We start from the raw sequence: 50,744 nt of genomic DNA on the forward strand, positions 1-50,744 counted from the left end.
AGTTAGCAGCAATTAGTGGCCGTGCATTTGGCGTATAGACGATATTTTGTCGTCAAGCCCTTGCCATTGGGGTTTGCCAGGCGCAAACCGGGCGCGCATATATTCGATGAGTTCGCGGATTTGCGCGTCGTTCAGACTGTCTTTGAAGCCTGGCATATAGCCCAACCCCTGGCCTGTGGGGTCGTCGATGCCGTGCATCAAGACCTGGATCACGTTGTCGGGGTGGTCGCTGTGCAAGTTGGTGTTCAGCGCCAGCGATGGCCGCGCGCCAAACAGCGGTGGGCCTTCACGGGCATCGTGACATACGGCGCAGGCGCCCTCGAATAGCGCTTCTCCGGGCAGCGTCATGACCCCGACGTTGCTGCGGCTTGCTTCTTCAAGCTTGGCGGCGGTAAGGGCGGAAGGTTCGGCCGAGGCGGGTGGCGGGTTGATGGCTGCCAGATAATGCGCCATGGCACGAACATCAGCTTCGGGCAGTTGCGCAAGATTTTGCACCACCGGGCCCATTGGGCCCGACGCAACGCCATGCACCGACGAGTAGCCGGTGCGCAAATAATCGAAAAGCGTGTCTTCGGTCCAGGCGATGGGCGCTTTCGACAGGGCGTTCAGGGCAGGGGCTTCCCAACCATCGGCGAAACCGCCCGCCAGAAAGTTTTCGGCGCCGGACTTTTCGGCGCCCATGCTGTTGCGCGGGGAATGACAGGCCGTGCAGTGGCCGGCGCCTTGCACCAGGTACGCACCCCGGTTCCAGAGGGTGGATTGGGTTGGGTCGGGTTGGTAAACCTCGTTTTTATGGAACAAGGTGTTCCAGCCTGCCATGAGGGGGCGCGCATTGTAGGGGAACGCCAGTTCGGTTTTTGGTGGTGTTGCCGAAACAGGCTCGCGCGTCATCAGGTAGGCATATAACGACTGCATGTCGGCATCGCTGATTTTGGCGAAGGCCGTGTACGGGAACACCGGGTACAAATGTCGGCCGTCGCGATGGATGCCTTCGCGCATGGCGCGCTCGAACGCCGCGTAAGACCAGTTACCTATGCCCGTTTTCGGGTCGGGGGTGATGTTGGTGGTGTAGACCGTACCGAAAGGCGTATCGAGGGCGCGCCCTCCGGTGTTTTCGATGCCGCCTTCGGCGGTATGGCAAACCATGCAGTCGCCGGCCAGGGCCACCAGCCGGCCGCGTTCGATGGCCGCCGCCGAGTAGATTGAGGTATCGACAGCCACAGGCGCTATGGCGCCACGCAGGGGCAAGGCCGTGAGCACCAGGCCAGCGGCACCGGCGGCAATGCCACCCAGCAAGCCGTAAGCCCAGCGTTTGTTGCGTTTGTTTTCGGTGGTTTCGGTTGACGACAGCAGGCTGTTGGCACTGAAGGGCGCCTGGCGGATACGGGTGCCGGTTGCTTTGTAAATGGCATTGGCAATGGCGGCCGCGGCCGGCAATTGCGCGTTCGGGTGCCACGCCAGGGGCGTGCCGACAGCGCTTTGCTGTGGCACGACCGACACTTCGGGCAGGGTCAGGGCGCCGGCCGTATTGGCGTTGGCATCGGCCCATTGGTCGAAGGTGTCGGGTGCGCCCAGCAGGCCCCGGGCGGTATCGCGAACCTGGTTTTCGATTTTGTCGGTATCGCTTGCCGATGCAAGGCTGCTGGCGGTATGGCCAACCGTTAAACGCGTGATGTCGATGGCGTTGCCGCTGACGGCTACTTCGGCCACCCAGGCAGACCAAACTGTTTGCGGCGGGTCTTGTTCGTTGTCGATAATTTGGGCACAGGCAAAGCCTTTGCCGGCCCCCGGTTGGGGTTGATCGAACCAGCCCGCCTGCTGCGCCACCGACTCGATCAGCGCTTTGCCGGAAGGGTCGGTAATGGTGTCTAGCCGTGCCTGTACCGGGTCGTGGTTTTGCAGTGCGCACAGTTCATCGAAAAATGATTCGCGGGCAAATACACTGGCGGCAGTGGGGGTGTCGTTGGCCGGGCCAATGCTGTAGGCGTTGCCGGCAGATTGCTGGCTGACGGGTATGCCGTAAAGCGCATTGCTTTGGGCGATTGTGCCGGCGTATTGATGTTCGACGCCGCAAAGCAGGGCGGCGACTGATGGTCGTCGTGCATTGGCAATGTTTGCGCGCTCGATATATTGGCTCGCGGGCGTGCGGTCGGCTTGCAGCTCGAGGGTGATTTTTGTGGGCGCGGCGGTGGTGTCGTGTTGTACCCGCACAGGTTTGCCGCGGCCAAAAGCCAAAAGCGCAGCATCGACCGCGGTATCGTAGCCCTCGCCGGGCAGGCCGTTGGCGACCAGGGTGATCTGCTCGGCCGGTAAACCGCACAACGATGCGATTTCGGCTCTTAACTGGTTTGCCCGGCCGGTGCTCGCCCAAATTGTCAGGCCGGTTGAGGTATGGCGGGCAATTGCCCATACCGGGGCGTCGTCGGGCGTGTTCACCCACGTGTAGCTGAGGGTGGTGCTTGGCGCGGCGGGTGGCGGTGTGGCGTCACTTTGCCCGGCATTGGGTAACTGCGCGTTGCGTTGGGGTTCGGCGTTACGCCATTGGGCCTGGATTTGCGCGCGGGCGTGCGCCGCCTGGCTGGGCTGCGATGCAATCACCGCCACAAAGTTGTGGCGTATAACAATATCGACAACGCCCGGCACGTGCCGGGCGGGGTCGACCTGAATGTGTTGAAGCACCGGCCCGCAATAGGCGTGGCCGTTCCAGCGCATGTCGGGCGGACGCAGCACGGTGCCGTGCAGCAGGTCTCCGGCGCCGGGAAGGGCCAGGTCGTGGTGCCCGACGTGGCGGGCAAGATTCGGGTTGTGTTGTGATTGGGTGTTGGCCGGTACGGTCATTGGGTGGTTTGCAGCGCTTTTGCGGCTTCGAGGGCAGCGTCGACGATTTCGACATGCGTGCCACAGCGGCAAAGGTTGTATTTGAGTTCTTGGCGAATTTGTTGTTCGGTGGGGTTGGGGTTGCGGTTAAGCAGTGCCTGAATGGTCATGATCATGCCGTTAAGGCAATAGCCGCACTGGGCGGCTTGTTTGTCGATGAAGGCTTGCTGCACCGGGCCGGGCGCTGCGGCTGTGCCCAGCCCTTCGAGGGTAACGATGTCGTGACCGACAACACCCTTGACAGGCAAGACACAAGACCGCGCCGCGACGCCGTCAACCAGTACGGTGCAGGCGCCGCATTCGCCCAGGCCACAGCCAAACTTTGGCCCGTTCAGTTCAAGGTCGTTGCGCAGTACATAAAGCAGCGGGGTGTCGGTTTCGACCTGGATGTGATGCGCGTGACCGTTAACATTAAGCTCAACAAGCTGGGGCGGTTTGTTCATTATTTTTTTTTGCATCGACCAGTGGTGTGGTGAATACGTCGTATCCGAAGCACCAGTCGGGGTTTTCGTTGGTTTTTAACCAGGTGTTGTTGTGGGAAACCAGTTGCACCTTGCTGGCGCGCTCGGCACGATTGGCTTCGTATAGGTTAAACACTGCATCAAGGTCTGTAAAGCCCATTTCCTGGAAGCAGCGGGTAAGTATGGCGGCGTCTTCGATAGCCATGGCAGCCCCCTGTGCCATGTGCGGTTTCATGGGGTGGCAGGCATCGCCCAGCAAGACCATGCGGCCACGGCTCCAGAGCGGCAGAGGGTCGCGTTCGAGCAAGGGCCAACGGGTGACTTCCTGGGTGCCTTCGATAAGGGCCTGGACACTTGAATGCCAGCCGCCAAACACGCGTCGCATTTCATCTTTCGAGCAAGGCTCCCAGCTCTTGGACATGTCCCAGGTGCTTTCGGGCACGCCGGTCACGTAGTAGATTTCGTCTTTTTTGCGGGTGACAAAGTAGACCATCATGTGGTCATTGCCAGCCCACCATTTGCAGCACATGTCGAAGGGCAGCGCGCCACTGTCAAGGGGCGTGGGGAACACTGCACGATGGGCAACGTACCCGGTGTACTTGGGCAGTTCGGAGCCAAGCAGGGTGTCGCGAATTTTTGAGTTGATGCCGTCGGCGCCAACGACAATGTCAGCCTCTTCAGTGGTGCCGTCGGCAAAGCTCAGGACGACTTTGTCGCCCAGGTCTTCGACCTTGGACAATTTTTTATTGAATTCGAGAATGCCGGGCGGTAGCGCGTCGGTCATGAGTTTGTGGAAGTCGCCGCGGTGAACCGTGAGGTAGCTGGCGCCGTAGTGTGAAACGGCGTAGTCACCCAGCGGAATCTGGGCCATGACCTCGCCTGTGATGCCGTCGCGGCTGTACCAGTAATCGGGATGGGCGCCAATGCGGTTGAGTTCATCTTCAATGCCCATGGCACGCATGACTTTCATGACGTTGGGACCCAGGTGGATGCCGGCGCCAATGCGGGCAAAAGCAGGCGCCTGCTCGTACACCTTGACGTTGAAACCTGCTTTGGCCATAAGGGCTGCACCGGCGGTGCCGCCAAGGCCGGCACCAATAATTGCGATACGAGGGTTCTGTTTCATGGCAGGGCTCCTGAGAAGTGAAAGTGCCAAATGCTGGAATCAAGTTATTTATAGTGTATGCACTCTAATTTATTTGGTAAATAAAATTCTTTTAGGTGTTTACACCTAGATTTTTATTTTTTAAGCGTATTTGTAAGTCACTGTATTTAATTTGAATATTTTATATTTATGGCATTATTTCGTAATATGAAATGAAAATATGCCATATGAAAAATAGGCTAATAACCTGTCGTATGTAGTGTGTACATTGTATATGGCTGTGTTTTTATGATTCTTGGGGCTACAATGAGCACATGTGCTGTACTTCGTTGCACTTACGAGGCCCTCTATGCAATTTCTCGACCCCAAAGCCGACCGCGAGGCTCTTTTTTCACGCGCAGGTACATTGATTGTGGTGCGCCCGGCGGCAGCCTCGCCCAAGCCTGCGCCTGGGCAGCCAGGTATCGCATCCGACTACCAACAGCCTTATCCCGATATCTTCGTGGCGATGCTCGACGACGGTCAGGTGCTGGCCTTCAATGGCCACGTCGATCTGGGTACGGGAATTCGGACGGCGTTGGCGCAGATCGTGGCCGAAGAGCTTTACCTGCCACTCGACCGCGTGCGTATGGTGTTAGGCCACACCCAGGCCACCCCGAACCAGGGGCCCACCATTGCGAGCGCCAGTATCCAGATTTCTGCGGTGCCTTTGCGTAACGCCGCAGCAGTGGCGCGCGAGTTCTTGCACGATCGCGCTGCGGCGCAGCTTGGCGTTGCACGCGGTAACCTGCAGTTGGTCGACGGGGTGTTCTGCGCACCCGATGGTGCGCGTATCGATTACGCTGCGCTGCTGTCCGGCCAGCATTTCCAGCTCGAGTACCAGGCCGAGGTCCCCATTAAAGACAGCGGCCGTTATGCGGTGGTGGGCCAGTCGGTACGTCGTGTCGATATCCCGGCCAAGGCTACCGGCCAGTTAACCTTTGTGCACGATGTCCGGGTGCCGGGCATGTGGCACGCCAGGGTTATTCGCCCGCCCTACACCGGGCGCGACAGCGGCGATTTTGTCGGTCACTCGCTGCAGTCCGTCGATGCATCGGCCCTTCAGGCCATTGCCGACGATATCCAGGTGGTGGTCATTAAAGACTTTGTTGCCGTGGCCGCACGGCGCGAAGAGCACGCCATCAAGGCCATGAAAGCGCTCAAACTCACCTGGAAGCCCGTGCCGGCACTAACGCCCCTCGATGACCTTGATCAGGCGTTGCGCGCCCAGGCGCACAACGTCAGGCCACTGGTTCAAAAAGATGAAGCCGATCCGGCCGCCCGACCGGGCGTTACCCTGAAACGCACCTACATCTGGCCCTTCCAGATGCATGCATCCGTTGGGCCGTCATGTGCGGTGGCCGATTACGCCGCCGATCAGGTCCGTGTGTGGTCCGGTACGCAAAACCCGCATATGCTGCGCGTCGAGTTGTCGCGTTTGCTCGAGCGCGACGAAGGCGATATAGACATTATCCGCTACGAGGCTTCGGGCTGCTATGGCCGTAACTGTGCCGACGACGTCTGCGCCGATGCCGTGCTGGTGTCGCGCGCTATCGGGCGTCCCGTGCGCGTGCAGCTTACGCGCGAGCAAGAGCACGGTTGGGAGCCCAAAGGCGCCGCCCAGCTTATTGATGTCGAAGGCGGGCTCGACCAGAACAACGAATTGCTGTCTTACGATTTCGTGACGCGTTATCCGTCCAACGATGCGCCCACCCTGGCCCTGATTCTGACCGGGGTTGTCAGCAACCAGCCGCGTATGCTCGAGATGGGCGACCGCACGTCGGTGCCTCCCTATCGTTACCCACGGCAAACCATTACATGTCACGACATGCCGTCCATTGTGCGTTCGGCGTGGTTGCGTGGTGTGTCGGCGCTGCCCAATTCATTTGCCCACGATTGCTTCATCGACGAGCTGGCCGTCGAGGCAGGGGCCGATCCTGTCGAGTTCCGCCTGCGTAATCTGCCCGACGAGCGAGCAGCCGATTTGCTGCGTGCAACGGCGCAGCGTGCACATTGGGCGGCGGGTCAGCGCGGTTCGCGAGGGGTGCCCGATGCCGCGCACGAGCTGCATGGTCGCGGTGTAGCCTACGCACGCTATGTGCACAGCAAGTTTCCAGGTTTTGGGGCGGCGTGGGCCGTGTGGGTGATTGACCTGACGGTCAACGCCGATACCGGCAAAATTCGTGTAAAAAAAGTGGTGGTGGGTCAGGATACCGGCCTGATCGTCAACCCGGATGGCGTTCGTCATCAAATCGAAGGCAACGTCATCCAGTCATTAAGCCGTGTGCTTAAAGAGCGGGTGGTGTTTAACGACAAGGGCGTTGTCGATCAAGAATGGGGTGCTTACCCGATTTTGCCTTTCACCGAAGTGCCGCCCATAGATGTGTTTTTATTGCCTCGCGACGACCAGCCCCCCATGGGCTCCGGCGAGTCGGCCACGGTACCCAGCGCTGCGGCCATTTCGAATGCCTTGTTCGATGCCACCGGGGTGCGTTTTCGCGAAATCCCGTTCACACCCGACCAAATATTGGCCGGCCTGGCCGCTGTGCTTGAGGGCCAGGCCGAGCCGACAGCGTAAATACAGTGAGGGTGGGTGCCGCCGCGTCAGGGCACCAACGCAATCCCGATGCGCACCTGGCCGTCACTTTTCTGGTTGTAGCCCAGCAGCGTCTCGCCCCAGCCCCTGAAATACTGGACATGCAAAAAGCCATTCATGTTCAAGAACGTGCGCTGCAGGGGCCAGGCCGCTTCCAGTTGTGTGGCGGTGCGGCCACTTTTTCCTTGCCGGTAAAGCCCGGTCAAAATCAGGCCATTGGGTTGCGCCCACCTTAGTTTCCAGTCGACATAGCCGGCGTAATCGGCATAATCGGGGTTTTCGTTTTTGCTGAAATAAGCTTTGGCCCTTGGCATAAAGCTGAGTATGCTGCCGCCGTCAAAGCGGTAATTAAGTTCTGGCTGTATATACGCGTTGTTGATCGATCGCGAGTCGATACCGCTTTTGCCATTTGACCGATGCTCGACCCCCATGGCCAGGCCGCCGATCCATTGTTGATCTGAGGTGCCTGCCAGGGCCGGGTTGTGCCAGAAAATGCCTGGATTGTAGGTGCTATCAATAAAGGGTTTGGAGCTGCCGTCCAGGTCCCATAGCGAGGTTTGTGTATAGCCCAGATAAAAATGGTCATACCAGGCCGGGCGCGCAGGGTTTTCGGGCGAAAACAGTCGATACTTGAAGCTGACCTGAAAGCGGGCGTTTGTGCCGTCGCGGCCGCCGACATCGAAGTAAATGGGCTCGTAGGGTGAAATGGCGCGCCGGAAGGTCTCGAATGGGGATGAACTGACGGGGAGCGCTTCGGGGGCGGGCGGCAACCCGGCGGCGTCGGCATGATGTGCAGGAACAGGCAGGTTGGGGTTGTCGGCCTGAAGTGCTATTAAGGTTGGGCTGTTGTCGACGGCCAGTGTTTGTAGCCCCTGAATATCTTTGGGGACGATTAAGGCCCAGCGTTGGGCGGCAAACTGGCCTGGAGCAAGGGTGAAAGGGGCGGGGTTTTCGAGCAGTGTGGCGTTGACCGTCATGACTTGCCCGGCCGCGTCCTGCCATTGAATCGGTAAGGTTTTCTGGGGTGTCCAGGTGATAGGCGCCTTGGTTTCGTTGGCGGCCACCCCTTTAACGTAAAGCGTTTCGCCGGGCTTGGCGCGGCTGGTGTCCAGCTGGTAGTTTACAAAGGCCCATGCCGGGCGTGCGGCCGCGGCAACAGTAACCAGAAGCAGCAAGTAAATGAGTTTGAGCAGTGGGCGCATGATGATAGCCAGCCGGGTAATGTATGGGGCCCGGCCACAGGAAGTCGAGTCGGTCGTCAGTTTAACCGTTTGGCGGCAATTGTCGGGCACGCGGGGGGGCATCAGCTATAATGCGCCCCGGCAGCCCTTGTTGCCTGTGCGTCGTTAGCTCAGCTGGATAGAGCACGGGCCTTCTAAGCCTGAGGTCGGGGGTTCGAGACCCTCACGACGCGCCATCGGCACCCGTTGATAGCGCCTGTACTACGCGGTTACGGCCCTGGCTTTTGGCCCGGTACAGGGACTGGTCTGCGGCAAGCAGCCAATGGGTGGGCACGGCCTTTTTTGTGGGTGTTTGCAGGCAGTAACCAATACTGATCGTCAGGTGCAATACCTGGGTTTCGTATTGAACCGGCATGGCGCCTACCGCTTCGCGCAGCAGTTCAAGGCGGTTGTGAGCCTCGCCTATTGATTCTACTGCTGCAAAAATAACAAACTCCTCCCCGCCGAAACGTATGACGTGGTCCCCGGTGCGCTGGAAGTGGCTGCGTAGGGTGTCGGCCAGCAATTGCAGGCACTCGTCGCCGGCGGCGTGCCCATAGTCGTCGTTTATCCGTTTGAAGTGATCGATATCGACCATTGCCACCAGAAAAGGCGTGGCGCTGCGTAAACAGTGCTGAAAGAGAATGTCGTAGGTTTGGTCAAAGCGAGTCCGGTTTCCCAGGCCGGTTAGCTGATCTGTGGTACTAAGCTTGGCCAGTTGCGCGTTGGCTTGTTCGAGTTGCCGGTTTAGCGAACGCAGTTTCCGGTTCCAGGCATAAAACCCCAGCAGCAGTACCAGTGCACCTGCCGTCAGCTGCCATACCAGGGTGTAGTCAACCTGAGCATTCAGATGCACCGAGCGCCACTGGTTCTCGATTTGATTCAGCTCGTCTGCCCCCGCACTGCCTACAACTTTCTGCATAATACCGGCCAGAATCGGGTTGTCTTTTACTGTGGCAACGGCAAGTGTGGTGTCCATAGGCACCCGGCCAATGACCCTGATGTCGGCTAGCCGAAGGTCTTGCAGCTGTTGGCTGGTTGTGGCCAGCGTGCCAATGTAGCCGTATAGCTCGCCACTTTGCACTTTGCGTAGCCCCTCTGCTTCGTTGGCAACGGGGACCAGGTTCAGGTTGGGGTGGCGCACGCGCAGGTCCTGGAAGAGTCCGAAGTCGCGCGTGATGCCGATGGGCGAGCGTTCGAGTTCGGCCAGGGTGGCGATGAAGGGCGATTCGATGCGCCCGAGCAATACGGTGGGTAGCGAGTAGTACGGGGCCGAATAGATGATGTCAGAATGATTTTGCAGCCCGCTGCCATTTGACGCGCCGGGAATCAGGTCGCAGCGCCCGGCCTGGAGCGCATCTAGTGATGCCCGCCACGAGGCTGTTTCGTGAAGCCGGGTTTCAATGCCCAAACGGCGACTGGCCAGTCGCAAAAAACCAGACGCAACACCCTGATGTTGCCCTTTGGCATTAATGCCGTCCAGCGGCATCCAGTCGCGGTGAGCGCAAAAAGTCAGCGTACGGTTCTTTTGCGTCAGGTAGGCGTTTTCAACGTCCGACAGCATCACCGTGCCGGCCGCGTTGGTCGACGTTTCAAAATAGGCGCCCAGCCACCGGTTTTCGATAACCCGCATTTCAGAAGGGGTAATGCCGTTGAGCGCCTGATTCAGCACCGGTACCAGCGCTTCGAGCTCGGGGCGGATGGCAAAGCGCAAATCTTCGCGCACGATGTCATCAAGATGGAGTTCGCCGGCAATATGAATGTTTCTCAGGCCCCGGTCGCGTATCCAGTGGTTGCCGTTATCGAGCGCAGCGAGCACCAGGTCGACCTGCCCGTTTGCCAGCGCCACAAACATCGATGCCTGATCGTCGAACGCAATGGCGTCGTTGCCCAGAATGTCTCGTAATGCATCGGCATAAAAAATGCCGGCGCCGTAACCTACGCGCAGGCCGTAGAGGTCTTCTTTGCGGGTCAGGCGAAAATCGGGCGATTGGCTAAAGCCCACCACAGACACAAAGTGATACGGTTGCGTGAAGCGGCTGAATTCGCGCCGTGCGGGAAGGTCGGAAATATTGGCCATGATGTCAATTTCGCCGCGCTGAAACAGTTCGATCAGCTGGCTCCATTGGCCCACGACCGGTACGGCCCGAAGCCCGGTCAAGTCCATGATGCGGGCCAGGATGTCGACCGTTAACCCCTGAACCTGCCCGCCGTCTTCGAAACTGAGCGGCGCGTAGTCGCGCATCAGCCCGACGCGAAGCGGGCCTTGCTGGCGAAGCAGCGCCTTTTGCGCCGGTGTCAGTTGAAACTTGGGCGCCTGTAGCGATTTACCGCCAAATTCCTGCCATTTCTCTCGCGTGTCCTCAAGCCATTCGGGGTCAAGGTCGGCCAGTGCCGCTTCAAGTTTTTGCAGCAGGTCGGTAAGTTCGGGTTGAACGGCAATACGGAAGTCTTCGTTTTCCTGGCCGCCCAGAGGGGCCGGGCCAACAGGCTGCAAGCTGACCAGGCCCTTTTGTCGAGCAAAGTAAGAAAGGGTGACCTCGGAACCGATAATCGCGTCCACCCAGCCAAACGACAGCGCCTGAATCATTTCGGGCTGCAGGTTGTACTCGATGAGGTTCAGGCCCGCGTCGCGTAACGTTTGCAGGTAGTAAACGTCGCGCAGCACGCCGATTCGTTTGCCTTTCAGGCTGGCCAGGCTGTTTGCGCTTGACAGCGGCCGGTTTGCATCGTGCATGATAATGGTGCGACGCAAATGGTAGGGTCGGGTAAAACGCATAAGCTGGACGCGGTCTTCGCGCCACGAGACCTCATCGAGGGCGTCAAGCTCGCCGCGCAGAAACGCGGCATAAATATCCGTCCAGCTACCGACGCGGTAATCGAAATTGATGTCCGATTTTTCGCTGACCTTGTTCAGGATGTCGACTGAAAAGCCTGAAGGGCCGTTGATGCCGAAACTTGAGTAGGGCTCGTTATCGGCGACGATGCCGATGGAGACCGTGTTTTGAGCGGATGAGGATGTCGGGATGGCTGCCAGCAGCGGGGCGCAAAGCAGGAAAAAGCTAAGTATCAACCTTTGGGGCCAGTGCATTGTGAGGCTCGGCAATCCGTAATCTGTCGCAATGTCTCAATGTGCCTGTTCCCGCAGAGACTTTCCAGTCTCATTTCTCTCAGTTGTCTCGATTGTTGACAAAATCAGGGGTCGTGGCTGACCAGCACCACCCCTTTGCCAAAAATGGTGCGTAGCGGCAGCGGAAAATGTTGCTGGCGCGCTTTGGAGCGCAGTCGGTTCAGGATGACATCGATACGGTGGGTGTCCGGCTCGGGTTCGTAGCCAAACAGCAGGTTGTGCAGCATTTCCTTGCTGCATACCTCGTTTCGGTGGCGATACAGGGCCTCGATAAGGCGGTGTTCTTGTGTGGTCAGATGCAAGGTGCGGCCGTCGGGGGCCTGAAGGCTGTTGTGTTCGAGTTGCCATTTTGCGCCAGACGCGGGCGTTTGTCCGGTTGTATTGTGTGATGATTGCTTTTGCAGACGAGACCACAGCGCCTGAACGGTTTGCGCCAGGTCGGCAAAGTTAATAGGCTTGATCAAGTAATGGTCGGCGCCCAGCCCCAGGCCGCGCAGCTGGTCGTCGCGACTGCCGCGCGCCGAGATGACGATCAGGCCATAGGTGCCAACCGTACGCAGGTATTCGACGACGCTGAAGCCGTCTTCGCCGGGCAGCCCGATATCGACCAGAACAATGTCTGCCGGCGTGCGGTGCAGCTGTTTCCAGAATGATTCTGCGCTGCTTTGCCCCCAGACACTGTGGCCCCGCGACTGCAGAAAAAACACCAGTTCTTCGCGCAGATCGTCGTTGTCTTCAATAATGGCAATGCGTGCGTTGTCTGTCATTTTCTTTTTTTGGCGTTGCTTTGGGCAGGAAGCGTAAGGATAAAGCAGCAGCCTTGTGGGTGATTGGGTTTTAGCACAAGCGTTCCGCCGTGAGCAGTTGCAATTTCGCGGGCAACATGAAGTCCCAGGCCGGTCCCGCTGGTGCGGCGGCCCGGGCTTTCGACGCGCAGGTAGCGCTCAAAGATGCGTTCGGCGTATTCAGTGGGGATCCCGGGGCCCGTGTCGGTGATGCTGACAGCCACCATGTCGGCAAAGGTAGAAATATCAATGCTGATCGGGCCGGTGCCTGTATGTTTGAGTGCGTTATCGAGCAAGTTGGACAAGGCGATACGCAACAGTGCTGCATCGGCCGACAAAATGACCAGGCCGGGTACGCGCAAGGTAGGTTTGCCGTTGATGGTCAGCTTGATGTTGTGTTCGCTGGCCGTGTTGAAGAGCTCGATGACCGATTGGGTCAGTCCGACCAGGTCTGTCGATTGACGATCAAGATACAGGTTGCCAGATGAAAGTCGGGAATCGGCCAGGCAGTTGTCGGTCAGTTGTACCAGCCGGTCGGTGGCGCGCTGGATCTTGTCGTACCTGATTTCGCGTTGCGCTTCGTTGATTTGGGTCAGTCGCAGGTTTTGCAGGGCGCTTGAAATAATCGCCAGGGGCGTGCGAAATTCGTGGGCAACCATACCGATAAACTGCCGCTGGTACACATTGGCTTCGCGCTCAAGTTGCAGTTCGCGAGCCAGCAGGCGTTTTTCACGGGTTTGCTGGTTTTCGGTTTGCACCCGATGAACGGCCAGGCCCAGAACCGTCAAAATATTAAGCATGAGTGCGTACTGCCACACAACGTAGATCGTGTCGTAGTAAGGGATCAGGCCATACAGCGATAACTGGGCCATGATGCCCGTGGCAAAGTAGACCAGCGGCGACATGCCCAACAACAATAACCCCAGACTTATTTTTTTTTGCAGGTAAATAACCAGCAGCCAAACCAGGAAAGTGACAACCCCGACGCTGAAAATCAGGGTTTGTATTTTTACGGCCAAACCGTATCGACCCAACGGAATCAGCAGGGTTAGCAGTGCAATAAGTACGGCCACACCAAGTACAAACCGGTATATTTTCGGGGCATGCCTTTTAAACTCAAGCATTTCGGACCACATCCAGAGCAGGCTGGAAAAGGCCATCAGGTTCAGCACACTGGTCAGGTAGTGTTGCAGGTTGGGGGCGTAGTCACCTATCAGCCAGTTAACAAAGCCCTCTACGCAGGCAACCAGCACATAGGTCAACGAAAACAAACAAATGGACCACAGAAAAGGCTTTCGGATGAAAATGGCCATCAACAATGCCAGCCCGAACGATATTGCGGCAAGCCCGAAGTAAAAGCTCCAGAACCCGGTCGATTTAGCCGCGTGCTCGGCCATATCCGCAGGTGTTCGCAGTGTCGCCTTCAGCAGCAGGGCGCTGTCGCTTTCTGCCCTGAAGACCACGTCGTAGCCGGGGTTGCCGGGCACGGGGGCAGGGATGTTGAATACCGCGAAGCGGTAGTCAATGTCGCCTCGTTTGCCCGGCCAAAGGTCACCGGCGTCTTTGCGTGCCCAGTCACCGTCCGAGCCCGCCGGCCTAAAATACACCACAATATCATTGATGAAGTTGGGCCCCACTGTTAGCCAGCCGTCTTTACCTTCGAAGGCGCTGGCGGGTAAAAAAATTTTTACCCAAAGCGCAGAGGCGGTATAACCCAGCGATACCGGAACTTGACTGCGGCGTAACGAGGTGTCGGGCAGCTTCAGGAACTCGTCCAGGTCGATGGCCGCAGTCTGGTCTTCGTGCCAGACAAAGGGCAGGTCTGGCCCCAGGTGCACCTGGGCCTTGGCGGACGGCCATATGCCCAGGGCGGCCACCAGCAAAACCAGTTGGGCCATAAGTCGCCACGTTGCACAACTGTGCCAGGCCCTGTGTGGCTGCATGTAACGGTGCTCCGCTTGAGGTGAACAGGCCGCTTTTGTAACCCGGGCGGCGCGCGCCGCGCAAGGCTTTGGCAGTGGGGTGCATGCTAGAATCTTCGCCATCTTTCAACGTAAAAATCAAGCAATATGTTTGCGCCGGAGACTCAATTTATGTCTAGTTTCAATGGTTTGTCCAATGGTCGCGTCAAGTGCCCCACCGAACTGAGCGAAAAAGGTTATGCCTTGCGGGCGGCTTTTCCCGACTTTCCCGAAGTCGCTAAAGGTTGGCAAGACAAGACGGCAGCGCTTATTGCCCGCCTGAACCCCGAACGCGATATTTCGTACGGCGACGAGGCCCTGCAAAACCTTGATTTTTATCGCGTCGAAAAGCCCAACGCGCCGTTGCTGGTGTTTGTGCATGGCGGTTACTGGCAAAGCGGCGATAAAAGCGATGTCGGTCTTATCGCCGAGCCCTACGTTGCCGCCGGCATCAACGTTGCCGTCATCAATTATTCGTTGGCGCCGCAAGCGCGCATCGAAGACATGGTTGTCGAAGTGCGTCGTTGTATTAAATGGCTCCATGCCAATGCGGCACGCTTTGGCTTCGATGCTGGTCGCATTTCCATTATGGGTCACTCGGCCGGTGGGCACCTGGTGTCCGAAATGGTGGCCAACGTTCCCGAGAACCAGGGTATGCCCGATATTAAATACTGCTTCGCCATCAGCGGTGTATTCGACTTGCCGCCGCTGGTGCCGTCCAGTGTCAACAAGGCGCTTTCGCTCGATCAGGCCCGGGCCGAAGCCCTGAGCCCGGCCGCCAAAAAGGCGCCGGTGTCGGCGCGTGTACATACCATCATCGGCGAACACGAAACGGGTCAGTTTCACCTGCAGTCTGCGGCTATTGCCCAGCAATGGGGTGCTGCTGTAACCGATCATCATGTCGTGCCCGACACGCATCACTTTACGGTGCTCGATGTCCTGGCCGACCCGTCATCGCCCTACAGCCGTGTCATTGCCGACACGATCAATGCTTAAGGCAAGGGGTGACGGGCGTGGCTGACCTGGCGTCTTCCGATACCGATTGGGTAGCCCGCAGTCTGCGCAGTGTCTGGCATCCGTGCACGCAAATGCAGCACCACGAAACGGTGCCTTTGGTGCCGGTCGCGCGCGGGCAAGGGGCCTGGCTGTTCGACCACGATGGTCGCCGCTTCCTTGATGCCATCAGCTCGTGGTGGGTCAACCTGTTCGGGCATGCCAACCCGCGCATCAATGCTGCGTTAAAAGACCAGCTCGACCGCCTTGAACACGCCATGCTGGCCGGATTCACGCACGAGCCGGTTGTCACGTTGTCCGAGCGCCTGTCGGCGCTCACGTCGGGGCGATTGGGGCACTGCTTTTATGCGTCCGACGGCGCGTCTGCTGTCGAAATCGCGCTCAAGATGAGCTTTCATTATTGGCGTAATACGGGGCAGTCGGCAAAGCAAAGTTTTGTATGTCTCCAAGGAAGCTATCACGGCGAGACCATCGGCGCCCTGGCGGTGACCGATGTGGCTATCTTTCGAGATGCCTACGGGCCGTTGCTCGGTCGCGCTCATGTCGTGCCATCGCCAGACCCGCGCTTTGCCGATGCGGCAACCCCGGCGCAGGCGGCCGAACAGGCGCTTGCCTCGGTGCAGCGCTTGTTCGAAGATCAGGCCGACACCATCGCGGCTATTATTGTCGAGCCCCTGGTGCAATGCGCCACAGGCATGGTGATGTACGACCCAAGCTACCTGACTGGCCTGCGAAGCTTGTGCGACCAGTATCAGGTTCATCTTATTGCCGACGAAATCGCGGTGGGTTGCGGGCGCACCGGTACGTTTTTTGCCTGCGAACAGGCCGGTATCTGGCCCGACTTCATCACGTTGTCCAAGGGGATCAGCGGCGGCTATCTGCCTTTATCGCTGGTCATGACGAACGACACGGTTTACCAGGCGTTTTACAGCAACGACATGTCGCGGGCGTTTTTGCACTCCCACTCGTATACGGGCAACCCCCTGGCCTGCCGGGCGGCGCTGGCGACGCTCGATATCTTCGAACAAGACGATGTGTTGGTCACCAACCGTGACAAGGCGGTCAAGCTGACCCGGGCCCTGGCACCGGTGGCGGCGCATCCGCGTGTGCGGCATTTTCGTCATCTGGGCATGATCTGGGCGTTCGACGTTCATTTCGACGACCCGGCGCAGGCCAAGGCGTTTTCAAAAGCCTTCTTTACAACGGGTTTGTCGTATGGGCTGTTGGCGCGCCCCATTGGCACAACCGTCTATTTAATGCCGCCTTACATCCTCGACGACGCTCAAATCCGCTTTCTGGCAGACGCGGTGCTGGCCGTGTTGTGTCAGGTCATAGGCGCTGCACGATGACTTTGCAAGACAAAGTGTTGGAACGCCTTCAGGGGCTCGACGATGCCGGTTTGCGTCGTCGCTTGCGCGTGGTCGATACCCCGTGCGGGCCGCAGGCGCGCGTCGACGGGCGCGAACTGCTGGCGTTTTGCAGCAACGACTACCTTGGTCTGGCCGCACACCCGCAAGTTGTGCAGGCGTTGCAGGCAGGCGCAGCACTGTACGGCGCTGGCAGTGGCGCGTCGCACATGATCAGCGGGCACTCGCGGGCGCACGCCCTGCTCGAAGCGCGTTTGTCTGCACTGTACGAACCCTTTATCGATCAGGCGCGCGCACTGTATTTTTCGACGGGTTATATGGCCAACCTGGCCTTGTTGACGGGGCTGGCGCAGGCCGATGACACGGTCGAGTTTTTTTCCGAACGCCTTAACCATGCTTCGCTGATCGATGGGATGCGACTGTCCCGGGCGCCTGTTCAGGTGTACCCGCATGGCGACGTTGCGCATCTTGAGCAATTGCTTAAAGAAAGCACCGCGTCAACCCGCGTTATTGTCACCGACAGCGTGTTCAGTATGGATGGCAACCTTGCGCCGCTGCGCGAGCTCGACGCGCTGGCGCAAGCGTATGACGCCTGTCTTGTGATTGATGATGCCCACGGGTTTGGCGTGCTGGGTCAACAGGGTCTGGGGGCGCTGGAGCATCTCGACCTGCGCTCGCCACGCATCGTGTATATGGGCACGTTGGGCAAGGCGGCGGGGGTGAGCGGGGCGTTTGTTGTAGCGCACGCCCACATCACCGAGTGGCTGGTGCAGCGCGCGCGCCCCTACATTTATACGACGGCGGCGTCACCGGCCCTGGCCCATGCCCTGATGACCAGTCTGGATATCGTGACGGGTGACGAGGGGCGTCAGCGCCGTGAAACGCTTGCGACACATGTGCGCCGTCTTCGCGAGCTGTTGTACTTGAAGCATTGGTCCACACCGCCAACCGACACCGCTATACAGCCTGTCATTATCGGGGCCAACACGACTGCAATGCAGATATCGTCATTTTTGCTCACCCAGGGCTTGTGGGTGCCTGCCATTCGTCCGCCAACCGTTCCCCCCGACACCGCTCGCCTTCGCGTCACCGTGTCTGCGGCGCACGACATCGACGATGTCTCCCGTCTGGCGCGCGCCTTGAACCGGGCCGAGCGAGAGTTTCACGATTATGAGTCTTACTGAGTCGCCCCTTAAGTTCGCGTGTTTTGTCACCGGTACCGACACCGAAATTGGTAAAACCCTGGTTGCCGCCGCCCTGATCCACGGGCTGGTCAAGCAGGGGTTGTCTGTGGCTGCCATGAAACCGGTGGCCGCCGGAACAATGCTGCGGCAAGGGCGGGTCTCGAATGAAGACGTAGATACCCTGTTGGCGCAGGCCAATGTGCCGTTACCTGACGACCTGGTCACCCCGTATTTGTGGCACGAACCGATTGCACCGCATATTGCAGCGGCAAAGGCCGGCCAGGTCATGGCGGTAGAGGTGGTGCTCGACGCATACCGTCAGGTAAGCATGGCGGCGCAAGCCGTTGTCGTCGAAGGGGCGGGGGGCTTTTGTGTGCCCTTGTCCGACACGCAAGACATGGCCGATATGGCGCGTGCGCTTGGCTTGCCGGTGGTGATGGTTGTGGGCTTGCGCCTGGGATGTATCAGCCATGCGCTGCTAACTGCCGAAGCCGTACGCGCGCGCGGGTTGTCGCTGTGCGGTTGGGTGGCCAATACGGTTGACCCTGACATGCCCTACCAGGCCGAGAACATTCAGACACTTCAGGCCCGGCTGGGTGCGCCTTTATTGGGGGTGATCCCTCGCCTGCCCAATGCAGACCCGGCCCTTGCCGCAACGTATCTCGACTTTTCCTTGTTGCCCAAATGAAGGCGCTGGTATGTGCACAGTTTGGTGCGCTCGATAACCTGCGGCTTCAGTCGGTACCGGCGCCAACGCCTGGGCCGGGGCAGGTTGTTATTCAGGTTAACGCCGCGTCGCTTAATTTTCCTGATGTGCTGATGTGTCAGGGCAAGTATCAGGTCAAGCCGCCTTTGCCTTTTACGCCCGGCGCCGAGGCAGCGGGGGTCGTGTGCGCGGTAGGCGCCGGTGTCACCCACTGGCAGCCAGGCGATGCGGTAATGGCGTCGACCGGCTATGGTGCGCTGGCTGAACAATGTGTGGTCGACGCGACGCGTTTGGCCCGGGTGCCGGCGGAGATGTCGTTTGCGCAGGCATCGGCCATGGTGGTGACATACGGAACAGCGCTTTACGCGCTGAGGCATTGTGCCAATGTGCAGGCCGGCGAGACGGTCTTGGTGCTGGGCGCCGCCGGCGGGGTGGGGTCGGCCGCGTTGCAGGTGGCGCGTCAGATGGGGGCTCGCGTCATTGCCGCAGTGTCGTCCGACGCCAAAGCGGCGCTTTGTCGCCGTCAAGGGGCTGACGCAGTCCTGGTCTACACCGAACCGGAACAACTGAAATCGCAGGTCAGCGCGCTTGCCGGGGAGTCGGGCGTGCAAGTCGTGTTCGACCCGGTCGGCGGTGATTATGCATTACCCGCGTTCCGCGCTTTGGTCTGGGGCGGGAGGTATTTGGTGGTTGGGTTTGCCGCCGGCGCCATCCCGGCGTTTCCCCTGAATTTTGCGTTGCTTCAGGCGCGCAGCGTATTGGGGGTGTACTGGGGCGAGGTGATCCGTCGCGATCCGGCCGCGTATCAGGCGGTACTGCGGCAATTATGTGATTGGGTTGTCGCCGGCCAGATCGCGCCGGTTATCAGCGCCGAAATCGGGCTTGAGCAGGCCGTTGAGGGGCTTAAAGCGCTTCAGGCCCGCCAGGTGACCGGCAAGCTGGTGGTGAGGCTTACAGATACGGGCTGGCCAGCCAGATAACTTTATTGCGCAGTTTTTTGGCAAAGGGCAGACCCGACAGCTTTGACAAGGTCAGCGGTTCGCTGTTGTTGATTTCGTCGTCAATGACCGACGAAATTTGCAACGCAATATCATGGCTGTAAATCTCGACATCAAGCTCGAAATTAAGCCGCAGGCTGCGTGGGTCGAGGTTGGATGAGCCCACGTACGACCAGGCCCCGTCGATAGTGATCAGCTTCGAGTGGTTGAAACTGCCTTTGCATACCCATACATTGCACCCGCTTTTAATGACCTGATCGATTTGCGCCATCATCGCGTAGTTCACCAGGCGCAGATTGTTTTTGCCAGGGATGACGATGTCGACCCGGATGCCGCGCCGCGCCGCCGTATTGATGGCGCCCAGCAACGTGGCGTCGGGCAAAAAGTAAGGCGACTGAATGCGGACATGATGCTGGGCAACGGCCAGTGCCCCCAGCAACATGCTGTGGTTGCTGCCCAGGCTGCGGTCCGGGCCCGACCTGATGCTGCGGGCGGGTACGGTGGGTTGTGGCGGCGACCATTCTTCGGCGCACCAGGTTTCGTAGGGCAGCGCTTCACGTGTGGTGAACTTCCAGTCGTGCGCAAATACGGTCATGAGCTGCTGGACGATCGGCCCCTCGAACCGGAAGTGGGTATCGCGCGCGGGCGGCAGGCCGTCGCTGCCTTTGACGAACGCCTCCCGAATATTCATGCCCCCGGTGAACCCGATTTTGCCGTCGGTCACCAGAATTTTCCGGTGGCTGCGCAAATTGGCATAAGGCATGCGCATACCCAGCGGGTTGGTCATGAACAAGGCGGTTTTTATGCCCAGCTTTCGCAAGAGCCGGGTAATGGGCGGGCGCGAGTACTTTGCGCCAACCGCGTCAATCAGCACCCTGATTTCAACGCCCCGGTCTTTGGCGCGCGCAAGCGCCTGGGCAATTTTTTGGCCCTCGGCGTCGTTGTCGAAAATATAGGTTTGCAGTGCAATAGAGCGGCATGCGTTTTCAATGGCGCGGATCATGGCCGGGTAGGTTTGGTCGCCACCCAGCAGCATTTGCACGTGGTTGTCTTGATGCAGCGCAAAGTGGCTGACCCGGTCGCCCAAAGTACGCAGCGAGGCAAACTGCGGCGCCGCATAGGGCGTGACATCGGCCAGTTGCGGCAGGTCGACCTCGGCGTAGTCGCGCAGCGAAGCGTCGCGTTGTTGCGAAATCTGGTCTTTGCGGGTGCGGTTGATGCCGGCAATGATATACAACAGGGCACCGAAAAAGGGCGACAGCATGATGACCCCGACCCAGCCGATGGCCGCGCGGACATCGGTTTTGGTCATGGCCGCGTGTATGGCCGCCAGCGCGCCAATGATCAGGCTCAGGGCAAACGCCACATGGGGCCAGTATTCTGCAAAAAGCGCTTCAAATGCGGTCATAGTCCGTGGCTCAGGGTAACGAAGATCGGCTTGCGGCAAGTATATATAAAGTTGCCAGGCGGTATGACAAGCGGCTTTGCAAAATTTAAATTACCTATGCTAGAATAGCGATCTTTAGTGGTGACCGTAGCTCAGTTGGTAGAGTCCCGGATTGTGATTCCGGTTGTCGTGGGTTCGAGCCCCATCGGTCACCCCAGAATTTAAAACGGGTTTCGTGCAATTTGCCGAAACCCGTTTTGTTTTGCGTTGCATCATGCGCAACGACGACTTACACTTGGCCGGCTGCGTTGCGCGTTTTGCGTGTGCAGCAAACTTAACGTTTTTGCGTGTATCACCCATGGCCCAGTTATTTACCGTTCATCCCCAAAACCCACAACCCCGGTTGCTCAAGCAGGCGTGCCAGCTTATCGAAAAGGGCGGTCTTGTCGCCGTGCCTACAGACTCGAGTTACGCGGTTGTGGCGCATCTCGACGACAAGGCGGCAGCCGATGCCTTGCGCAGGCTGCGGGGGCTCGATGAACGTCATCACCTTACACTGTTATGCCGCGACCTGGCCGAAATCGGCCATTTCGCGCGTGTCGACAACCGTCAATACCGCTTTCTAAAAATGGCGACGCCAGGGCCCTGGACGTTCATTCTCGAGGCCACGCGCGAGGTGCCCCGCCGGGTTTCGCATCCGTCCCGTAAAACCATTGGTATCCGAGTGCCCAATAACCCGGTTCTGCTCGAGTTGTTGGGGCATGCGGGGGCGCCGTTGCTGTCAACCACGCTTATCCCCGAGGGGGAAGAAGACCCGCTCAACGACGCACAAGACATTGCCGACCGTTTCGGGCATGCGCTGGCGGCAGTTATCGATGGCGGGGCCTGCCCGTTGCAGCCTACAACAGTGATCGACCTTACCGGCGACGAGCCCGTCGTATTACGGCGCGGGCAGGGTGATCTGTCCAGTCTGGGTCTGGACTGACGTCCAATTTTTAAAAAGCCTGTATGGAATCAATTATTCAAACCATTACGGTGTACGCGTTGCCGGTACTTTTTGGCATTACGCTGCACGAAGCGGCCCATGGCTATGTGGCGCGCATGTTCGGTGACCCAACTGCGTATCAAATGGGGCGGGTCAGCCTTAACCCCATTCGGCATATCGACCCCATCGGCACGATTGCCGTCCCCCTGTTTTTATTGTTGACCACAAAACTGATGGGCGGGGCAGGCCTGTTGTTTGGCTGGGCCAAGCCGGTGCCCGTCGATTGGGGGCGTTTGCGCCACCCCAAGCGGGACATGATGTGGGTTGCGCTGGCTGGGCCGGGGTCAAACATTGTCATGGCCATCATATGGGCGTTGTCGTTGCGTTTGTTCATCTCTACAGGTATGGCGCCCGACGACTTCTGGGTGCGCATGGCTATTGCCGGCATTCAGGTCAACCTGGTTCTGATGGCACTTAACTTGCTGCCACTGCCTCCGCTCGACGGCGGCCGCGTTGTCTTTAGTCTGCTGCCCGACCGCCTGGCATATCAATACGCCAAACTCGAGCCCTACGGCATGGTTATACTCATTGTGCTTATGCTGACCGGCGCATTGTGGGTGTTGCTGCAGCCGCTTTTAATGTTGGGGCAAGGCGTCGTTCGCTGGTTTCTTTAAAAAACAGCAGGCGGGCAATATCTGTTTGGCGGCTAATCCGTTAAACTTGCAGGTTACTGTGTATTCTCGGAGCTAATACTCATTATGGTCAGTACCGAAACTGCGATCCCAACGTTTCAGGGGAGTATGGTTGCACTGGCAACCCCCATGCACCCTGATGGCAGCCTCGACCTGCCTGCGTATCGCAAACTTATCGATTGGCATGTGCAAGAAGGCACTGATGCGCTGGTCGTTGTGGGTACCTCCGGCGAATCTCCCACAGTCAGCATGGAAGAACACGCCGACCTCATTCGTATTGCTGTCGAGCACGCTGCAGGTCGTATTCCCGTCATTGCCGGGGTGGGGGCCAATTCCACCTCCGAGGCCATCGAGCTGTCTGAATACGCCCTTAAGGCGGGTGCGCAGGCGGGTTTGTCGGTTGTGCCTTACTACAACAAGCCTACCCAAGAAGGCATCTACCAGCACTTTCGCACCATCGCCGAAGCCGTCGACCTGCCTGCCATTGTGTACAACGTGCCGGGCCGCACGGTGGCCGATATGTCCAACGACACCGTGCTGCGGTTGGCGCAGGTGCCGGGCATTATTGGCATCAAAGACGCCACCGGCGACATCGCTCGGGGTGCCTGGTTGTTGCATCATAAGCCTGCCGGTTTCCAGGTTTTCAGCGGAGACGACCCCACCGCTGCCGCCCTTATCATGCTGGGTGGCAACGGCAATATCTCGGTTACGGCCAATGTGGCGCCACGCCTTATGCACGACCTGTGCGCCGCAGCGCTTGCTGGTAATGTGGCGCGCGTGCGCGAACTCAACGGGCGTCTTGTTCAACTGAACAAGGTGCTGTTCATCGAAGCTAACCCTATCCCCGTCAAGTGGGCCATGGCCGAAATGGGCTTGTGCCAGGCGGGCTGTCGTTTACCTTTAACTCCCTTAAACGAGCAGTACCACGCCGTTGTGCGTAATGCTTTAAAAGACGTGGGCTTAATTTAATGATCAAGATGCGCTTAAACAAACGCTTTACCGCCCTTACCCTCGGTTTGGGCGTGGCTTTGCTCTCGGGTTGCTCGCAACTGAACCAGTTCATGGGCACCGAAGACGCCGTCAATTACAAAAGTACCGTAGCGGGCGATCCGCTCAGTATTCCCCCCGACCTGACCCAGGCCAATCGCGACGCCCGTTATCGTGCGCCCGAAGGTACGACAACTTTCAGTCAGTACGCCGCCGCCCAACAAGAGCGCGGCCCTAACACCGGCGCGCAAAATATTTTGCCTACAGTCGACGACGTCAACGTCATGCGCGACGGCGATATTCGCTGGTTGGTGGTTAATCGTCCGGCCGAAGCCGTGTATCCCCAGGTTATCGAATTCTGGGGTGAGCAGGGCTTTACCATTCAAACTCAAGACGCCCTGGCTGGCCTTATCGAAACCGACTGGGCAGAGAACCGGTCGAAAATTCCTGAAGGCTGGATTAAATCTGCGCTGGGCAGCATTTTCGACCAGGTCTTCGACAGTGGCGAACGCGAGCGTTTCCGTACTCGCCTCGAACGGGTCAATGGCAAGACCGAAATCTATATCAGCCACCAGCAAATGGTTGAAACCGGTACGGCCGACAACTCCGGCTGGAAATGGACAGCCGGTAAAGAAGACCCGAATCTGAATGCCGCCATGTTGGCGCGCCTGATGGTCTTCCTGGGTACCGATGTCCAGGCGGCGCAGCAAAAAGTAGCGCAGGCCCAAAAAGATGCGGCCATGCCTACCGTCGAACCGGTTGCACCCGACCAGGCCGCCATTACCTTGGGCGAGTCTTTCGATCGCGCCTGGCGTCGTGTCGGTGTTGCCATTGATTCGGCCGGTTTCTACGTCGAAGATCGCGACCGTTCGGCAGGTGAGTACTTCGTGCGCTACCTCGATACCGATACCGGCGAAAAAATCGAGCAGCCTAATTTCTTCAGTCGCATGTTCGGTGGCAAGGGTACATCCGAGCCCAAAACTTTCCGTATCCGTGTGGCCGATCAGGGTTCAAGCTCGGTCGTCAGCGTGCTCGACGCAAACGGCCAGCAAGACAACTCCGATACCGCCAAACGGATCATCAGCGTGTTGTCCACCAATATGTAAATCAGGCGGTGGCCAGTTCGTTCTGGGGTTCTTCCAGCGTCTGGCCAAACCACTTAAGCTGCGGGCCCAGCCCGGCAACTTTACCCACGATAAGCAACGACGGCGCCTTCATCTGGTGCCGTTTTGCTTTTTGGGGCAGCTCCAGCAAGTGACCGTAAAGGGTGCGCTGGCCCGGGCGTGTGCCGTTTTCTATCAGTGCAAACGGCGTGTCGGCATCAAGCCCTTGGGCCAGCAGGCGTTGCGTCAGGGCTTCAAGCTGGCCAACGCCCATGTAAAAGGCCAGGGTTTCGTTAGGCGTTACAGGTTTGGCCGCTCGCGGCGAAGACAAATGGGTTTCAGGCACACGGTGTGGCGGACTGTTGGCAGGCGCAGGGGTGTTTTGTGCTTGTGTTTGGGGCATTACAGGGGCTTCCTGCTCGTGCGCAGTCACCAGCCTTACCGATTGCGCGTGGTCGCGATGTGTCAGGGGTACCCCGGCATACGCAGCGCACGCCAGTGCGGCGGTAATGCCCGGCACGACTTCGTAGTCTATGCCGTGCGCAACCAGGTGCTCCAATTCTTCGCCGCCTCGGCCAAATACAAAGGCATCACCGCCTTTTAGTCGGACGACAGTGTGTCCGTTGGCTGCATGCTCGACCATTAACGTGTGAATTCGGCGTTGGGTAGCGTCGTGATCTTCGCCAGGTCGTTTCCCTACTGAAATTTGCGTGGCGTCTCGTCGGGCCAGGTCGAGAATTTCGGCGCTGACCAGACGGTCGTACAGAATGACATCGGCTTCGTTCAGGGCGCGCAGCGCTTTTAGGGTCAACAGGCCAGGGTCTCCGGGGCCGGCGCCTACCAAAATGACTTTGCCGGGTCGATTGGTCGATGGCTGGGCCAGGTGCTGTATTAACAGTTGCTCGGCCTCGTCGCCGCGGTGTTGCCGCAGTGCTGCGGCGACCGGGCCGTCGAGCAGCTCATCGTAGAACGCGCGGCGGGCGCGCAGGTCGGGGCGTTGGGTCTTGATCGCTTTGCGATGTTTCTCGGCCAGTGCGGCCAAGGCCCCCAGGCTGTGGTCAAGCAGGGTTTCCAGTTTTTCGCGTATGCGCCGGGCCAGCACCGGAGCCTGGCCGGAAGAGGACACCGCAATAATCAGCGGGCTGCGGTCAACAATGGACGGCACCTGAAAAGAAGAAAGTTCTGGATCGTCGACAACGTTGATGAACAAGCGCCGTGACTGTGCCGCATCGGCAATCTGCAAGTTGACGTCACGATCGTTGGTGGCGGCAATGACCAGCCATTTTCCATCGAGCCAGTCAGGGGTAAAGACGTCTTGAATGACCGTGACTTTGCCCAAGGCTTGCCAATGCCTGATCGCCGGGCTGAGTGCGGGCGCGCCCACGGTAACGCGGGCACGCGTCTTGAGCAGTGCCGAAACCTTTCGCTCGGCGACTTCTCCGCCGCCAACGACAAGCACGTCCCGGTGATCAAGACGGGCAAACATCGGGAAGAGTTTCATGGCGGTATTCCTGGAAGTATGTGACTCAACGAACAAAGCTCATTCTAGGAAGAACGGGCTTTGTCACAAACGACCGGATAACTATGTCGATATACCTGGCAGGTATTAAAGGGCGGCGCTTTGTTAAATCAGGTAATGAATCCAGCCGTCGTCGAGCCAGGCATTCAACATCTCGAGGGCCTCGGCGGATGGACGGGCCTTGCGCAGGGCGGCGCAACTGATCTGTCGTTCGTCGGCCAGTTGCCGCAGCCAGGGCTTGGCGGCGATGGCCGCCACTTCGCCGTTAATGAAGACGCTGTTGTCCCGGTACATCAATCGGCTGCAGCGATCGAGCTTCAGCAGACCTTCGTCGGGTATCCCGTCAAGCAGGTCCAGGGTTTGGTCTCCCGGCTGGAACCAGGCGGCCTGTGAGGGCTCCGTCAGCCATTGACCTAAAAAGCGCGCCGCCAACTGCGGGGTGAACGGCACGCGACGCACCGCCTCAAGGGCAGCGCTGATCAAGGCTTCGGGCAGCTCCGCCGGGTGGGTTGTTGCGTGTATGCCGCGGTCTTTGTAGCGGGCGTCGAGCGTGGGGCCGGGCAGGGGCGGGCTGGCATACAGCCCGCCGGTGTCGCCCAGTCGTGCCATGATCTGGTCGCCGGCAGCGTCCAGTAACCCACGTGCCAGCGCCCCGGCGGTTGGGGCACGAAACCCGATAGAGATCGTCATGCAGTCGCCCTGCGCCACGCCGTCGTGGGCGATATGCGGGGGCAGATACAGCATGTCGCCGGGTTCTAATTCAAAATCTTCTTCGGCCCTAAAGTGAGACAAAATTTTAAGCGGCAGGCCGGGCATTAAAGAGAGGTCTTTCTGGCCACTGATTCGCCAGCGACGACGCCCGACAGCTTGCAACAGGAACACATCGTAGCTGTCGAAGTGCGGACCGACCCCGCCGCCTTCGGTCGCAATGCTGATCATGGCGTCATCCAAACGCGCGTCGCTGATGAACCGGAACTGATGCATCAGTTCTGCCATGGCGTCGTCATGCGCATCGACATTCTGGGCCAGAACCGTCCAGTTGGGTTTGCGCGCGCCGGGTAAGCGCTCAAGCGGGCCGCTTTTCATGTGCCAGCCTTTATCGTCGTGCCAGATCAGTCGGGATTCGACTTCTTCGCGCTTGACCAGGGTCTTGATGTCGGCGATGGAGAGTGATGGCTTGAAGCCGGGAATGGCTTGCCTTATTAGCAGGGGCTTGCGCTGCCAGTACTTGCGCATGAAAGTGTTGGGGCTGATACCGCCCAACAGCGGCAGGGGATGATCCAGGTTCATGACAATTGGGCTCGTAATTTGTACAGCAGGTCAAGGGCTTCCCTTGGGGTCAGCGTGTCGGGGTCAACCTGCTTGAGGGTGTTGTGCAGTTCGGTCAGCACAGGGTCGGCGACGTCTGTCGGGGGCGGGGGGGCAATTAGCGCCTCGGCCAGGTCGGCGTCTGGCTCGACCGGGCTGAACAAATCCAGTTGCGGTTGGGTCGCACCTGCCGATTCGAGCCTGGCCAGTTCGCGACCGGCATGACGAATGACGGCGGCCGGAATGCCGGCACGCTGCGCGACCTGAATACCGTAGCTTCGACTGGCCGGGCCGGGTTGGACTTCGTGCAGGAAGACAATGCCTGACGCCGACTCGGCTGCGGCCAGATGCACGTTGACGGCGCCTGCGGCCTCGTCAGGCAAACGGGTGATCTCGAAATAGTGCGTGGCGAAAAGCGTCAGCGCCTGATTGTGGGTCAGCAAGCGGTGGGCAATCGCCCAGGCCAGCGCCAGGCCGTCGTAGGTAGAGGTACCTCGTCCGATTTCATCCATCAGGACGAGACTTTGCGGGGTGCTGGCGGCCAGAATGGCAGCGGCTTCCGTCATCTCCATCATGAAGGTCGAGCGCCCACCGGCCAGATCGTCGGCTGCGCCGATGCGGGTGAAGATGCGATCGACTTGGCCGATGGTTGCCTGGGCGGCCGGCACAAAACTGCCGACCCGCGCGAGCAGGACGATTAGCGCAATTTGGCGCATATACGTGGATTTACCACCCATATTCGGGCCGGTAATCAACAGCATGCGCCGGTCAGGCCCCAGGTCGCAATCGTTGGCAATGAAACGCTCGATGCTGTGCTCGACCACGGGGTGGCGACCCTGCTCGATGACAATGGCGGCATTTTCTGACAGTTGCGGCGCCACCCAGTCGTTGGCCATGGCGTGTTCGGCCAACGCCGCCAGCGCGTCGATGCGTGCCAGGGCCTGGGCACATGCCGAAAGTGGCGTGACGTGAGGGGCCAGCGTGTCGAGCAGTTGCTCGTACAAAAGCTTCTCGCGGGCAAGGCTGCGGTCTTGCGCCGACAACACTTTGTCTTCCCAGCTTTTTAGTTCGGGCGTAATGTAGCGCTCGACGTTTTTCAGGGTTTGGCGTCGGCGGTAGTCGTCGGGAACCTTATCGGTTTGCCCCTTACTGACTTCAATAAAAAAGCCATGCACCCGATTGAATTCGACGCGCAGGTTGGCAATGCCGGTGCGTTCGCGTTCGCGGGCTTCCAGCGCCACCAGAAACTCGCCACTGTCGGTGGCCAGACGGCGCAGCTCGTCGAGCGTATCGTCGAAGCCGTCGGCGATTACACCGCCGTCCCTGACCATGAGGGCAGGTTCGGCCGCAATGGCTTGCTGCAACAGGGTCGTCAGACTGTCTTCGAGGCCAAGTTGATGGGCCAACGCACTCAGACTGGCATGGGCCTGGAAAGACGACAGGAGGTGTTGTTGCAAGGCGGGCAGTACTTGCATGGCATCACGCAAACTGGCCAACTCGCGCGGGCGTACCGACCGCAAGGCGACGCGGGTTGCAATGCGTTCAATATCCGGGATTTTTCGAAGCGTTTGCCGTAAAGCGTACAGCGGTGTCGGAGCATTGAACTGGTCTGAACCGGCGGCGGGTGACAGCAGGCTTTGAATAATGCCTTGTCGCTCGACGACCGGGGTATTGTCGCGCAGGGGGTGATGCAGCCAGTAGCGCAGCAGGCGGCTGCCCATCGGGGTCTGGCAATGATCCAGCGTCGAAAACAGGGTCGGGCTGTCTTCACCCGATAACGTCTGGGTGATTTCCAGATTCTTGCGGGTTACCGGGTCCAGCACCACGTATTGCCCGGCACGCTCGACACGCAGGCTTTGTATGTGGCTTAGTGCCTGGCTTTGCGTGCGGCTGACGTAATGCAGCAGGGCCCCTGCCGCACCAATGCAGGCGGGCTGGTCGGCCAGGTCAAAGCCGGCCATCGAATCGACACCAAAATGCGACTGCAGCGCCGTCTGGGCGTTGTCGAGCTCGAAGTGCCAGGCCGGCATGCGGCGTGTCGACGTGCTGTCGTCCATGGATAGGGGTTGCTGCTCCGGGAAAATCAATTCGGCCGGGGCAATCCGGTGCAGTTCGGTGTCCAGCATTTCGGGGTCGCACGAGGTAACGGCAAAGTCGCCATTGGCCAGGTTCATCCAGGCAACACCTGCCGTTTTGCTGCGGTTTTGCGACATCACCCAGGCTGCTGCAATCAGGCGGTCTGCCTTGGCTGGCAGCAAGGCCTCATCGGTCAGGGTGCCGGGCGTGACGATGCGTACAATCTGGCGCTCTACCGGCCCTTTGCTGGCGGCCGGTTCACCAATTTGTTCGCAGATGGCCACCGATTCGCCCAGGGCGACCAGTCGCGCCAGGTAACCTTCCATGGCATGAAACGGCACGCCCGCCATGGGGATGGGGGCGCCGTTCGACGTCCCGCGTTTCGTCAGCGTCAGGTTAAGCAACCGCGCCGCACGTTCGGCGTCTTCGTAGAACATTTCGTAGAAGTCACCCATCCGGTAAAACAGCAGATGCGATCCGGCCTCTTCTTTAAGGCGCAAATACTGGCGCATCATGGGGGTGTGGTTGTCGTGGTTAGTCACTGTCATTGCGTAAAACGGTGGGGGGTCAGTGTGGCCGCAGCGTGGGCCCGACAGTATATCTGCCCTGGTGCTCTTGCTGTGCGCAAAGGCCAAGGCACGCGTGCGGCCGAGTGGTAACCGGTGCGCTGGCCCGAAAAATCGCAAGGTTTGTTTGTTGCAGTTTTGCCTATAAAATAAGCGCTCATTTGTGCAATTACCATGTTTTAACGGCAGAATCACCCTATGCAAGAACTTACCCCCGCGCCCGCAGCCGATGACGACCTCACCGACTTGTATATTCAGCCGGGTCACTTGTTGCGTCGTGCGCATCAAATTGCGGCGTCGATATTCCACGACGAGCTGGGGCACATGATTACGCCGGTGCAATACGCCATTTTACGAACCCTTCGCGAGCACCCCGGTATCGACCAGGTGTCGCTGGCAGGGCTGGTGGCCATGGACACCTCGACCGCCGCCAGTGTGGCTACGCGTCTTGAAGAAAGAGGCTTGCTCGACCGCAATATCGATCCGGCCAACCGTCGGCAAAGGGCCTTGTATTTAACCGAACAGGGGCGTATGTTGCTCGAGAACGCAGGCGGTGGCATTAATCGTTTGCACGACCGTCTTTTTGCGGGGTTCACACCCCTCGAAGAAGCGCAGTTTATGGGGTTGCTTAGAAAACTGGTTCATCTTAACAACCTGCAAAGCCGGGCGCCTTTTGCACCGCCCAAAGAAAAAACCGCCAATGCCGACTAAGTTGTGGTTTGCTCGGGGCTTGACTAGGGTAAACCCTTGTTGCGCGGCATTTTGGCAGGCGTAAAATACAACCCACGTTCAGTACACTGAATCTGCCCCGGCCCGGTGCATTTTAGTGTGCAATCATTCACTCCGTGCGAGGTTGTTATGTTTTTGAAAAATGCGTGGTATGTCGCCGCTACACCCGACGAAATCGATACCAAACCCCTGGGCCGCAAAATCTGCGGCGAGCGCATCGCGTTTTATCGTGGGGCCGAGGGCAAGGTCGCTGCCGTAGAAGACTTCTGTCCGCACCGTGGTGCAGCGTTGTCGCTGGGCTACGTCCAAGACGGTAACCTGGTCTGCGGTTATCACGGGCTGGTCATGGGGTGCGACGGCAAAGTCGTGTCCATGCCTTTACAGCGCGTGGGCGGTTTTCCTTGCGTCAAAAGCTACCCCGTCATCGAACGCTATGGTTTTATCTGGGTGTGGCCCGGCAACCCCGAAAAGGCCGACCCCGCATTGATGCCTGACCTGTTCTGGGCCGAGAGCGATGAATGGGCTTATGGTGGCGGTCTATACCACATCAAGTGCGATTACCGCCTCATGATCGATAACCTGATGGATCTGACGCACGAAACCTATGTGCACGCCGACAGCATCGGCCAGGAAGAGATCGACGAGACACCGGTCAATACCAAGGTTGAAGGCGACGAGGTGATCACCAGCCGCTACATGGAAAACATCATGGCGCCTCCGTTCTGGGCGGGTAACCTGCGCGGAAATGGTCTGGCCGACGATGTCCCCGTCGATCGCTGGCAAATTTCGCGATTCACGCCACCCAGCCACATTCTTATCGATGTGGGTGTTGCACACGCCGGTAAGGGCGGTAAAGACGCCCCGCCCGAAAACCGTGTCCGCGCCATTGTGGTCGACTTCATCACCCCCGAAACCGAAAACTCGCACTGGTATTTCTGGGGGATGGCACGTAACTTCCGTCCCGACGACGCCGAGCTCACCGCGCGTATCCGCGAAGGCCAGGGCCGTATTTTCGGTCAAGACCTCGACGTACTCGAAGCTCAACAGCGTAACCTCGAAGCCTACCCCGAGCGCCGCTTGTTGATGCTCGCTATTGATGCGGGTGGCGTACAATCTAGGCGCGTCCTCGACCGTCTGGTCAAGGCAGAGTAGGAAGAAGAAACCACGCAAACAGCCTGAGCCTGATTGTCTTATCCACAGACGGTTGGCAGGGCGGTTTTCATACGCCCGCACCGCCTGTGGGTAAACCAACCATGTATAAAAAATGAGTCAATTAACCGTAAAAGTCGTCAACAAAGTTCTGGAAGCCGTAGATATTGTCAGCCTCGAGCTGGCCAGTGTCGATGGTAAACAGCTTCCGCCGTTCAGCGCCGGTGCTCACATCGACATCCATTTGCCCGGTGGTATCGTTCGCCAGTATTCGTTGCTTAATGATTCTGCCGAACAGCATCGCTACATTGTTGGTGTACTCAAAGACCCAGAATCGCGCGGCGGCTCTGTGGCTGTACACGACAAGGTCAATGTCGGCGACATCCTCGAAATCAGTGCGCCCAAAAATCATTTCGAATTGGTGCATGCCAAGCGCACGTTGTTGTTTGCAGGCGGTATCGGTGTCACGCCTATTTTGTGTATGGCGCGGCGTCTTAGCCAAACCAATGCCGATTTCGAAATGCACTATTGCACGCGTTCACCCGATCGCACTGCGTTCGAAAAAGACATCAAAGCGTCGACTTTTGCCGACCGGGTGCATTTTCACTACGACAGTGGTGATGAGGCCCAAAAACTCAATCTCAAGTCATTGGTGGCCGGCCCCCAAGACGGCACGCACCTGTATGTGTGCGGCCCTACGGGCTTTATCGACTACGTGGTCAATACGGCTAAAGAAGCCGGCTGGGCAGCGGGCAACGTCCACCTCGAATACTTCGGTGCTGCCGAAGTCGACACCAGTGGCGATACTTCGTTCGAAGTCAAAATTGCCAGTACGGGTAAAAGCTTTACGGTTCCGGCCGATAAAAGCATTACTCAGGTGCTCGACGAAAACGGTGTTTTCGTACCCGTATCGTGCGAAGAAGGTGTTTGTGGTACGTGTCTCGTGCGCGTCCTCGAGGGCGAGCCCGAGCACCGCGACTTGTATCTTACCGATGCCGAGCATGCTGCAAATGATCAAATGACACCGTGCTGCTCTCGCTCGAAGTCACCTGTCCTTGTGCTCGACATTTAATAGTTTGACTGTGCCGGCTTCGCCGGTGCCATAAAAACGCCGCTGTTGCGGTGTTTTTATGGCCACTATCGGTTATTTCGTTATGCAAGCCTCAGGCCTTAGGTCTGTCCAGACCAAGGCCGATTTTTCGTTTTCTTTTCGTTTTAGTGGTTTTTGCCTGTTGTCCTGATGACTGCTTTTGCAGTATTTGTCTGTGTTGCAGTTCGGTCAGGTTCGGCAGCATCTGTTTTTTCAAAATAACCGGAGGATCTCTCTCATGCCTCACGTCTTGAAGGGTGGCATTGGGCTGCCCGCTGTACGTTTGTTTCGGAGGCCGCCATGCTAAGTAATTTGGTGGGCGTCTTGTTTGACGGTATTGCCTTTGGGGCTCTGCTGTTTCTGATCAGTGTGGGGTTGTCCATCACTATGGGCCTCATGAACTTCGTCAACCTGGCACACGGGGCATTTGCCATGCTCGGTGGCTATGTGTGCGTCGAGTTGATGAACCGCATGGGCGTGCCGTTTCTGGCAACGCTGCCAATTGCTTTTATCGCAGCGGCCGCGGTTGGTTTCGTGCTCGAGCGCACCTTGTATCAGCGCCTGTATCAAGCCAGCGCACTAGACCAGGTGCTCTTTTCCATCGGCCTGGTATTCATGGTTATTGCAGCAGCAACTTTTGTCTGGGGGCCAACTCAGCAACCGGTCTTCTTGCCCGAGTTCCTGAAAGGGCAAATTACCGTCTTCGGTATTGGTCTGGGCATTTATCGTCTCTTCCTGATTGCGGTGGTTGTACTGGTCACCATTGCGCTGGGCCTCATCATCGAGCAAACCCGCTTTGGCGCCATGATCCGCGCGTCGGTCGATAACCAGCAGGCTTCTGCCGGTCTGGGCATCAACGTCAATCGCGTGTTCAGCCTTACCTTTGCGCTGGGTTCCGGCATGGCCGGCCTGGGCGGTGGTTTGGGTATCGACGTCCTTGGTCTCGACCCGACCTTTCCGCTCAAGTACATGGTGTACTTCCTTATCGTGGTTGCGGTGGGTGGCGCCGGTACCATCAAAGGGCCCCTGGTTGCAGCCATCTTGCTGGGTATCTTCGACGTGGCCGGCAAGTACTACGTGCCCGAAATCGGCGCCTTCGTCATTTACGGCATGATGGTTGTCTTGCTCCTTCTCTTCCCATCCGGGCTTATCTCGAGGCGCGCATGAACTTGAAGTCCTTCTCTATCATCGACAATCTTCCCGCGCCGCGGGTACCCAACGATCGCTGGCACAAGCTTGAGTATCTGTTCTGGGTACTGCCTTTCGTGGCGTATTTTCTGTTTCCCAACCATCTGGTACTGGTTAGTCAGATGATGATTCTGGCGCTGTTTGCCTTGTCGCTTGACCTGATCGTCGGTTACGCAGGCATTGTGTCGCTGGGTCATGCCGCATTCTTCGGGCTGGGCGCCTACACGTCGGGCTTGTTGTCTGCTCGTTACGGTTGGGGCGAACCTATCAGTGCCATGCTTATTGCCGCATCGTTCGCGGCTATTCTGGGCTATCTGACCAGTTTCCTGGTGGTGCGAGGACACGAGCTTACCCAACTGATGGTTACTCTGGGTATAGGTCTGATGCTCTACGAAGTTGCCAATAAGGCCACCGACTTTACCGGCGGGGCCGACGGCCTATGGGGTATCGAAACATGGCCTATCTTTGGCATGTTCGAAATCGACCTGTACGGCAAAACGGGCTTCTTTTATAGCTTTGTCGTTTTGTTTCTTATGTTCTTGCTGGCGCGTCGTATAGTCAGTTCAACATTTGGCCTGAGCCTTATCGGTATTCGTGAAGGCACCAAGCGTATGCCGGCTATCGGTGTTAACGTCGAGCGTCGTCTGGTTGCGGTGTATACCGTCAGTGCGGCCATGGCCGGTGTGGCCGGTGCCTTGCTGGCGCAAACCACACAGTTTGTCAGTCTCGACGCCCTTGGCTTTATCCGCTCGGCCGACCTGATGATCGTGCTGGTGTTAGGCGGTACAGGTCGTTTGTACGGCGCACTCATCGGTGCGGTAGTTTTCATGTTTGCACATCACTATATTTCAGACATTAATCCGGTGTACTGGCAGTTCTGGTTAGGTTTATTGCTTATCGTTATTGTTATGGTTGGCCGTGGCGGTATCCTGGGTACTATCGAAGCCATTTTCGAGCGCCGGCGCGAGCGTTTGGCAGGGGGGCGTTCATGAGCCAGCAAAATACAACATTGCGCACTGAAGGCCTGACCAAAATCTGGGGTACCTTCAAAGCTAACAGCGACGTCACCCTCGAATTCAAGCCCGGGGCGCGTCACGCGCTTATCGGGCCCAACGGTGCGGGTAAAACCACCTACATCAACATGCTCACGGGGGCGCTTAAGGCCACCAGCGGCAAGGTGTTTTTTGGCGACCGCGACATCACCAATTTGCCCCAACACGAGCGGGTCAAGCTGGGCATGACGCGGACGTTCCAGATCAATACCTTGTTTGCCGGCTTAACCGTGCTCGAATCGGTCGTTTTGGCGATCAGCGAGCGCGAGGGCATGTCGGGCCAGTGGTATAAAACCGTCGAGAAGCAAACCGCGCTTATCGAAGAGGCCATGGCGTTGTTGCAAACGCTGCGCCTGGCCCAAGAGGCCAACACGCGCACACGTAACCTGCCTTACGGCAAGCAGCGTCTGGTCGAAATTGCCCTGGCGCTGGCAACCAAGCCTAAAGTATTGCTTCTCGACGAACCTGCAGCAGGTATTCCCTCGGCCGAAAGCCAGGAGCTCTTCGAAGTCATTTCCCAGCTGCCGCGCGACGTCACCATTCTGTTCATCGAGCACGACATGAGCCTTGTGTTCCGGTTTGCCGAACGCATTACAGTGCTGGTGGGCGGTAAAGTGCTTACCGAAGGCACACCCGACGAAATCGCAAACGACAAGCGCGTCAAAGAAGTCTATCTGGGGGAGGCAGAACATGAAGAGTAATGGTGGCAAAGAGATGCTCGCGCTCGATAACGTTCGGGCAGGCTATGGCGAGTCTGTCGTTCTTGAAGACATCTCGTTCACGCTGAATGAAGGCGACACGCTGGCGTTGCTGGGCCGCAACGGGGTTGGTAAGTCGACGTTGTTGCTGACCATGCTGGGCCTGACGCAAATGCATGGCGGTTCGGTGCGCTGGCAAGGTGCAGACGTTACTCGTATGCCTACTTTTCGCCGCGCCCAAGAGGGTATGGGCTGGGTGCCGCAAGAGCGTCATATGTACCCGTCACTTACCGTCGAAGAACACCTGACGGTGGTGGCTCGCCCCGGCGAGTGGGACGTCAAGAAGGTCTACAATCTGTTCCCGCGTCTTGAAGAGCGCCGTAACAACATGGGTAACCAGTTGTCGGGTGGTGAGCAGCAAATGGTGGCTATTGCGCGTGCACTCATGCTCAACCCCAAAATGCTGTTGCTCGACGAGCCCATGGAAGGTCTGGCACCCATTATTGTGCAAGAGCTTCTGGGGGTTATCCGCCGTCTGGTCGAAGAAAGCGGCATGACCGTGATCGTGGTCGAGCAACACGCCCGTATGGCGCTTGGCCTGACCGACCGGGCCATTGTGCTCGATCGTGGCCAAATCGTGCACCAGTCCAGCAGCCAAGAGCTACTGGCCGACGGCGACAAGCTCGATCGCCTGGTGGCGGTGGCCTGACACTTATATCCTGGCTTAGGGCGGCGCGCTGCGTTCTGCGCGTTTAGCCTGGCAATGTGCAACCCTGTGTTCCGGTGCATCCGGAGCACAGGGTTTTTTCATTTCCGACACAATATGGTCAATATTGTCACCCGACTTGCAGGCCATTGTTATGTAATGATAATTTGATGTAATTAAAAGCTTGTCCATGCAGTTGTCCACATTTTTAGTGGATAACTGCCTGTTAACATGGATGAAATTCACACGTTTTATATAACATCTTGATCCTTTAGGTGAATTTTCACCTATTACCAAGTTATCAATGCGTTTGTCCACAATTGACGTGGATAACTCGTGTGATCAACCATTTTTTTAGCAACTTTAAAAGGTAGGCATGTCTGAATCTGATCTAAGCAAGTTTTTCGAATGGGCCGTTAGCGGCTTTAACGCCATTGCGTTCGATCTGGTCGTAGCGCTCGTTGTTCTGGTGGTGGGCTGGGTGGTCTCGAACTGGGTAGGCCGGCTGGTGCGTCGCGTAGCAACGCGTTCGACGCGCATTGACCCCACTATTGTTCCCATGGCGCATTCGGTGACGGTCTGGTCAATTCGCGTCATTGTGCTGGTGGCTGTGCTGGCGCGTCTGGGCGTACAAACGGCCAGCATCATTGCGGTGCTGGGTGCGGCGGGTCTGGCCATCGGTCTGGCGCTTCAGGGTACGCTCCAAAACATTGCTGCAGGCATTATGTTGCTGGCCTTGCGGCCCTTGCGTGCGGGCGAATCGGTGTCTGTGGTGGGCAAGGCCGACGGCACCGTCGACGAGGTGGGCTTGTTCCTGACACGCTTCAAGCAATTTGACGGCACGTACATTACGCTGCCCAACAGCCTCATCTGGGGTAGCCCCATTCTAAACTTCAGTCGTCACGATACCCGGCGCGCCGAAATTCAGGTACTGGTGCCGTACGGCGAGGACATTGACCTTGCTCTGGCCGAATTACGCGCTATGGTGGATACCCACGAGCTGGCATTGAAAGACCCCGAACCATTGGTCATGGTGTCTGGCTACCGCGATAACGCCATGCTGGTAACGGTGCGCGCGTGGGCTGCCGCAGCTAATTGGTTCGACCTGCAAAACGATATGAACCGGCAGGCGCAACGCGTGCTGAAGGCGGCGGGTGTCGAGCTGCCGCCATCGCGCCCGGTGCATGTGGGCGCCTAAAACGTAATTTGCGCTTTGTGTGGGCGTGATGTTGCCACGTGACATGGTATGGCCGCATCGGCCAGCGTGCTCACGCGGCCAATGTGGTCATTTGTTTCAGTCTTTGCGAAGCTGGCCTTTGGCGGCCTTGATCATGGCTGTACACACGCCGCGCATCATGTCGATTTCGTCATTGGTCAGGGCGCTGCGGGTAAACAGATGCTGCATGCGCGGAATCAGTTTTTTCGGGTAGGCCAGGTTTAAAAACTGGATGTCGACCAGTGCTTCTTGCCAGTGCGCCAAAAACGCCTGCACTTTTTCATTGGATGCCAGGGCGTTACCTTCGTCTGACGACGAGACTTCGGCGCTGCCGGCGGCCGGCGTAGCCGCTTTCCCGTCAAGGTTGCCCAGTGCATAACGTAACTCCCAGGCGGCCAGTTGCAGCGCCTGGGCAACATTCAACGAGCTGTATTCCGGGTTGGCCGGTATATGACAAATGCGCTGGCATTGTGCAATGTCTTCGTTGGTCAACCCCGACCGCTCGGTGCCCAACACCACGGCGACGTGGCCTTCGTTGTGTTCAAGCAGGTGTTGGCGACTCAGTGTTGCCGCTTCGCGAATATCGCAGACGGGCGGCCCCAGCACCCGCTCGCGTGCGGTCATGGCAAAGGCCAGGGTAATGGGTGCCAGGGCCTGCGCCAGTGTGTCGACAACCCGCACAGAGGCCAGCACGTCGGTGGCGCCGCTGGCCAGTGCCTGGGCTTCGGGTAGTTCGGCCACGTTTTCAAAACGCGGGGCAACCAGGCAAAGTTCGCGAAACCCCATGGTTTTGATGGCACGTGCCGCTGCGCCGACGTTTCCGGGGTGGCTGGGGTGCACCATGATAAAGCGTGCACGGTTAAATAAGTCTGTCATTTCGGGGAATAGCGTCTATCAACTAAAATAGGCGGTTAACTATAATCAGCCTGTTTCAGTTTTTGTTATTTACGGATACTTATGCACCCCATGCTCAATACCGCCATCAAGGCGGCACGCCGCGCCGGCTCCATGATCAACCGGGCAAGCCTCGACCTCGAACGCTTGCAGGTGGCGCGCAAGGGGCCCAGCGATTATGTCACGGAAGTCGACCAAAGCGTCGAGGCCGCCATTATCGACATCCTTAAAACGGCGTACCCTGACCATGGCTTTCTAGGCGAAGAGTCCGGCGAGCAACCGGTGCCCGAGGGGCAAGCTGCGCCCGAATACCAATGGATCATCGATCCGCTCGACGGCACAACCAACTTTATTCACGGGTTCCCGGTCTATGCCGTTTCCATTGCTCTGGCGCATCGGGGGCAGGTTGTGCACGGCGTTATCTACGACCCGGCGCGCAACGAGCTCTTCACTGCCAGCCGCGGCGGCGGGGCCTTCCTTAATGACCGCCGCGTGCGCGTATCGGGTATGGCGCGCTTTCACGATGCCATGCTTAGCGCCTATGTGCCTGACTCGGGCGGTGGTGTGTCGCCCAACTCAAAGTTTTCCGGCATGCTCACCGGGTGCGCCAGCGTGCGGCGCATGGGGGCTTCGGTACTCGACCTGGCTTACGTAGCTTGCGGCCGTCTCGATGGCTTTTGCGGCGTTAACCTCAAGCGTTGGGATCTCGCTGCCGGCGGGCTGCTGGTCCTCGAGGCTGGTGGTCTTATTTCCGACTTCCAGGGCGAGCAAACCTGGTTTGAAACCGGCAGCGTCATTGCCGGCACGCCCAAAGTCTTTACCCACATGCTGGCCAGCTTGCAGTCCTGAACGCCCCATTCATTAGCCATGACCTCACCAACAGACGGCAGTACGGGCGGGTTCGCCCGCACCTTTTATGCAGACAGCCTTGACCGGTTCAGCGTCAGGCCAGGGCAGGGGGGGCGCTAATGGAAGCCTTTTCTTTCGATTGGATATCACACCCGGCAGCGTGGGTCGGGTTGCTGACCCTGGTCGTGCTCGAAATCGTTCTGGGCATCGACAACCTTATTTTTATCGCCATTCTGGTCGAAAAGCTGCCCCCAAAGCTGCGCGACCGTGCCCGGGTGATGGGGTTGTCGCTGGCGCTGGTCATGCGCCTGGGCCTGCTCACCATCATGTCGTGGCTCATAAAGCTGACGACGCCCATTTTGTTTCTGGGGCCGTTTGTCTTTTCAGGGCGCGATCTCATCCTCATTGTGGGCGGCTTCTTTTTGCTGCTTAAAGGCACACTCGAACTGCACGAACGCATCGAGGGGCGTGCGCAGCATGCGTCGGGCGCGCGGCTGCACGCCAGTTTCGGCCTGATCGTTACGCAAATCATTATTCTCGACGCGGTCTTCTCTATCGATGCCGTTATTACGGCTGTCGGTATGGTCGAGCAGTTGTCCGTCATGATGGTTGCCGTAGTGATCGCCATGGGTGTGATGCTGTTTGCCTCCAAGCCGCTTACACGGTTTGTCAACGCGCACCCTACGGTGGTTGTGCTGTGTCTGGGGTTTTTGTTAACCATCGGTTTCTCTTTGGTGGCCGAAGGGTTCGGCTTTGCGGTGCCCAAAGGGTATTTGTATGCGGCCATTGGCTTTTCGGTCATTATCGAAAGCCTTAACCAGCTGGCCCGACGCAATATGCAAAAGGTCGAGCTGCGCCGACCCATGCGCGAACGCACCGCCGAGGGGATTTTGCGTATGTTGGGCAAGCAGCCATTAGTTGGGCCTGAAGAGCCCGAGGTCGCTCAGCGGCAGTCCCCCTCGCAACCGGTTTTTGGCGAAGAAGAGCGCAATATGGTCAGCGGCGTGCTTACGCTGGCCGATCGCACCATTCACTCCATCATGACGCCGCGCAACGATGTGTCCTGGATCAATCTTGACGATGCCGCCGAAGACATCCAGAAGCAGCTCATGAAAACGCCGCACAGCTTCTTCCCGGTGTGCCGGGGCTCGCTTGACGATGTCATTGGTATTGGACGAGCCAAAGAGATGCTTGCCGACGTGCTCACGCATGGGCATATCAAACTGTCCCGTCTGCGCGATCCGCTCATCGTGCACGAATCCATTGGCGTACTGCGTCTTATGGAAACCCTTAAGCGCTCGCGCGGGCAACTGGTACTGGTCACCGACGAATTCGGCACCATCGAAGGGGTCGTGACGCCGATCGACGTCTTTGAAGCGATTGCGGGCGAGTTCCCCGACGAAGACGAGACCCCCGACATTGTCGAGGCCGGGGATAACCGCTGGCGTGTCGACGGCGCTGCCGACGTTCATCACCTTGAACAGGTGCTGAACACTACGGGCCTGGTCGACGAAGAAGAAGGCTATTCGACCTTGGCCGGTTATTTACTGGGGCGCTTCGGGCAACTGCCGTCGCCCGGCGACACTTGCGAACTGGTGCAGCCCCATGCAACGTTTACGTTCAAGGTGGTTCGCCTTGAAGGCCGTCGCATCGCCAGTGTCGAAGTCGAGCGCGTCCCCGCCAACCCAGATGACGAAACTATTCAAGAAGGTTCTGCATGACCGAAAGCACGTTGTATTTGTTCAAGGCTTTTTTTCTGGGCGTCATCGAAGGCTTTACCGAATTTATTCCGGTGTCCAGTACGGCACACTTGTTGCTGATTGGCGAATGGATCAATTTCGACTCCGGTAGCAACAAAGTCTACGAGGTCGTTATCCAGTTCGGGTCAATTCTTGCGGTCATCTGGATTTTTCGTCACCGGCTCTGGCAATTGGTTCGGGGCACATTGCACGGTCAGCCCACCGAGGTCGCTTTCACGCGTAACCTTATCATTGCGTTTTTGCCGGCTGCCGTCATTGGCGCACTTACCATTCAGTACATCAAAATGATGTTCCACCACCCGGGAATTTTTGTGGTCACGCTGGTGTTGGGTGGGGTCATCATGTTGTGGGTCGAGCGCAAGCCGCATATGGCCAAGCAGGGTGCAGCAGGCGAAGAGGCTGCTACTAACCATGCCGCGGGCCCGTCATCGTCGTCTTCTCAGGCTGCCGGGCTTCCGGTACAGGCGCAAGCCCGGGGCTTGGGGCAGCCGGTCACGTTTGCCCTCGAAGACATCACCTGGAAGCAGGCGCTGGCGGTGGGTTTTGCCCAATGCCTGGCCATGATTCCGGGTACGTCCCGCTCTGGGGCCACCATTATTGGCGCCATGCTGGCCGGTGTGCAACGTAAAACCGCAACCGAGTTCTCGTTTTTTCTGGCCATGCCCACCATGCTGGCCGCCACGGTGTACGACCTGTACAAACACGGGGCGGTACTGACGGGCGAGCAAACCTGGGGCATTGTCATTGGCTTTGTCGCGGCGTTCTTCAGTGCGCTGGTATTGGTCAAGGCGGTGCTCATGTGGGTGTCGCGGCACACTTACCGGCCCTTTGCCTGGTATCGCATTGGCCTGGGTCTGGTTGTTTTGGCGTGGCTAATGCTGCGCTAGTTTGTGGCGGCGTGTCTTGCCCCTGTTTAGGTTGCGGTCAGGTTGCGCAGGTGCAGGCCTTCGGCGCTTATTTCCAGCCAGCCGCCACGCTTTTCCGGGCTTTCATAGTCCCAATCGGGCATTACGGCGCGGGTTAGGGCGCGGCCCTTGGTCGTCAGGTGGTGTATGGCGGCGCGATGCGTGTGACCATGCACCATGGTGTCGACGTGGGTCGCATCAAATGCCCGTAATACGGCCTCCGGGTTCACATCCATAATGTCCGATGGCTTCCAGGCATTGGCCTGCATACTGCGCTGGCGGGCATAGCCGGCCCAATTCAGGCGTCGTTTAAGGCTAAAGGCTAAAAATATGCGTTGCACCCAGGGGCGGCGTACCCAAGCCCTGAAACGCTGATAAGACAGGTCGTCGGTGCAGTATTCGTCGCCGTGGCTAAAGAGTACGGGGCCGGCGTCGGTGGCCAGCAGGGTTTGGTCGGCCAGCAGCGTGGCCCCGATACGTTTGCACAGCGCCGGCCCGATTAAAAAATCGCGGTTGCCGCGGCACACATAAAGCGGAGTCTCGCGGCCCGTGGCGGCCAGCGCGTTGAGCAACGGGGCAAGCCAGGGGGGCGGGGTGTCGGCCAGGTCGTCACCTACCCAGACGTTAAAAATATCACCACCCAGCAGCAGCGCCGACGCATGCTGCCGGGCTTGCGATAAAAACGTCAAAAACGCCCGGGAAGTTTCTGGCGAATCGGGCCCCAGATGGATGTCTGAGGCCAGCCAAATCTTGCCGGGCAGGTCGAGCTTATTCAACAACCGTGGCTTTTTCGATGACAACGTCTTCGGTGGGTACGTCTTGGTGAAAGCCTTTGCTGCCGGTTTTCACGACTTTGATCTTGTCGACGACGTCGGTGCCTTCGATAACCTGGCCAAATACCGCATAGCCCCAGCCATTGCTGGTAGGCGCAGTGTGGTTAAGGAAGTCGTTGTCGGCAACGTTGATGAAAAACTGTGCGGTAGCCGAGTGCGGGTCGCTGGTGCGCGCCATGGCCAGGGTGTAGCGATCGTTGCGCAGGCCGTTGTTGGCTTCGTTTTCGATGGGAGCGCGGGTTTCTTTTTGCTTCATGCCGGCTTCGAAACCGCCGCCCTGGATCATGAAGTTGTTGATGACGCGGTGGAAAATGGTGCCGTCAAAGAAACCGTCGTTAACGTAGGCCACGAAGTTCTCAACGGTTTTAGGGGCTTTTTCGGCATTCAGTTCGATGATCATGTCACCGAAGTTGGTTTGCATTTTGACTTTTGGGTTTGCGCTCATGGATGATCCTTGTGACGAAGTTGATGAAGCGATGGCAGGGCCGGCGCTGATGGCGGGCAAGGCGACCAGTGCAGCACAGGCAAGCCCCAGGACATGTCTGCGAAGCAGACGTGCCCCGAAAATTCTGGTGGCAAAGAAGCTCATGGTGGTTAACGTTGAAGAATGGACTGAACGGCCTGGGCCCGGGCGGCAGCAGCGCGCATGCCTGCGCTTTCGGCTTCGCGGTAAAGGGCGTAGGCTTTAAGCAGGTGCACCTGGGCCAGGTTGGCTTTGGCCGTGGTGTAATTGGGGTTGGCCCGAAGCGCCATATTCAGGGCATCGTAGGCCATGTCGGTTTTTTGCTGTTTAATGTACAACGATGCCAGGTTGTTCCAGGGTTCGGGCAGTTCGGGGTAATCGGTGGTCATGGCCAGGTAGGCTTCAACCGCTTCGTTGGTTTTGCCGTTGGCGGCCAGCGCCCGTGCCCGCAAAAACATCAGTTGCACGTCTTGCCCGATTTCGCCGCTGGCCTCGCGTTGCGCCTGGCGTTTTTCAATAACTTCAAGCGCTTCCTGGTGGCGACCGTCGTTCAGCATTTGTGCAATGCGGTTGGTAATATCAGACGGCGTCAGGGGTATGGATGTGTCGACACTGGGGGTTAACGCGTCAAGTACGTTAGCCAGCCCTTGCCAGCCTTCTTCGGCCGGAGGTGGGTCGTTGAACAGCGGGCCGTTAACAGAAGCCGACTGCGCCAATGCGGCTGGCGCATGCAGCCCGCCACATGCAACCAGAACCAGAGCGGGCAGAAAGCGACGAGAATTTTGAAACACCGGCGATTACCTATTGGGGTGGAGTTGGGTTTGAATTGCTATACTTATCGACCGCCATTTTAGCCTTGCTTCACGTCAAACAAGTTTTTCTAGCGAATGCTGCACATTTATAACACCCTTTCTCGCGGCAAAGTGCCCCTCGAACCGACCGAACCCGGTCACGTGCGTATGTACGTTTGCGGTATGACGGTCTACGATTTCTGCCACCTCGGGCACGCCCGCATGTTGGTCAGTTTCGACGTGGTTCAGCGCTGGTTGCGTGCCAGCGGGTACAAGGTCACGTACGTGCGCAACATTACCGATATCGACGACAAAATCATTCGTCGTGCCGTCGAAACCGGCCGCCGTTTGGGCGAAGTCACCGACTTTTATATTCAGGCCATGCACGCCGACGAACGTGCGCTGGGCGTGCAGTCGCCCGATGCCGAGCCACGCGCCACGTCACATGTTGGCGACATGCTCCACATCATCGGCCGCCTCGAAGAAAACGGGCTGGCCTATCAGGCCGACAACGGCGACGTCAATTACGCGGTGCGCAGCTTCCCGGGTTACGGCAAACTGTCGGGCAAGTCGCTCGACGACCTGCGTGCCGGCGAGCGCGTCGCCGTGGACTCGGGCAAGCGCGATCCACTCGATTTCGTGCTCTGGAAATCGGCCAAGGCCGACGAGCCCCCGGAGTCGAAGTGGGAGTCGCCTTACGGTTTGGGTCGCCCGGGTTGGCATATCGAATGCTCGGCCATGAGCAAATCCCTGCTGGGGCTACCGCTCGACATTCACGGTGGCGGGCCCGACCTTAAATTCCCGCACCACGAAAACGAAATCGCCCAGACCGAGGGCGCTTTTGGCGGGCAACTGGCCAATGTCTGGATGCATTGCGGTCCGCTGATGGTCGATAGCGACAAAATGTCCAAGTCGCTGGGCAATTTCCGCACAATCCGCGAAACGGTCGGGGTGGGCACATCACTGTCACCCAGCAGCGCCAATTACGATGTCAATGCGCGCGAGGCCGAAATGCTGCGCTTCTTCATCGTTCGCAATCACTATCGCAGCATTCAAAACTACACGCCCGACAATCTGCGCGATGCCCAAAGCGCGCTCGATCGCCTATACCAAACGCTGCATAACGTACCGGCCGCGCCGGTGCATATCGACTGGGCCCAGCCTGCGGCCAAAGCGTTTCGCGACGCGATGGATGACGACTTCAACACGTCGGGGGCGGTGGCGGTGCTGTTCGAGCTGGCCAACGAGGCCAATCGCAGTGGCTCGGCCCAAACGTCGGGCCTCTTGCAGGCCCTGGGCGCTGTTCTGGGCTTGTTGCAAACCGACCCGGCTATTTATTTGCAATCGCCCAGCCGGTTTACCGGCGCCGGCCAGGTTGCCGAGTCGCTCGATGCCAACGCCATCGAGGGCCTTATCCAGGCCCGTGCCGAGGCCAAAAAGCAAAAGCAGTTCGCGCAGGCCGATGCCATCCGCGAACAGTTGCGTCAGGCGGGCATCGAGCTTGAAGACAAGCCCGGCGGCACGCAGTGGCGTCGGGTGTAAGGGGCGGCCATGACCACGACTGCCATTGTCAAGCCCGATTACTGGGACGAAGCCGCTGCGCATCTGATGCGACGTGATCGTATTCTCAAGAAGCTGATTCCCCAGCATAAAGAGCAGTTTTTGCAGGCGCCGTCGCCACCGTTCATGACCTTGGCCCGCGCCATCATCGGCCAGCAAATTTCTACCAAGGCGGCCGATGCAGTATGGCTGCGCTTTACCGAAAAATGCGGAAAGCGGCCCACGCCGGCCGCCGTTGTGCAGCTCGACCTCGACGCGTTGCGCGAGCTGGGGTTGTCCAAGCGCAAGTCCGAATACATTTCAGACCTGGCGGCGCATTTTGCCGAAAAAAAGGTCAAGCCTGCCGCCTGGGCAGCCATGGATGACGAAGCTGTCATCACCGATTTATGCGCCATTCGCGGCATTGGCCGCTGGACGGCCGAAATGTTTCTTATCTTTAATTTGCAGCGCCCCGACGTCCTCCCGCTTGACGACGCCGGTCTTATCAAGGCAATTTCGTTACACTATTTCAGCGGTGAGCCCGTTTCGCGCTTTGAAGCGCGCGAAGTCGCCCAGGCCTGGGCACCGTGGCGAACCGTCGCGACGTGGTACTTGTGGCGCAGCCTTGCGTCTGTCGCCAAGTAAAACTAAAGTCGTATGATCCCTATCTGGAATTCAAGCTCTTATGCGTAATACTTTCCTGGAATTTGAACAGCCCCTGGCCGAGCTCGAGCAAAAAATCGAGCAACTGCGCTACATGCAGTCCGACTCAGCCGTCGATATCTCCGACGAGGTCAGCCGTTTGCAGCAAAAAAGCCAGACGCTGGCCAAGAATATTTACGCCAAGCTCACGCCCTGGCAAACCGCACTGGTGGCACGCCACCCCCAGCGGCCCTACACCTTCGATTATGTTCGTGAGATCTTCACCGATTTTCACGAATTGCATGGCGACCGCATGTACGCAGACGATCAGTCTATTGTGGGCGGGCTGGCGCGCTTTAACGGCACGCCGTGTATGGTTATTGGCCATCAAAAAGGCCGCGACACCAAAGAGCGTTCGATGCGCAACTTTGGCATGCCGCGCCCCGAGGGCTACCGCAAGGCGCTGCGATTAATGCGTTTGGCCGAAAAATTCCGCTTGCCTGTGTTCACCTTTGTCGATACCCCCGGCGCCTACCCGGGTATTGGCGCCGAAGAGCGCGGCCAGTCTGAAGCCATTGGCCATAATCTTTACGCCATGGCCGAGCTCAAAGTGCCCATCATCTCCACCATTATTGGCGAGGGCGGCTCCGGCGGGGCCTTGGCCATTGCCGTGGGCGATGTCGTCATGATGTTGCAATATGCCACTTACGCCGTCATTTCGCCCGAGGGTTGCGCATCAATTTTGTGGCGTAGCGCCGATAAGGCGCCGGTGGCTGCCGAAGCCTTGGCAATTACGGCACCACGCCTTAAAGAGCTTGGCCTGATCGACCGGGTTGTCAACGAACCCGTGGGCGGAGCGCATCGCGACCCCAAAACAATGGCTAACCAGCTTAGCCGTGCGCTGGCCGACGCTTATCGCCAGGTGGCCAACATGACGACCGAGCAAATGCTCGAACATCGCTTGCAGCGTCTTATGTCGTACGGCCGCTTCCAAGAAGCCCGTTAACACGCGGCCGTATGTTCCCGGGCCCCGACGCCCTGATTCAAAAAGTCCGGCTGGCGATAACGGCGTTATCGCCGCAGCCCCGCAGCCTCGGGGTAGCCGTCAGTGGCGGCGCCGATTCGGCCATGCTGGCGGTAGCGGCGGCACACTATGCCGCCGGGCATGGGTTGGTCGTTCATCTGTTTCATGTGCATCATGGCCTGCAGGCATCGGCCGACGAATGGTTGCATCGGGTGCACGACCTGGCGCATCAATTAGCGGTGCCTTGCCATAGCATGCGCGTGACGGTCAGTGAAACAGCAGGTTACGGTATCGAGGCTGCTGCACGTGATGCCCGTTATAAGGCGCTGCATGACATGGCTAGCGTGGCGGGTGTGCGTCATATCTTGTTGGGTCATCACCTTCATGATCAGGCTGAAACAGTGCTGTTGCGGCTTCTGCGCGGCGCGGGGCCCGTCGGGCTGGCGGCCATGTCGCCACACGTCGAGCGCGACGGAATCGAGTATGTTCGGCCCTGGCTTGACGTGGACCGCGCCCAGATCGTCGATGCTGCCAATATTTATGCTGCACAAACCGGGTGGCAGTACGTCACCGACCCGACTAACACTCAAGATCGCTACACGCGTGCCGCCGTGCGCGAGCGACTTGCGCCGACGCTTGATGCACGTTGGCCTGGCTGGCGCGACCGGCTTGCGCGTCATGCCCGGCAGTCGGCGCAAGCCGCGCAAGTGCTCGACGAGGTCGCGGCCGCCGATTTGGGGTCACTTGATTTTGATGCTGATGACCAGAGCTTTTCTTTGGCCGGTTGGCGCCTGCTGTCAGAGGCGCGTCAGGCGCTGGTGTTGCGTTATTGGCTGGGGCAGCAGGGGCTGGCCATGCCAACCGATGCGCGGCTACACAACCTGATGCGGCAAATGCGTCAGTTGCATGCTTTGGGCTTCGACCGGGCAATGCGGGTAGGGCATGGCGCCGTTGATATTGTGTGCCACAAGGGGCGGGTTTTGGTGGCCGGCCGGCGAGTCGACCGCGACAAACACGATCCGTCCGCAGGTTTGTCTGACTAAATGCCGGTGCGGCGATGCGTTGACCCGGGTCGGCAAAATAACCCTTTAATGTTAAAATGTTGCGTTTTGTCTGTCTGTATTTGCAGGCAGTTGTCCTTTTTGCAGAGTAAAAGATGTCCCTGATTGTTCACAAATACGGTGGCACTTCAATGGGCTCGGTCGAGCGCATTCAAAATGTCGCACGTCGCGTCGCAAAATGGCACGCCGCTGGCCACCAGGTGGTGGTTGTTCCTTCGGCCATGTCAGGCGAAACCAACCGCTTGCTTGGGTTGGCCAAAGACATTTCCCCGCGTCCCAACGAGCGCGAGCTCGATATGCTGGCCGCCACGGGCGAACAGGCCAGCAGTGCGCTGTTGGCCATTGCCCTGATGGAGCAAGGTGTTGCCGCACGCAGCTATACGGGTTGGCAAGTGCCGGTTAAAACCGACTCTGCCTACACCAAGGCGCGCATTACGTCTATCGACGATGCCCGCATCAAGGCCGATCTGGCCGACGGCCGTGTGGTCGTGGTAACCGGTTTCCAGGGTATCGACGACGAAGGCCACATCACGACACTGGGTCGTGGCGGGTCCGATACCTCGGCTGTCGCTATTGCCGCCGCTATTGGCGCCCAAGAATGCCTTATTTACACTGACGTCGATGGTGTTTACACCACCGATCCGCGCGTCGTTCCCGAAGCTCGCCGCCTTTCGGTGGTTTCTTTCGAAGAAATGCTCGAAATGGCCTCGCTCGGGTCCAAAGTGCTTCAAATTCGCTCGGTAGAATTCGCCGGCAAATATCGTATTCCCATCCGTGTATTGTCGTCGCTTACCGACCCCCTGATGTCGCTCGAAGAAGAAATGACTTCGGGCACTTTAATTACTTTCGAGGAAGACCAGAAAATGGAAGCAGCCGTTGTTTCGGGCATTGCCTTCAGCCGCGATGAAGCCAAACTTACTCTGCTGGCGGTTCCCGACAAGCCGGGCGTGGCCTATTCAATTCTGGGCCCTATTGCCGCCGCCAACATCAACGTCGACGTCATTCTGCAGAACCAGTCTGTCGAAGGCACCACCGACTTCTCGTTCACTGTTAACCGCGCCGACTTCCCCCGCGCCCTCGAAGTGCTCGAGCAGCAGATTGGCCCGGCCGTTGGCGCCCGCGAGATCCGCTCCGACGACAAGGTATGCAAGGTATCGGTCGTGGGTATCGGCATGCGCAGCCATGTTGGCGTGGCCAGTTTAATGTTCCGTACGCTCAGCGAAGAGGGCATCAACATCCAGATGATTTCCACCAGCGAGATCAAAACGTCGGTTGTTATTAGCGACAAGTACATGGAGCTGGCGGTACGTGCATTGCACAAGGCCTTCGGTCTCGATCAAGAAGGCGGCAGCCTGTAAGAAACTGCCGTTTTCGGCCCAAAGCCCGGCGTTCTTATGCTAGAATGCTGAGCTTAATTCGGAGATGTGGCCGAGTGGTTGAAGGTACTCCCCTGCTAAGGGAGCATACGGCTTATACCCGTATCGAGGGTTCGAATCCCTCCATCTCCGCCAGTACAAACAAAAAAGCCCCTGTTTATCAGGGGCTTTTTTGTGGCTCTTCCCCATTAACGGGGGATGAGCATTCATCAGACACGGTTGATCACACCGTTCCAACCGCATTGAGCCAAGACTCGCATGCGGTAATTTTCAAAATTCCGGCTCTTCCCCATTATCGGGGGATACGCACTCACTAGACACGGTTAATCACACCGTTCCAACCGCACTGGGTCGCAGTTTTTGTTCGATGCCGGCGCTTTTCAAGGTCTGGGTCCGCAAGGCATCGCATGGCCCCTTCGGGGCTTCCCGACGTTTGGTGTCTGCGCGGCGCGGGCGCGAAACTCGCGAGATCGACCAGCCCCCGGCTGGTCGAAAACGACTCGCTCAGACAGTCGCACCCTTGAGTCGCCGCGCAGACACCAAACGTCGGCATGCTCAAAGCCTTGTGGCCCCAGACCCTGAAAAGCACCTCGGCTCTTCCCCATTATCGGGGGATACGCATTCACTAGACACGGTTAATCACACCGTTCCAACCGCACTGGGCCAAGACCCGCATGCGGTAATTTTCAAAATTCCTAAACCCATACGCACGG

At 58.4% G+C, this 50,744-nt stretch carries 42 protein-coding genes and 3 tRNA genes; 29 read left to right on the forward strand and 16 right to left on the reverse strand.

The features are described 5' to 3' along the window. Positions 1-12: 12 nt before the first annotated feature. From GTU67_RS11020 to GTU67_RS11030, 3 genes are read right to left on the reverse strand one after another with little or no spacing between them, the layout of a single operon-like run. Complete coding sequence (locus tag GTU67_RS11020; RefSeq protein WP_185780116.1) at positions 13-2,838, reverse strand: cytochrome c; 2,826 nt, start codon at positions 2,836-2,838, stop codon at positions 13-15. Continuing rightward, on the reverse strand, positions 2,835-3,320 hold the full coding sequence (locus tag GTU67_RS11025) for a (2Fe-2S)-binding protein (RefSeq protein ID WP_185780117.1): 486 nt from the start codon (positions 3,318-3,320) through the stop codon (positions 2,835-2,837). Before GTU67_RS11025 ends, GTU67_RS11020 begins: the two co-directional genes overlap by 4 nt. Next, positions 3,295-4,464, reverse strand: a complete 1,170-nt coding sequence (locus GTU67_RS11030; protein ID WP_185780118.1) for an FAD-dependent monooxygenase — start codon at positions 4,462-4,464, stop codon at positions 3,295-3,297. Before GTU67_RS11030 ends, GTU67_RS11025 begins: the two co-directional genes overlap by 26 nt. Positions 4,465-4,792: 328 nt before the next feature. On the opposite strand from GTU67_RS11030, the gene GTU67_RS11035 reads away from it, so the two are divergent. Beyond that, a complete protein-coding gene (locus tag GTU67_RS11035) occupies positions 4,793-7,060 on the forward strand; it encodes a xanthine dehydrogenase family protein molybdopterin-binding subunit (protein ID WP_185780119.1) in 2,268 nt (755 codons plus the stop codon). 26 nt (positions 7,061-7,086) lie between these two features. Here the strand turns inward: GTU67_RS11035 and GTU67_RS11040 are convergent, their stop codons facing one another. After that, positions 7,087-8,280: a phospholipase A gene (locus GTU67_RS11040; RefSeq protein ID WP_185780120.1), complete on the reverse strand. Its 1,194-nt coding sequence runs from the start codon at positions 8,278-8,280 to the stop codon at positions 7,087-7,089. A 138-nt stretch (positions 8,281-8,418) separates the two neighbouring features. Here GTU67_RS11040 and GTU67_RS11045 point away from each other — a divergent pair. Next, positions 8,419-8,495: transfer RNA gene (locus tag GTU67_RS11045), tRNA-Arg, on the forward strand. Here GTU67_RS11045 and GTU67_RS11050 read toward each other — a convergent pair. The 3 genes from GTU67_RS11050 to GTU67_RS11060 all read right to left on the reverse strand — a co-directional run bounded on the left by GTU67_RS11050 (position 8,483) and on the right by GTU67_RS11060 (position 14,111). Then, positions 8,483-11,389, reverse strand: coding sequence for a transporter substrate-binding domain-containing protein (locus GTU67_RS11050; protein ID WP_185780121.1), 2,907 nt, complete (start codon positions 11,387-11,389; stop codon positions 8,483-8,485). The two genes, GTU67_RS11045 and GTU67_RS11050, sit on opposite strands and share 13 nt — an antisense overlap. A gap of 104 nt (positions 11,390-11,493) precedes the next feature. After that, entirely contained in the window at positions 11,494-12,195 is a 702-nt protein-coding gene (locus GTU67_RS11055; protein ID WP_185780122.1) for a response regulator transcription factor, read from the reverse strand. After that, complete coding sequence (locus tag GTU67_RS11060; protein WP_185780123.1) at positions 12,192-14,111, reverse strand: sensor histidine kinase; 1,920 nt, start codon at positions 14,109-14,111, stop codon at positions 12,192-12,194. The genes GTU67_RS11055 and GTU67_RS11060 overlap by 4 nt, the downstream gene beginning before the upstream one ends. A 195-nt stretch (positions 14,112-14,306) precedes the next feature. Here GTU67_RS11060 and GTU67_RS11065 point away from each other — a divergent pair, with 195 nt between their 5' ends. The 5 genes from GTU67_RS11065 to GTU67_RS11085 are packed head-to-tail and all read left to right on the forward strand — an operon-like array spanning position 14,307 to position 19,425. Then, positions 14,307-15,170 (forward strand): alpha/beta hydrolase, encoded by an 864-nt coding sequence (locus GTU67_RS11065; protein ID WP_185780124.1) that lies wholly within the window; start codon positions 14,307-14,309, stop codon positions 15,168-15,170. A 26-nt stretch (positions 15,171-15,196) separates the two neighbouring features. After that, positions 15,197-16,537 (forward strand): adenosylmethionine--8-amino-7-oxononanoate transaminase, encoded by a 1,341-nt coding sequence (locus GTU67_RS11070; RefSeq protein WP_249417689.1) that lies wholly within the window; start codon positions 15,197-15,199, stop codon positions 16,535-16,537. Beyond that, positions 16,534-17,739, forward strand: coding sequence for an 8-amino-7-oxononanoate synthase (gene bioF, locus GTU67_RS11075; protein ID WP_185780125.1), 1,206 nt, complete (start codon positions 16,534-16,536; stop codon positions 17,737-17,739). Before GTU67_RS11070 ends, bioF begins: the two co-directional genes overlap by 4 nt. Continuing rightward, entirely contained in the window at positions 17,726-18,427 is a 702-nt protein-coding gene (gene bioD / locus GTU67_RS11080; RefSeq protein ID WP_185780126.1) for a dethiobiotin synthase, read from the forward strand. Before bioF ends, bioD begins: the two co-directional genes overlap by 14 nt. Then, a complete protein-coding gene (locus tag GTU67_RS11085; RefSeq protein WP_185780127.1) occupies positions 18,424-19,425 on the forward strand; it encodes an NADPH:quinone oxidoreductase family protein in 1,002 nt (333 codons plus the stop codon). The genes bioD and GTU67_RS11085 overlap by 4 nt, the downstream gene beginning before the upstream one ends. Here GTU67_RS11085 and cls read toward each other — a convergent pair. After that, positions 19,397-20,851 carry a cardiolipin synthase gene (cls, locus tag GTU67_RS11090; protein WP_185780128.1) on the reverse strand — a complete coding sequence of 485 codons (1,455 nt, stop codon included), beginning with the start codon at positions 20,849-20,851 and terminating at the stop codon, positions 19,397-19,399. The genes GTU67_RS11085 and cls overlap by 29 nt on opposite strands. Before the next feature lie 120 nt (positions 20,852-20,971). Here cls and GTU67_RS11095 point away from each other — a divergent pair. From GTU67_RS11095 to bamC, 5 genes are all read left to right on the forward strand, one after another. After that, positions 20,972-21,047, forward strand: a tRNA-His gene (locus GTU67_RS11095). A 141-nt stretch (positions 21,048-21,188) separates the two neighbouring features. Next, positions 21,189-21,815 (forward strand): L-threonylcarbamoyladenylate synthase, encoded by a 627-nt coding sequence (locus tag GTU67_RS11100; RefSeq protein ID WP_093970832.1) that lies wholly within the window; start codon positions 21,189-21,191, stop codon positions 21,813-21,815. A 23-nt stretch (positions 21,816-21,838) separates the two neighbouring features. Then, on the forward strand, positions 21,839-22,489 hold the full coding sequence (locus tag GTU67_RS11105; RefSeq protein WP_185780129.1) for a site-2 protease family protein: 651 nt from the start codon (positions 21,839-21,841) through the stop codon (positions 22,487-22,489). Positions 22,490-22,573: 84 nt separating this feature from the next. Further along, positions 22,574-23,476: a 4-hydroxy-tetrahydrodipicolinate synthase gene (gene dapA / locus GTU67_RS11110; protein ID WP_185780130.1), complete on the forward strand. Its 903-nt coding sequence runs from the start codon at positions 22,574-22,576 to the stop codon at positions 23,474-23,476. An 8-nt stretch (positions 23,477-23,484) separates the two neighbouring features. Next, the gene (gene bamC, locus GTU67_RS11115) at positions 23,485-24,600 is read left to right on the forward strand and encodes an NlpB/DapX family lipoprotein (RefSeq protein ID WP_185780159.1); all 1,116 of its coding nucleotides are present in this window, start codon (positions 23,485-23,487) and stop codon (positions 24,598-24,600) included. A gap of 1 nt (position 24,601) precedes the next feature. Here the strand turns inward: bamC and cysG are convergent, their stop codons facing one another. The 3 genes from cysG to mutS form a co-directional block, all read right to left on the reverse strand. Continuing rightward, on the reverse strand, positions 24,602-26,098 hold the full coding sequence (gene cysG / locus GTU67_RS11120; RefSeq protein ID WP_185780131.1) for a siroheme synthase CysG: 1,497 nt from the start codon (positions 26,096-26,098) through the stop codon (positions 24,602-24,604). Positions 26,099-26,221: 123 nt separating this feature from the next. After that, entirely contained in the window at positions 26,222-27,406 is a 1,185-nt protein-coding gene (locus tag GTU67_RS11125) for a cupin domain-containing protein (RefSeq protein ID WP_185780132.1), read from the reverse strand. After that, a complete protein-coding gene (mutS, locus tag GTU67_RS11130; RefSeq protein WP_249417687.1) occupies positions 27,403-30,048 on the reverse strand; it encodes a DNA mismatch repair protein MutS in 2,646 nt (881 codons plus the stop codon). The genes GTU67_RS11125 and mutS overlap by 4 nt, the downstream gene beginning before the upstream one ends. A gap of 216 nt (positions 30,049-30,264) precedes the next feature. Here mutS and GTU67_RS11135 point away from each other — a divergent pair, with 216 nt between their 5' ends. The 7 genes from GTU67_RS11135 to GTU67_RS11165 all read left to right on the forward strand — a co-directional run bounded on the left by GTU67_RS11135 (position 30,265) and on the right by GTU67_RS11165 (position 36,681). After that, positions 30,265-30,777: a MarR family winged helix-turn-helix transcriptional regulator gene (locus GTU67_RS11135; RefSeq protein WP_185780133.1), complete on the forward strand. Its 513-nt coding sequence runs from the start codon at positions 30,265-30,267 to the stop codon at positions 30,775-30,777. Between the two features lie 147 nt (positions 30,778-30,924). Continuing rightward, complete coding sequence (locus GTU67_RS11140; RefSeq protein ID WP_185780134.1) at positions 30,925-31,947, forward strand: aromatic ring-hydroxylating dioxygenase subunit alpha; 1,023 nt, start codon at positions 30,925-30,927, stop codon at positions 31,945-31,947. 112 nt (positions 31,948-32,059) lie between these two features. Beyond that, positions 32,060-33,016 carry a PDR/VanB family oxidoreductase gene (locus tag GTU67_RS11145; protein ID WP_185780135.1) on the forward strand — a complete coding sequence of 319 codons (957 nt, stop codon included), beginning with the start codon at positions 32,060-32,062 and terminating at the stop codon, positions 33,014-33,016. A 318-nt stretch (positions 33,017-33,334) separates the two neighbouring features. Continuing rightward, complete coding sequence (locus GTU67_RS11150) at positions 33,335-34,201, forward strand: branched-chain amino acid ABC transporter permease (RefSeq protein ID WP_185780136.1); 867 nt, start codon at positions 33,335-33,337, stop codon at positions 34,199-34,201. Continuing rightward, positions 34,198-35,214, forward strand: coding sequence for a branched-chain amino acid ABC transporter permease (locus GTU67_RS11155; RefSeq protein ID WP_185780137.1), 1,017 nt, complete (start codon positions 34,198-34,200; stop codon positions 35,212-35,214). Before GTU67_RS11150 ends, GTU67_RS11155 begins: the two co-directional genes overlap by 4 nt. Then, positions 35,211-35,975 (forward strand): ABC transporter ATP-binding protein, encoded by a 765-nt coding sequence (locus GTU67_RS11160; protein ID WP_185780138.1) that lies wholly within the window; start codon positions 35,211-35,213, stop codon positions 35,973-35,975. The genes GTU67_RS11155 and GTU67_RS11160 overlap by 4 nt, the downstream gene beginning before the upstream one ends. Further along, the gene (locus GTU67_RS11165) at positions 35,965-36,681 is read left to right on the forward strand and encodes an ABC transporter ATP-binding protein (protein WP_185780139.1); all 717 of its coding nucleotides are present in this window, start codon (positions 35,965-35,967) and stop codon (positions 36,679-36,681) included. Before GTU67_RS11160 ends, GTU67_RS11165 begins: the two co-directional genes overlap by 11 nt. Positions 36,682-36,696: 15 nt before the next feature. Here GTU67_RS11165 and GTU67_RS11170 read toward each other — a convergent pair whose 3' ends face one another. After that, positions 36,697-36,870, reverse strand: a complete 174-nt coding sequence (locus GTU67_RS11170) for a hypothetical protein (RefSeq protein WP_185780140.1) — start codon at positions 36,868-36,870, stop codon at positions 36,697-36,699. A gap of 184 nt (positions 36,871-37,054) precedes the next feature. Between GTU67_RS11170 and GTU67_RS11175 the strand changes: the two genes are divergently transcribed. After that, entirely contained in the window at positions 37,055-37,876 is an 822-nt protein-coding gene (locus GTU67_RS11175; RefSeq protein ID WP_185780141.1) for a mechanosensitive ion channel family protein, read from the forward strand. Between the two features lie 96 nt (positions 37,877-37,972). Here GTU67_RS11175 and GTU67_RS11180 read toward each other — a convergent pair whose 3' ends face one another. Then, positions 37,973-38,770, reverse strand: a complete 798-nt coding sequence (locus GTU67_RS11180; protein ID WP_185780142.1) for an RNA methyltransferase — start codon at positions 38,768-38,770, stop codon at positions 37,973-37,975. Between the two features lie 81 nt (positions 38,771-38,851). Between GTU67_RS11180 and GTU67_RS11185 the strand changes: the two genes are divergently transcribed. From GTU67_RS11185 to GTU67_RS11195, 3 genes are all read left to right on the forward strand, one after another. Then, a complete protein-coding gene (locus GTU67_RS11185) occupies positions 38,852-39,637 on the forward strand; it encodes an inositol monophosphatase family protein (protein ID WP_185780143.1) in 786 nt (261 codons plus the stop codon). Between the two features lie 119 nt (positions 39,638-39,756). Beyond that, positions 39,757-41,358 (forward strand): TerC family protein, encoded by a 1,602-nt coding sequence (locus GTU67_RS11190; protein ID WP_185780144.1) that lies wholly within the window; start codon positions 39,757-39,759, stop codon positions 41,356-41,358. Then, complete coding sequence (locus tag GTU67_RS11195; protein WP_185780145.1) at positions 41,355-42,284, forward strand: undecaprenyl-diphosphate phosphatase; 930 nt, start codon at positions 41,355-41,357, stop codon at positions 42,282-42,284. Before GTU67_RS11190 ends, GTU67_RS11195 begins: the two co-directional genes overlap by 4 nt. Positions 42,285-42,310: 26 nt before the next feature. Here the strand turns inward: GTU67_RS11195 and GTU67_RS11200 are convergent, their stop codons facing one another. The 3 genes from GTU67_RS11200 to GTU67_RS11210 form a co-directional block, all read right to left on the reverse strand. Beyond that, positions 42,311-43,078 (reverse strand): UDP-2,3-diacylglucosamine diphosphatase, encoded by a 768-nt coding sequence (locus tag GTU67_RS11200; protein ID WP_185780146.1) that lies wholly within the window; start codon positions 43,076-43,078, stop codon positions 42,311-42,313. Beyond that, positions 43,071-43,580 carry a peptidylprolyl isomerase gene (locus GTU67_RS11205; protein WP_185780147.1) on the reverse strand — a complete coding sequence of 170 codons (510 nt, stop codon included), beginning with the start codon at positions 43,578-43,580 and terminating at the stop codon, positions 43,071-43,073. Before GTU67_RS11205 ends, GTU67_RS11200 begins: the two co-directional genes overlap by 8 nt. A gap of 149 nt (positions 43,581-43,729) precedes the next feature. Then, a complete protein-coding gene (locus tag GTU67_RS11210; RefSeq protein ID WP_346727018.1) occupies positions 43,730-44,389 on the reverse strand; it encodes a tetratricopeptide repeat protein in 660 nt (219 codons plus the stop codon). A gap of 96 nt (positions 44,390-44,485) precedes the next feature. Between GTU67_RS11210 and cysS the strand changes: the two genes are divergently transcribed. The 6 genes from cysS (at position 44,486) to GTU67_RS11240 (ending at position 50,166) form a co-directional block, all read left to right on the forward strand. Next, entirely contained in the window at positions 44,486-45,931 is a 1,446-nt protein-coding gene (cysS, locus tag GTU67_RS11215; RefSeq protein WP_185780148.1) for a cysteine--tRNA ligase, read from the forward strand. 9 nt (positions 45,932-45,940) lie between these two features. Then, the gene (locus GTU67_RS11220; RefSeq protein ID WP_185780149.1) at positions 45,941-46,573 is read left to right on the forward strand and encodes a DNA-3-methyladenine glycosylase family protein; all 633 of its coding nucleotides are present in this window, start codon (positions 45,941-45,943) and stop codon (positions 46,571-46,573) included. A gap of 40 nt (positions 46,574-46,613) precedes the next feature. Further along, a complete protein-coding gene (locus GTU67_RS11225; protein WP_185780150.1) occupies positions 46,614-47,576 on the forward strand; it encodes an acetyl-CoA carboxylase carboxyltransferase subunit alpha in 963 nt (320 codons plus the stop codon). Between the two features lie 11 nt (positions 47,577-47,587). Further along, entirely contained in the window at positions 47,588-48,637 is a 1,050-nt protein-coding gene (tilS, locus tag GTU67_RS11230; RefSeq protein WP_185780151.1) for a tRNA lysidine(34) synthetase TilS, read from the forward strand. Positions 48,638-48,750: 113 nt separating this feature from the next. Continuing rightward, positions 48,751-50,013 (forward strand): aspartate kinase, encoded by a 1,263-nt coding sequence (locus GTU67_RS11235; RefSeq protein WP_185780152.1) that lies wholly within the window; start codon positions 48,751-48,753, stop codon positions 50,011-50,013. A gap of 60 nt (positions 50,014-50,073) precedes the next feature. Continuing rightward, positions 50,074-50,166, forward strand: a tRNA-Ser gene (locus GTU67_RS11240). Positions 50,167-50,744: the final 578 nt, after the last annotated feature.

It is taken from the genome of Pusillimonas minor, from assembly GCF_014237865.1.
In the GTDB taxonomy this organism is placed as follows: domain Bacteria; phylum Pseudomonadota; class Gammaproteobacteria; order Burkholderiales; family Burkholderiaceae_B; genus Neopusillimonas; species Neopusillimonas minor.

Coding starts and splice junctions, on each gene's coding strand:
- GTU67_RS11040 (WP_185780120.1), bottom strand. CDS start 8,280: ATGCGCCCACTGCTCAAACTCATTTACTTGCTGCTTCTGGTTACTGTT.
- GTU67_RS11065 (WP_185780124.1), top strand. CDS start 14,307: ATGTCTAGTTTCAATGGTTTGTCCAATGGTCGCGTCAAGTGCCCCACC.
- GTU67_RS11235 (WP_185780152.1), top strand. CDS start 48,751: ATGTCCCTGATTGTTCACAAATACGGTGGCACTTCAATGGGCTCGGTC.
- GTU67_RS11205 (WP_185780147.1), bottom strand. CDS start 43,580: ATGAGCGCAAACCCAAAAGTCAAAATGCAAACCAACTTCGGTGACATG.
- cls (WP_185780128.1), bottom strand. CDS start 20,851: ATGACCGCATTTGAAGCGCTTTTTGCAGAATACTGGCCCCATGTGGCG.
- GTU67_RS11145 (WP_185780135.1), top strand. CDS start 32,060: ATGAGTCAATTAACCGTAAAAGTCGTCAACAAAGTTCTGGAAGCCGTA.
- GTU67_RS11195 (WP_185780145.1), top strand. CDS start 41,355: ATGACCGAAAGCACGTTGTATTTGTTCAAGGCTTTTTTTCTGGGCGTC.
- GTU67_RS11020 (WP_185780116.1), bottom strand. CDS start 2,838: ATGACCGTACCGGCCAACACCCAATCACAACACAACCCGAATCTTGCC.
- GTU67_RS11100 (WP_093970832.1), top strand. CDS start 21,189: ATGGCCCAGTTATTTACCGTTCATCCCCAAAACCCACAACCCCGGTTG.
- GTU67_RS11135 (WP_185780133.1), top strand. CDS start 30,265: ATGCAAGAACTTACCCCCGCGCCCGCAGCCGATGACGACCTCACCGAC.
- tilS (WP_185780151.1), top strand. CDS start 47,588: ATGTTCCCGGGCCCCGACGCCCTGATTCAAAAAGTCCGGCTGGCGATA.
- mutS (WP_249417687.1), bottom strand. CDS start 30,048: ATGACAGTGACTAACCACGACAACCACACCCCCATGATGCGCCAGTAT.
- GTU67_RS11030 (WP_185780118.1), bottom strand. CDS start 4,464: ATGAAACAGAACCCTCGTATCGCAATTATTGGTGCCGGCCTTGGCGGC.
- GTU67_RS11155 (WP_185780137.1), top strand. CDS start 34,198: ATGAACTTGAAGTCCTTCTCTATCATCGACAATCTTCCCGCGCCGCGG.
- GTU67_RS11185 (WP_185780143.1), top strand. CDS start 38,852: ATGCACCCCATGCTCAATACCGCCATCAAGGCGGCACGCCGCGCCGGC.
- GTU67_RS11125 (WP_185780132.1), bottom strand. CDS start 27,406: ATGAACCTGGATCATCCCCTGCCGCTGTTGGGCGGTATCAGCCCCAAC.
- GTU67_RS11220 (WP_185780149.1), top strand. CDS start 45,941: ATGACCACGACTGCCATTGTCAAGCCCGATTACTGGGACGAAGCCGCT.
- GTU67_RS11170 (WP_185780140.1), bottom strand. CDS start 36,870: ATGGACAAGCTTTTAATTACATCAAATTATCATTACATAACAATGGCC.
- cysG (WP_185780131.1), bottom strand. CDS start 26,098: ATGAAACTCTTCCCGATGTTTGCCCGTCTTGATCACCGGGACGTGCTT.
- GTU67_RS11055 (WP_185780122.1), bottom strand. CDS start 12,195: ATGACAGACAACGCACGCATTGCCATTATTGAAGACAACGACGATCTG.
- cysS (WP_185780148.1), top strand. CDS start 44,486: ATGCTGCACATTTATAACACCCTTTCTCGCGGCAAAGTGCCCCTCGAA.
- dapA (WP_185780130.1), top strand. CDS start 22,574: ATGGTCAGTACCGAAACTGCGATCCCAACGTTTCAGGGGAGTATGGTT.
- bioD (WP_185780126.1), top strand. CDS start 17,726: ATGAGTCTTACTGAGTCGCCCCTTAAGTTCGCGTGTTTTGTCACCGGT.
- GTU67_RS11105 (WP_185780129.1), top strand. CDS start 21,839: ATGGAATCAATTATTCAAACCATTACGGTGTACGCGTTGCCGGTACTT.
- GTU67_RS11060 (WP_185780123.1), bottom strand. CDS start 14,111: ATGGCCCAACTGGTTTTGCTGGTGGCCGCCCTGGGCATATGGCCGTCC.
- GTU67_RS11085 (WP_185780127.1), top strand. CDS start 18,424: ATGAAGGCGCTGGTATGTGCACAGTTTGGTGCGCTCGATAACCTGCGG.
- GTU67_RS11190 (WP_185780144.1), top strand. CDS start 39,757: ATGGAAGCCTTTTCTTTCGATTGGATATCACACCCGGCAGCGTGGGTC.
- bamC (WP_185780159.1), top strand. CDS start 23,485: ATGCGCTTAAACAAACGCTTTACCGCCCTTACCCTCGGTTTGGGCGTG.
- GTU67_RS11140 (WP_185780134.1), top strand. CDS start 30,925: ATGTTTTTGAAAAATGCGTGGTATGTCGCCGCTACACCCGACGAAATC.
- GTU67_RS11180 (WP_185780142.1), bottom strand. CDS start 38,770: ATGACAGACTTATTTAACCGTGCACGCTTTATCATGGTGCACCCCAGC.
- GTU67_RS11165 (WP_185780139.1), top strand. CDS start 35,965: ATGAAGAGTAATGGTGGCAAAGAGATGCTCGCGCTCGATAACGTTCGG.
- GTU67_RS11160 (WP_185780138.1), top strand. CDS start 35,211: ATGAGCCAGCAAAATACAACATTGCGCACTGAAGGCCTGACCAAAATC.
- GTU67_RS11225 (WP_185780150.1), top strand. CDS start 46,614: ATGCGTAATACTTTCCTGGAATTTGAACAGCCCCTGGCCGAGCTCGAG.
- GTU67_RS11050 (WP_185780121.1), bottom strand. CDS start 11,389: ATGCACTGGCCCCAAAGGTTGATACTTAGCTTTTTCCTGCTTTGCGCC.
- GTU67_RS11025 (WP_185780117.1), bottom strand. CDS start 3,320: ATGAACAAACCGCCCCAGCTTGTTGAGCTTAATGTTAACGGTCACGCG.
- GTU67_RS11175 (WP_185780141.1), top strand. CDS start 37,055: ATGTCTGAATCTGATCTAAGCAAGTTTTTCGAATGGGCCGTTAGCGGC.
- GTU67_RS11035 (WP_185780119.1), top strand. CDS start 4,793: ATGCAATTTCTCGACCCCAAAGCCGACCGCGAGGCTCTTTTTTCACGC.
- GTU67_RS11150 (WP_185780136.1), top strand. CDS start 33,335: ATGCTAAGTAATTTGGTGGGCGTCTTGTTTGACGGTATTGCCTTTGGG.
- bioF (WP_185780125.1), top strand. CDS start 16,534: ATGACTTTGCAAGACAAAGTGTTGGAACGCCTTCAGGGGCTCGACGAT.